General features: G+C 59.4%; 41 protein-coding genes and 4 pseudogenes. 20 read left to right on the top strand and 25 right to left on the bottom strand.

The genetic code is table 11. The features are described 5' to 3' along the window. Positions 1 to 35 precede the first annotated feature (35 nt). Together K9B32_RS27410 and K9B32_RS27405 are read left to right on the top strand one after the other, a co-directional pair. Complete coding sequence (locus K9B32_RS27410) at positions 36 to 425, top strand: DoxX family protein (RefSeq protein WP_224568246.1); 390 nt, start codon at positions 36 to 38, stop codon at positions 423 to 425. Positions 426 to 857: 432 nt separating this feature from the next. After that, the gene (locus tag K9B32_RS27405) at positions 858 to 1,478 is read left to right on the top strand and encodes a phosphatase PAP2 family protein (protein ID WP_224568244.1); all 621 of its coding nucleotides are present in this window, start codon (positions 858 to 860) and stop codon (positions 1,476 to 1,478) included. Between the two features lie 348 nt (positions 1,479 to 1,826). Here K9B32_RS27405 and K9B32_RS27400 read toward each other — a convergent pair. The 6 genes and pseudogenes from K9B32_RS27400 to K9B32_RS27375 form a co-directional block, all read right to left on the bottom strand. Then, positions 1,827 to 2,579: pseudogene (locus K9B32_RS27400) on the bottom strand (IS5 family transposase). A gap of 77 nt (positions 2,580 to 2,656) precedes the next feature. Further along, a pseudogene (gene tnpC, locus K9B32_RS27395) lies at positions 2,657 to 4,121 on the bottom strand (IS66 family transposase); the annotation flags it as partial. A 77-nt stretch (positions 4,122 to 4,198) separates the two neighbouring features. Continuing rightward, positions 4,199 to 4,450: pseudogene (gene tnpB / locus K9B32_RS29200) on the bottom strand (IS66 family insertion sequence element accessory protein TnpB); the annotation flags it as partial. Further along, entirely contained in the window at positions 4,431 to 4,853 is a 423-nt protein-coding gene (gene tnpA, locus K9B32_RS27385; protein WP_224568242.1) for an IS66-like element accessory protein TnpA, read from the bottom strand. The gene tnpA and the pseudogene tnpB, both read right to left, overlap by 20 nt. Before the next feature lie 175 nt (positions 4,854 to 5,028). Then, positions 5,029 to 5,967, bottom strand: coding sequence for a YeeE/YedE thiosulfate transporter family protein (locus K9B32_RS27380; RefSeq protein WP_224568240.1), 939 nt, complete (start codon positions 5,965 to 5,967; stop codon positions 5,029 to 5,031). A gap of 126 nt (positions 5,968 to 6,093) precedes the next feature. Beyond that, positions 6,094 to 6,621: a YkgB family protein gene (locus K9B32_RS27375; RefSeq protein WP_224568238.1), complete on the bottom strand. Its 528-nt coding sequence runs from the start codon at positions 6,619 to 6,621 to the stop codon at positions 6,094 to 6,096. A gap of 211 nt (positions 6,622 to 6,832) precedes the next feature. On the opposite strand from K9B32_RS27375, the gene K9B32_RS27370 reads away from it, so the two are divergent. Both K9B32_RS27370 and K9B32_RS27365 read left to right on the top strand, forming a co-directional pair. Further along, positions 6,833 to 7,402, top strand: coding sequence for a TetR/AcrR family transcriptional regulator (locus K9B32_RS27370; RefSeq protein ID WP_224568236.1), 570 nt, complete (start codon positions 6,833 to 6,835; stop codon positions 7,400 to 7,402). Positions 7,403 to 8,324: 922 nt separating this feature from the next. Then, entirely contained in the window at positions 8,325 to 8,600 is a 276-nt protein-coding gene (locus tag K9B32_RS27365) for a hypothetical protein (protein WP_224568234.1), read from the top strand. A 189-nt stretch (positions 8,601 to 8,789) separates the two neighbouring features. Here the strand turns inward: K9B32_RS27365 and K9B32_RS27360 are convergent, their stop codons facing one another. Beyond that, positions 8,790 to 9,296 (bottom strand): hypothetical protein, encoded by a 507-nt coding sequence (locus K9B32_RS27360; protein ID WP_224568232.1) that lies wholly within the window; start codon positions 9,294 to 9,296, stop codon positions 8,790 to 8,792. 654 nt (positions 9,297 to 9,950) lie between these two features. Between K9B32_RS27360 and K9B32_RS27355 the strand changes: the two genes are divergently transcribed. From K9B32_RS27355 to K9B32_RS27330, 6 genes are all read left to right on the top strand, one after another. Then, positions 9,951 to 10,493, top strand: coding sequence for a GNAT family N-acetyltransferase (locus K9B32_RS27355; RefSeq protein ID WP_224568230.1), 543 nt, complete (start codon positions 9,951 to 9,953; stop codon positions 10,491 to 10,493). Between the two features lie 230 nt (positions 10,494 to 10,723). Next, complete coding sequence (locus tag K9B32_RS27350) at positions 10,724 to 11,734, top strand: Gfo/Idh/MocA family protein (RefSeq protein ID WP_224568228.1); 1,011 nt, start codon at positions 10,724 to 10,726, stop codon at positions 11,732 to 11,734. A 10-nt stretch (positions 11,735 to 11,744) separates the two neighbouring features. Then, positions 11,745 to 12,842 (top strand): Gfo/Idh/MocA family protein, encoded by a 1,098-nt coding sequence (locus tag K9B32_RS27345; protein WP_224568227.1) that lies wholly within the window; start codon positions 11,745 to 11,747, stop codon positions 12,840 to 12,842. A 4-nt stretch (positions 12,843 to 12,846) separates the two neighbouring features. After that, complete coding sequence (locus K9B32_RS27340) at positions 12,847 to 13,260, top strand: VOC family protein (RefSeq protein ID WP_224568225.1); 414 nt, start codon at positions 12,847 to 12,849, stop codon at positions 13,258 to 13,260. A gap of 107 nt (positions 13,261 to 13,367) precedes the next feature. Then, positions 13,368 to 13,622 carry a DUF2934 domain-containing protein gene (locus K9B32_RS27335; protein ID WP_224568223.1) on the top strand — a complete coding sequence of 85 codons (255 nt, stop codon included), beginning with the start codon at positions 13,368 to 13,370 and terminating at the stop codon, positions 13,620 to 13,622. Between the two features lie 110 nt (positions 13,623 to 13,732). Next, positions 13,733 to 14,734, top strand: coding sequence for a LacI family DNA-binding transcriptional regulator (locus K9B32_RS27330; RefSeq protein ID WP_224568221.1), 1,002 nt, complete (start codon positions 13,733 to 13,735; stop codon positions 14,732 to 14,734). A gap of 37 nt (positions 14,735 to 14,771) precedes the next feature. Here the strand turns inward: K9B32_RS27330 and K9B32_RS27325 are convergent, their stop codons facing one another. Genes K9B32_RS27325 through K9B32_RS27305 form a run of 5 tightly spaced genes read right to left on the bottom strand, consistent with a single transcriptional unit; the run spans position 14,772 to position 18,588 of the window. After that, positions 14,772 to 15,563: a transporter substrate-binding domain-containing protein gene (locus tag K9B32_RS27325; RefSeq protein ID WP_224568219.1), complete on the bottom strand. Its 792-nt coding sequence runs from the start codon at positions 15,561 to 15,563 to the stop codon at positions 14,772 to 14,774. A gap of 19 nt (positions 15,564 to 15,582) precedes the next feature. Then, positions 15,583 to 16,500 carry an isoaspartyl peptidase/L-asparaginase gene (locus K9B32_RS27320; protein ID WP_224568218.1) on the bottom strand — a complete coding sequence of 306 codons (918 nt, stop codon included), beginning with the start codon at positions 16,498 to 16,500 and terminating at the stop codon, positions 15,583 to 15,585. A gap of 9 nt (positions 16,501 to 16,509) precedes the next feature. Further along, complete coding sequence (locus tag K9B32_RS27315) at positions 16,510 to 17,244, bottom strand: amino acid ABC transporter ATP-binding protein (protein WP_224568215.1); 735 nt, start codon at positions 17,242 to 17,244, stop codon at positions 16,510 to 16,512. A gap of 1 nt (position 17,245) precedes the next feature. After that, positions 17,246 to 17,917, bottom strand: a complete 672-nt coding sequence (locus tag K9B32_RS27310; RefSeq protein ID WP_224568213.1) for an amino acid ABC transporter permease — start codon at positions 17,915 to 17,917, stop codon at positions 17,246 to 17,248. Further along, complete coding sequence (locus K9B32_RS27305) at positions 17,917 to 18,588, bottom strand: amino acid ABC transporter permease (protein WP_224568211.1); 672 nt, start codon at positions 18,586 to 18,588, stop codon at positions 17,917 to 17,919. The genes K9B32_RS27310 and K9B32_RS27305 overlap by 1 nt, the downstream gene beginning before the upstream one ends. A gap of 9 nt (positions 18,589 to 18,597) precedes the next feature. Between K9B32_RS27305 and K9B32_RS27300 the strand changes: the two genes are divergently transcribed. Next, entirely contained in the window at positions 18,598 to 18,762 is a 165-nt protein-coding gene (locus K9B32_RS27300; protein ID WP_224568209.1) for a hypothetical protein, read from the top strand. A gap of 46 nt (positions 18,763 to 18,808) precedes the next feature. Continuing rightward, a complete protein-coding gene (locus K9B32_RS27295) occupies positions 18,809 to 19,336 on the top strand; it encodes a hypothetical protein (protein WP_224568207.1) in 528 nt (175 codons plus the stop codon). Positions 19,337 to 19,401: 65 nt separating this feature from the next. On the opposite strand, the gene K9B32_RS27290 is transcribed toward K9B32_RS27295, so the two are convergent. Continuing rightward, positions 19,402 to 20,844: an FAD/NAD(P)-binding protein gene (locus tag K9B32_RS27290; RefSeq protein ID WP_224568205.1), complete on the bottom strand. Its 1,443-nt coding sequence runs from the start codon at positions 20,842 to 20,844 to the stop codon at positions 19,402 to 19,404. Positions 20,845 to 21,114: 270 nt separating this feature from the next. On the opposite strand from K9B32_RS27290, the gene K9B32_RS27285 reads away from it, so the two are divergent. The 3 genes from K9B32_RS27285 to K9B32_RS27275 all read left to right on the top strand — a co-directional run bounded on the left by K9B32_RS27285 (position 21,115) and on the right by K9B32_RS27275 (position 23,761). Next, entirely contained in the window at positions 21,115 to 21,948 is an 834-nt protein-coding gene (locus K9B32_RS27285) for a MetQ/NlpA family lipoprotein (RefSeq protein ID WP_224568203.1), read from the top strand. Between the two features lie 93 nt (positions 21,949 to 22,041). Next, complete coding sequence (locus tag K9B32_RS27280; protein WP_224568201.1) at positions 22,042 to 23,127, top strand: methionine ABC transporter ATP-binding protein; 1,086 nt, start codon at positions 22,042 to 22,044, stop codon at positions 23,125 to 23,127. Then, positions 23,108 to 23,761 carry a methionine ABC transporter permease gene (locus K9B32_RS27275; RefSeq protein ID WP_224568191.1) on the top strand — a complete coding sequence of 218 codons (654 nt, stop codon included), beginning with the start codon at positions 23,108 to 23,110 and terminating at the stop codon, positions 23,759 to 23,761. Before K9B32_RS27280 ends, K9B32_RS27275 begins: the two co-directional genes overlap by 20 nt. Here K9B32_RS27275 and K9B32_RS27270 read toward each other — a convergent pair whose 3' ends face one another. The 5 genes from K9B32_RS27270 to K9B32_RS27250 form a co-directional block, all read right to left on the bottom strand. Further along, positions 23,762 to 25,117 (bottom strand): LLM class flavin-dependent oxidoreductase, encoded by a 1,356-nt coding sequence (locus K9B32_RS27270; RefSeq protein WP_224568189.1) that lies wholly within the window; start codon positions 25,115 to 25,117, stop codon positions 23,762 to 23,764. It lies immediately after the preceding gene. 65 nt (positions 25,118 to 25,182) lie between these two features. Beyond that, positions 25,183 to 26,037, bottom strand: a complete 855-nt coding sequence (locus tag K9B32_RS27265; RefSeq protein WP_224568177.1) for an ABC transporter permease subunit — start codon at positions 26,035 to 26,037, stop codon at positions 25,183 to 25,185. Then, the gene (locus K9B32_RS27260; protein WP_224568175.1) at positions 26,034 to 26,825 is read right to left on the bottom strand and encodes a taurine ABC transporter ATP-binding protein; all 792 of its coding nucleotides are present in this window, start codon (positions 26,823 to 26,825) and stop codon (positions 26,034 to 26,036) included. The genes K9B32_RS27265 and K9B32_RS27260 overlap by 4 nt, the downstream gene beginning before the upstream one ends. Positions 26,826 to 26,899: 74 nt before the next feature. After that, positions 26,900 to 27,913, bottom strand: a complete 1,014-nt coding sequence (tauA, locus tag K9B32_RS27255; RefSeq protein ID WP_224568173.1) for a taurine ABC transporter substrate-binding protein — start codon at positions 27,911 to 27,913, stop codon at positions 26,900 to 26,902. 216 nt (positions 27,914 to 28,129) lie between these two features. Next, on the bottom strand, positions 28,130 to 28,714 hold the full coding sequence (locus tag K9B32_RS27250) for a HutD family protein (protein ID WP_224568171.1): 585 nt from the start codon (positions 28,712 to 28,714) through the stop codon (positions 28,130 to 28,132). Between the two features lie 68 nt (positions 28,715 to 28,782). On the opposite strand from K9B32_RS27250, the gene K9B32_RS27245 reads away from it, so the two are divergent. Continuing rightward, positions 28,783 to 29,040, top strand: a complete 258-nt coding sequence (locus K9B32_RS27245; protein WP_224568169.1) for a type II toxin-antitoxin system Phd/YefM family antitoxin — start codon at positions 28,783 to 28,785, stop codon at positions 29,038 to 29,040. Then, complete coding sequence (locus K9B32_RS27240) at positions 29,037 to 29,420, top strand: type II toxin-antitoxin system VapC family toxin (RefSeq protein WP_224568167.1); 384 nt, start codon at positions 29,037 to 29,039, stop codon at positions 29,418 to 29,420. Before K9B32_RS27245 ends, K9B32_RS27240 begins: the two co-directional genes overlap by 4 nt. Before the next feature lie 16 nt (positions 29,421 to 29,436). On the opposite strand, the gene hutU is transcribed toward K9B32_RS27240, so the two are convergent. Genes hutU through hutI form a run of 4 tightly spaced genes read right to left on the bottom strand, consistent with a single transcriptional unit; the run spans position 29,437 to position 34,747 of the window. Then, a complete protein-coding gene (hutU, locus tag K9B32_RS27235; protein WP_224568165.1) occupies positions 29,437 to 31,125 on the bottom strand; it encodes a urocanate hydratase in 1,689 nt (562 codons plus the stop codon). Between the two features lie 25 nt (positions 31,126 to 31,150). Beyond that, positions 31,151 to 31,951: an N-formylglutamate deformylase gene (gene hutG, locus K9B32_RS27230; protein ID WP_224568162.1), complete on the bottom strand. Its 801-nt coding sequence runs from the start codon at positions 31,949 to 31,951 to the stop codon at positions 31,151 to 31,153. A gap of 1 nt (position 31,952) precedes the next feature. Then, the gene (gene hutH / locus K9B32_RS27225; protein ID WP_224568161.1) at positions 31,953 to 33,488 is read right to left on the bottom strand and encodes a histidine ammonia-lyase; all 1,536 of its coding nucleotides are present in this window, start codon (positions 33,486 to 33,488) and stop codon (positions 31,953 to 31,955) included. Next, positions 33,485 to 34,747 (bottom strand): imidazolonepropionase, encoded by a 1,263-nt coding sequence (gene hutI / locus K9B32_RS27220; RefSeq protein ID WP_224568159.1) that lies wholly within the window; start codon positions 34,745 to 34,747, stop codon positions 33,485 to 33,487. The genes hutH and hutI overlap by 4 nt, the downstream gene beginning before the upstream one ends. A 121-nt stretch (positions 34,748 to 34,868) precedes the next feature. Here hutI and K9B32_RS27215 point away from each other — a divergent pair, with 121 nt between their 5' ends. The 3 genes from K9B32_RS27215 to K9B32_RS27205 all read left to right on the top strand — a co-directional run bounded on the left by K9B32_RS27215 (position 34,869) and on the right by K9B32_RS27205 (position 37,374). Beyond that, entirely contained in the window at positions 34,869 to 36,230 is a 1,362-nt protein-coding gene (locus K9B32_RS27215) for a formimidoylglutamate deiminase (protein ID WP_224568157.1), read from the top strand. A 57-nt stretch (positions 36,231 to 36,287) separates the two neighbouring features. After that, positions 36,288 to 37,010 carry a histidine utilization repressor gene (hutC, locus tag K9B32_RS27210; protein ID WP_132587886.1) on the top strand — a complete coding sequence of 241 codons (723 nt, stop codon included), beginning with the start codon at positions 36,288 to 36,290 and terminating at the stop codon, positions 37,008 to 37,010. A 73-nt stretch (positions 37,011 to 37,083) separates the two neighbouring features. Beyond that, positions 37,084 to 37,374, top strand: coding sequence for a hypothetical protein (locus tag K9B32_RS27205; RefSeq protein WP_224568248.1), 291 nt, complete (start codon positions 37,084 to 37,086; stop codon positions 37,372 to 37,374). Between the two features lie 660 nt (positions 37,375 to 38,034). Here K9B32_RS27205 and K9B32_RS27200 read toward each other — a convergent pair. The 3 genes and pseudogenes from K9B32_RS27200 to K9B32_RS27190 all read right to left on the bottom strand — a co-directional run bounded on the left by K9B32_RS27200 (position 38,035) and on the right by K9B32_RS27190 (position 41,457). Beyond that, a complete protein-coding gene (locus tag K9B32_RS27200) occupies positions 38,035 to 38,313 on the bottom strand; it encodes a hypothetical protein (protein WP_224568155.1) in 279 nt (92 codons plus the stop codon). Between the two features lie 797 nt (positions 38,314 to 39,110). Beyond that, a pseudogene (locus tag K9B32_RS27195) lies at positions 39,111 to 40,643 on the bottom strand (FAD-dependent oxidoreductase). A 592-nt stretch (positions 40,644 to 41,235) separates the two neighbouring features. Further along, positions 41,236 to 41,457, bottom strand: coding sequence for a hypothetical protein (locus K9B32_RS27190; protein WP_224568153.1), 222 nt, complete (start codon positions 41,455 to 41,457; stop codon positions 41,236 to 41,238). Positions 41,458 to 41,991 lie beyond the last annotated feature (534 nt).

Here is a 41,991-nt window from a genome sequence, read left to right as displayed (position 1 = left end):
TGGGAATTTTTGGCCAGGTGCTCAGGAAATTGCCTATGGCGCAGCAACTCACATCGCTTCGACCTTATGCACTTGCGGCTCTTCGCATAGCACTGGGGCTTGTTGTCTTTTCGTTTGGAGCCGCAAAAGTACTGCATTTCCATCCTGGCCCGTTCACACCGCCAATCGGCTCGCTGATTTGGTCAGCGGGATTGATTGAGCTTGTTGCTGGATTTCTTTTTCTCATAGGCTATCAGACAAGAATCGCGGCTTTCATTCTGAGCGGCGAAATGGCCGCGGCATACTTCATTGCCCATCTCCCTCAAAGCTTCTTCCCCACGGAAAACGGTGGGTACGCAGCTGCCGTATATTGCTTTGTATTTCTGTACTTTGTCACGGCCGGTGCCGGCCCATTTAGTGTCGATGCAAACCTAGGAAAAGATTAGGAAATTGGATACATGCATTATGGTGAGGCGTTCAAATCGAGGCAATGGCGCTGGGCGAGCCATGAACCTGCCCGGATCGAGCAGGGTCTCAGAACGTTCGCAAAACTCCTGCCTTTTCATATCTCAATAGGTCAACTACCCGAGCTTCCCGGCTCTGATTTTCGCGACGATCACCGAAATTCAGAGCCCAGTCCTACGAGATGCGGTCGACGCGAGATTCGCCCATCCCCGACCATCGCAATCGCTTTTTGCACCCGGGTTCTCGATGATGATTGATATCCTTGAGACGAAGCGAGACCGGATCAAGGATCCGTCTGATGCAATCGATCCTTGTAACGAGTAATTGCTTGTACGTCAGGAAGGATTTAGCCCACGACAATTGGGACCAGCCACAAGAATCTTGAACCCACAGCCATCGCCGTCTTCTGTGCGATGACAGGGAGTGCCTTCCTTTATGCCAGGATTGCAGGCGGAATCCTCAAGGGTGAAACCTCGAAATTCGATGAAGCAATTTTACTTGCATTGCGCCAACCTGGCGCCGTCGACGTCCCGATTGGCCCGATATGGCTGACGAAGGTGTTCTCTGATTTGACGAGTTTTGGAGGCACAACAGCGTTGTGCCTGATCTCATTGCTGGCGATTATCTACCTTTGCATCATCGGCAAGCGAGGGGATGGACTTTTCGTATTCCTCAGCGTGTCTGGTGGTTGGCTGATAAGCCATTTCACAAAACTCGGCTTCGCCCGACCCCGGCCAGACTTGGTCGGGCATCTTGTCGAGGTGAACGATTTCAGCTTTCCGAGCGGCCATGCGATGGTATCTGCGGTGACCTATTTGACGTTGGGGCTATTGTTGGCGGGCTCGCAGTCCAGCGGCGCGGTGCGCTCCTACTTTGTGCTGGTGGCTTTGCTGCTGACGTTCTTGATCGGCATCAGCCGTGTGTATCTCGGCGTCCACTATCCCACTGATGTCCTGGGCGGGTGGTCAGCTGGAGCCGCCTGGGCCTGTGGCTGTTGGATGATCAGACGGTGGCATTTTTCTCCGCAGCGATGACCAAGTTAGCGCAAACAGGGACGTGCAATCAGATCGCCCGTAACAGATCTCCCAGCGATCTAAGGCTAGCCCGCATTTCTCACAGCGGCTCTGGCATTGATTGGGCGGGCTGTTGGCTGGCGTTGCGTCGATACTGAGGACGCGCTGGTTCGTCGCCGCGATGGGAGTGCAACCGTGAGAGCCGGCCTACTCCATGCGAAAAGGCAACAACAGCAACACCAGCAGCCACTCACAGCGGGACGCCCACCTTATGCTTGAAGGGCAACTCCCTCGACCTAAAGGCATGATCGTGCTCGTAGTCGATCCAACGTGAGAGCGCTCTGACTTTGGTCTAGGAAGTGTGGACAGTTATCTGATCCATAGGACGATTGCTGCGATAGTCACGACTGCGAGGTAGTTTTCGGCCGTCTTTTCGAAGCGTGTAGCGACCCTGCGGAACTGCTTGAGTCTCGAGAAGCAGCATTCGATCAGGTGGCGCTGGGCATAAAGATGCTTGTCCAGCGGGTATTTTTGCGCGCGGGAAGGATTGTTGAGGATCACCGCCACAGCGCCTTTATCAGCGATGGCATTGCGCAGGCGATCGCTGTCATAAGCGGTGTCGGCCATGACGATGTTGGCGGGTAGGCCCTCGATCAGGAGCATCGGCTTGCGGCGCATCGCCCTTCTGGCCTGCGGTCAGCCTGAAGCGAACCGGGCAGCCGAGACCACGCACGGCCATGTGGATCTTGGTGCTCAGGCCGCCGCGAGAACGGCCAAGGGCTTGATCTTCAGCCCCTTTTTTGCGCCGGCGGCGTGCTGATGGACGCGGATGATGGTGGAATCAACGATCAGGTATTCGAAGTCCGGATCGTCCGACATCGCGGCGAACATGCGCCACCAGATGCCCTTCTGGCTCCAGCGGCTGAAACGGCGGAAGACACTGTTCCACTCGCCGAACACTTCCGGCAGGTCACGCCAGGGCGAGCCGGTACGCACAATCCAAAGCACCGCTTCCACAAACATGCGGTTGTCGCGGCCCGACGAACCGCGCGTGCGCTCGTCACCAATGATGTGATGCGATATCCGCTCCCATTGCTCGTCCCGAAGGATCAGACGATCCAAAAGTAAGCGCGATTTTCGATGCGCATTGACGGCGGCAAGACCGATGAACGTGCGCGCATTGGTAGCGAGATCCGGCTCTATCCGGCCCCAGTAGTCTTGAAGAAGTTGAACGGCAGCAGGTCGCCGATTTCGGCCGCGTCGCCCCGCTGCGGCAACTCTGTGAGCACGTGGCGCAGCCAGGCGAGCGGGTCGACGCCGCAGGCGCGGCAAGTCAGCATGAGACTGTAGATCACGGCGCTGGCCCTGGCTCCGTCAGCGGTATCGCTGAACAGCCACGATTTTCTTCCGGTGGCAAAAACTCTGATCTCGCGTTCCAAAATGTTGTTATCGATCGGCATCCTGCCGTCGCTGGTATAACGCGTGAGGTAATCCCATTGGTTCAGGGTGTAGGACACGGCATCGCCGAGCTTTGTATCCGGCACGACCTTTGGCGCGATATTATCGAGCCACGTCTTTAGGGCGCTCAGGACAGGCAAGCTGTGCTGTTGACGGAAACGGCGAATGCAGTCGACCTTCGTCTCCCCAGCATCTGGGGTTTTGTCTCTTGCCTGCTTTTCGATCCGGTAGAGCTGCTCGAACAACCGAAGTGCCTGTTCCGGCGGTCCGCCTCCATTCTTCCTGGTTTTGAGGTCCTCGATAAAGCGGCGCCGGGAATGGGCCATGCATCCGACATGGTTGCACCATCCAATGTGCGCCAGGCGGTGTAGCCATCGGTCACCAATATTCCGCGATAGTCACCGAGAAAGGTCTGCGGGTGAATCTGACCGCGGCCGGGCTGGTAGTCGAGGAGCACGATCGGCTCGTCACTGTCCTCGCTGCTTCGGTACGCCCACATGTACGACGTGCTGGTGGCTTCCTTGTCCTTTTCCTTCAGCACCTGAACTTGAGAGGCTGCGATCGCAGCCGCAGCTTCAAAGCATCATAGATGCGATACAGATGCTTCTCGCTCGAGCCGATGACCCAGTGAGCGAGGGCCCCTCGGCTGATCGGAACACCGGCCCGCTCGAATGTTTGCGCCACGCGATAGAGCGGCGTGCCATCGACGTATTTGTGGACCAGCGCGAAGGCCAGCGTCGCAGTGGCGATGCTGCCCGGCAGAGGCTGCTTCGGCATAGGCGCGATAACAACGGGCGTGTTGATCCCGGTGCGGTCGCAGTGGCGGCACGCATACTTGAACCGCACGTTCTGCAGGACCTTTGCCTTGACCTCGATATGGAGCTGTTCGCTAACAGCCTCGCCCATGCGATGCATCTGACCTTGGCAGCAGGGACATGACTTCTGATCCTCAGGCAGGTCATACTCGACACGCTCGCGCGGTAGGTTTTCCGGCAGAGGCCTGCGTCCACGCTTCTTTCCCGTCTGACTTTCTACCGCTGGCAGGCCGGTGTCCGGAAGCTCGACAACATCGCCTTCCTCGCTGCCATCTTCGATCGCAGCCTCTTCGGCCTCGTTGAAGAGACGATCAATGTGCTTTTCGCTACGTGGTGCAAAGCGATGCAGCTTTGCAAGCGCCAGCTCCTCCTCAAGCTTGACGAATGCCGCACGGGATGGCGGATGATCGCATCGATATCGATGCCGTCGAGAATCCAGTGAAGCTGTTCTGTCGTCAACATGACCACCGGCACCTCGCGACGAGGCCATCGGAACTTGTCCTCGGTCAACCGCTTCAGGACCATAACAAACCCGGACCGATCAAAGAACAAAAGCTTCACCCGATCACGCCGGCGATTGCAGAAGGCAAACACCGATGGAGCAAACGGGTCCAGCTCCATCACCTCTTGCACCAGGACCGCGAGGCTGTTGATGCCCGCGCGGAAGTCGATCGGCTCCCGATGGAGGTAGACCTTGAGGTCAGCGCCCAGCCTGAACATGACCCAACGCTCCTATGATCGCCGCCAGGCCATCGACATCGCTGCATTCCAGCGTCAGGCTGACCCCGTTCGGCAGCACCGCGCTCAGCTTGGATGCATGAGATCGTTTGCCGACCGGCTCCGCCTTCGTCAGTGGACCGCTGGCAGAAGACGAGTGCATATCCGCAGCTATCTGAACCGGAACGAACGCCGAGACCACAGGCAAAGCACGATCTTCTCTGGCTCTCTTGACCCACTTGCGAACGAGATTCGCGTTGACGCCGTGCTCCAGAGCTAGACGCGAGACCGAAACGCCGGGCTCTAAACACGCTGCGACAAGCTGATCTCGGGAGGCAGGGTCATATCGACGGCGGCCGTCGCGACCAACAAGCCGCACCTGCAGTTTAGGAGCATCTTCATCCATGATTTGGTGTCCACCTATTTTTTGGTGGACACTTCATGCCTCAGAACGCTGCGCCTCAAAAGGCGCACCGAAATTCGCGCTTACATCCAAAACACCCATGACTGCCTCCAAAAGGCAGTCTTGAATCTGATTTGCTCAGCCTTGGGAATCCCAAGAGTCCACACTTCCTAAAGCTTTAAGACCAAGGCCGGGCTTGTGAACCGAACCTGCCGATCAGCACCGCAAGGGTCGCCACCATCATGACATAGGCAGTAAATGCCTGCCATGCTCCCATTGGAAGACCTACGAGCAGAAGTGTGTCATTCCCGCCAGGGATTAAGAGTGCACCGAAACCCATAAGTAAGCCCCCGACTGTTTTTCGCAATAAGCTCCTCCATGTCGGCCAGCTCAGGGAAAAGCGATGCCGGCGGCTTCGGGCAGAAATGAAACTGCCCATCGTCATGCAGACGAAGATGAGCGAACTCGTCACCGGGATGGACAGCAGCGACCCGATCGAGGTTGTGATCGAGAAACTGGATGCAAACGCAGACAAGGCCGCTGAGGTTACACCAATTGTGGTCATCGCCACTGTCAGACGTAGATAATTTGTCTCCGACTTTAGCGAGAGGCCTAGTCTCAGTACAAGAAATGCCGCCAGAGCGAAGAGCAAGGTCTCCAGAGCAAGCGGGGGTGTTCCGCTAAATGGCATCGGATCGCCACGTAGGCTGAACAGGGTGTCTAGCGAAAGGATCGCAAGTATCCCGAGGAAGGTGAACCCAAACTCCAGTTCACCGTTGCCGAAGTGGCCGACCGAACCGAATATGCATGCACCATTCACGTATACGCCGACGCCGAAAAGGACGGCTGCACCGATCATGTGCGCCAATGGAGCCCATCCGTCGTGCATGGTGGGTAGCTTTTCGAGAACGACGTACGCGATCGCGGCCCATATAGCGCATTCGGCCAAAGCGAGAAATCGAGCCGGCCTCCGCTTCAACACCAATTCTGTCGTGGCAATGAAGGTGCAAATCGATCCATGGTTCATCGCGAACCCGAGGATGAAACTCAGCGCTCCAATGAATCCGAAATTCGCCAACATCTCAAAGGGTAAGTTAGTTCCGGACAATGCGCTCACGGCACCAATCCTCCATGCCGTCAATGAAGATCGCGTTGACACAATGGCATGTGTTGCCTGTTTATGAAATGACGAACACCCCGATGAGAGGTGTTCGCCCGGAGGTCATATAGGTAATACCCGTTGTTAGGCTCGACTGGGCCGTATTGCGATAAGGGAATCGATCGCAATCCAGAGCGACAGTGCTAGAAGGCCGACGTCCTTGAGAAGAAACTGCCCTGGAGCGACGGAAATAGCGGGGAATCCCAGCTCGGGGACGATCACGCCTGGAGTTGTGATCATGAAGCTGATGGTGGTCAGGAACAGGCCAGAGGACAATACGCCTCCTGCCAACGAATAGACCGGGCTGATAAGCCTCGCAGCTATAAGTGCTCCAATACTGATTTCGAGCACGCCGAGGAAGTTGGAGAAACCTCGTACACTCGAGATCGAATACATCCAGCTTACGAGGGGATTGTTGCTGACGAGATCGACCAGGCCTTGCGCCTCGTAGGCGGTGAATTTCATGCCCCCGAACCAAGCGTAAATCACGGTGACGGATAGATATAGGCCGGCTGCGGAAGCCGTGCGCCCATAAGCCTGTGCCAAGTCCTGAATGGCTAAGATGTGTTTCGACGTCGCCTGAACTTCGATGTTGCGAGCAAATTCGGTCATTGTGTTCTCCCAGTTGGGGTTGATGCCAGCAGGCCACCTGCCTGCGGGTTTCGATACCGTTCTGTATCGTTATAAGAACAAATACTACTGACCTGTATCTATATCAAATCACGAAAATGCGAGTCCACGGCTGCCTTATTCGATGGAGACTTGCCTTCGGCTTTATGAATGGCTAGCTACACGCTACAGATCAGTTGCGAAAGGAGCCATCATGCGGCGGTCGGAGATCAAGGACCATTTGCTGGAGACCGCTCTGCGGCTTTTCGACGAACACGGATACCACGCGACGGGTATCGATTTGATCGTCGCGGAAAGCGGGGTTGCAAAAACCACGCTGTACCGGCACTTCGAAACAAAAGAGGACCTGATTGTCGCCGCCTTGAATCGACGTGACGACGCGGATCGTCGTGAGATGCGCGATTTTGTCGATACGAGGGCAGTCGATCCTGTGGATCGTATTCTCGCAACGTTCGACTTCCTCGAGCTATGGTTCAAGGACAAGGAGTTCAGAGGCTGCGGCTTCATGGCTGCTGCGGGAGAGCACAAAAACACCTTCGATCCGGTGTTTCGAGCCGTGGAGATGCACAAGCGCCTGGCGCTCGCCTACTTCGAAGAGCTTGCTCACGCCGCGAGGTTCTGTGACCCGCAGCGTGTGGCAAGCGAAATCAACCTCCTTCAAGAAGGTGCAACGGCCGTGGCTCAGATTACTCGGTCGGTGGAGCCGGCCATCCAAGCGAAGCGGATGGCAACGTCGCTTATCGGGACGATGGAGCGCAATTAGCCGACCGTGAAGCCGCCTTACGGGAACGGGCTGCGAATAAAGGGGTGGCGTGCCCCCCCCCCGGGTGTCGATCAGCGACAGGTCGTCGTCGAAGTTGCCATTGCTGGCTGCATCGTAGTCATTCAGGCTCCGGCCGCCGCCGCGTCCCGTACGCCGTCAACTGAACAAGTATCGCTCGAGCACGGTCAACGGCGGCCTCTTCGTCCAGATACGCTGCGTCGGCAACGTGGACGGTATTCTTGACGACCCTTGGTGGCAGGGAGGTCCGTAGGAACCGGTGATTTCAGCAACGCGCAAGGCATAAAGGCGGCGTCAACAAGATGACAGGCTGTGGACGTACTCCAGGTGCAGGTTGCAGACCTACGCGCGCACCTCATACGGTAACGGCTAGTGGCTTGAGGGGACGGCATGCAGGAGTGGACCCATATCTGGCAGATTATCTAGGGGAACATCTTTGGCCGCTCTTCTGGCTAGTACCGACAACCGCGGAATATCTAGCCGCGCTGGCTCTGTTCATCGTCATATTGACGACCTCAGATTTCCGATACCGGTATCGCCTGGCCGTGAGCGAAGGCTTCAGCAAGAGCAGTCAGAAAGAGCCGCCGAGCGCTTGGCGACACGCTTTGATGCGTCGAAGCCAAGGAAACCGGCTGTCTTGGGATCGTTTCCAAAGGCTGCTTCGCAAATACCTGCCGCCATGTCGTCTGTTGCATCCGCATCCAGATGCTCGGTTCGCCGTCAAAACATCCGATAGGAGCCGTATGCGGTAGTGCCGCACGTACGGATCTGACCGGGGGGCGATGGGCGCACTATCGTCCCTACCGGGACCCTTTGTGCGGCCCATATTAGCCCTTATGGAGCAGTTGAGTTCATTGTCACCGTCCCGGGTTGCCCGGACACGGTTGAGGAAATCGCACCGTTCGTGGTTGGCGCTCCTGAACTTTCAGAATTAAACGACGGCAGCGGTTCGGTATCTAGTTTGCCGCCATCGATCAGGGCCATCCAGCAAAAGTTTCGCCCAAAGTTCGGGGCGCAGGACCGGCGGATGGAAGCGCGTGCCGCCGCGGCTTTTGCCAACATGGTCTCTTCCACCACTGTTACACACAAGCTTCCGGTCGAAGCGCTGGCGCCGCTGGATGCCGTTTCCGAAGGTTTGAATCCTCTTAGCTCGAACGGCAGAAAATTTCGCTTGAATTGAAAGCCAAGTTCCAAGCAACGCCTCTTGCGCTCGCCTTGGTCAGGTGGTGTAGGCCCAGCGCGAGACCCGCTTCTCTCGGCCGCTGGACCTGTTTGAGTTGGCACGAGGTTCGGAGGATCGGGCAGAGGGAGTCCGCCACTGGTCCGCTGCCAAACGTGTCGTGCACGCCCCTCGAGGCGACCTTCGGTCTCAGCACATCCCACAGTGTCGGCCGAAGCGGCCCGGCGACGAGTCCATCTCCGGGGCGGGACCCAAAACATGTGCAATCACAAACAAAACGCGTGCGAGCAGCGCAGGCTTCGGCGAGCCCGAGACTAGCGGCGGATCGCCATCAAATTGGATGAACTCGTTTTGGTTTCTGTCAACACAAGCCTTAATGACCTCCGACTGAGCAATAAGGGCATTGATAAGGGTTCCGTCCCGGGGAACATCATTGCATACAAGGTGAACAAAAACGCGGAGCGGGTCGTCTGCGGTTTGCAGGTAGGCACCTTCGATGAGCCGGCTGCTGTCGTCGAGGAAAAGCGCTGCCTCGGCTCCGAAATGCACATAGACCGGATGCAACTCCACCAACGGCGAAGTCCACGGCAGCTCGACGATCTTCGATCCTGCCAACTGGGCCATGTCGCCCGAGAAGTCGAGTACTTCACTGCCACCAGAGCTCCAGCGACTCCATGTATGGCGCATCTCGGTCATCAGCTGAAGCCGTCCCTCAAATTCCGCCCTCGCCATGCCGGAAAATTAGCTTTGCCGGATATCATCGGCGACTTGGCTGACACTCCTGTCTCCGGATTGGGAAAGCTCCTGTCTCGCGTCTACAGCCGCAGTCAACGATTGAAAACGATAGGGGTGAAGGTCCAGATAGTCTTTGGGCATGATGGCGTTCCTCGATTGGAGGAGATCGTCGGCGCGTTCGTCGCAAGTGACAAAAAGATCGCGTACGGGTATCGGCCGCGCCTCCTGCACCCACAGGCTACCAGTGGTGGGACGAAGCTGGCGCTGAACTTGCCGGCTATTGTGTGTCCTGCAACCGAGACTACTCTTTTGCAAAGGGGGCGACACCCGATGCCTGCAAGAAATCCTACCCATAGCGATTGTCATATGCGTATTGGCTACCCCAAGAGAATTCAGATCGCGTTCGTCACTGGAGCCCTGGGCCGCTGGCTCTACGCGAATGAATGCAGTCGAAGCTGGTACTAAGATTTCTTCGAGAGCATCACCCTCACACGATACCGGCCGAACCGCGAGAATAAGCCGTTCTCTCACGGCCACTCTGAAAAGAGCTTTCGTTAGTGACCGACCTGAGATGGCTGCATCGATAACCACCAATTCTCGCAAGCAGCGGGTGGGATGCCGCCGCCGCCGCCGACGGAGGCCGCTTTTACCGATGTTTGGCACGGATGGATAAAGGCAATTGAAGACAAGTCAGAACTATATTTTGTTCCACGGCTGCGAGAAAGCAGCCGCTGCTTGGGGATCGTTGCGATCCACGACCTGCATTCTAAAACCCCTGAGCTGGGTATCTGGCTTCGGTCCGATGTCCATGGAGAGGGCTTTGGCCACGAACTCGTTGGTGCGGTCGTTGCGTGGAGGAGCGAACACTCTCCGGTAGACTACTTCGAGTATCCAGTCGCCGAGAACAACATTGCGAGTTGTCGCATCGCGGAGGCGTATGGCGGCGAGATTGCTTCAAATCGCGCCAACGCCAAGTACCGCTCGCTGGTCTATCACATTCCACCAGTGCAGTTACCGGCCCAGATCGGGTCGACTGAGCAGCTAAATGGACCAAAACATCGGCCGAAAGTATCAAAAATCGGAAATTTCGGGAAACGAAGTGCTTACCGCGGCTCAGCGAACAACCCGTGCCAGCAGCGAACAACTCCCGCGGGATAGCCACATACGTCGCCAAGACGCCAGACAGTCAGAGGCGAGCACACACATAAATAACTATTTAGATACAAAAAATTGCATTGTAAATTCCGTACCTTAATGGAACAGCGCCGGACTTTCGTCAATTGTCCGACCTTGACAGCGTGTGGGTTTCGCTGTCTGTTTCAGGCTGAGGAGACCGCCCAGGACTCAGAAGCTGGGCGCTAGGAATTTCCCAGGAGGACATTGCTGTTATGTTGAGATTTGCCGTCGTCGGGATCGATCATGGACACACGTTCGATCACGTGAAGGGCCTGCTTGCGGCGGGTGCAGAATTCGTCGGATATTGCCCGCAGACCTCGGTGCCTGCGCTGTTGGAAACCTTCAAGAGAACCTATCCGGCTGCCCCGCAGATCGATCGCGACGCGATCTTCGCCGATCCGTCGATCGACGTGATCTGCATCGCCGCGATCCCGCGTGACCGCGCAGGATTGGCCGTGCGCGCGATGAAGGCTGGCAAGGACGTAATGACCGATAAGCCCGGTGTGACGACATTTGCGCAGCTGGAGGAAGTCAAACGCACCGTCGCCGAAACCGGCCGCATCTTTTCGATCTGCTTTTCCGAGCGCCATTGCGTGCGATCCGCCGTCAAGGCGGGCAAGCTCGTCAAAGAAGGGGCGATCGGTACGGTGATCCAGACACTCGGTGTGGGGCCGCACAGGTTGCAATTGCCGACACGGCCGAACTGGTTCTTCGATCCGGAGCAGTTCGGTGGCATCATCGTCGATATCGCCTCGCACCAGGTTGATCAGTTCCTCTTCTATACGGGATCGACGAGCGGTGAAGTCGTGGCAAGCTCGGTTGGCAATTTCGGCATGCCCGACAAGCCTGCATTCCAGGACTTCGGCGAGGTGCTGCTGCGCTCCGAGAAAGCCTCGGGCTATGTGCGTGTCGACTGGTTTACACCGGAGGCACTGCCGACTTGGGGCGATGGCCGCCTGACCATCCTTGGTACGCAGGGCTATATCGAGCTGCGCAAATACATCGACATCGCCGGACGGCCTGGCAAGGACCACCTCTTCCTCGTCAACAGCAAGGAGATGACGCACATCGATTGCAGCAGCGAGAAACTCGACTATTTCGATGCCTTCGCCGCTGATGTGCGCGACCGCACCGAGACGGCGATGCCCCAGGCTCATGTCTACGAGGTCTGCCGCCTTTCGCTGGAAGCACAATCGAAGGCCGCGCGCCTGGGTCATCGCTAGGGAAGCCGTCATGTCCAAGAAGTTTCGCGTCGGTATCATCGGGGCGGGGATCGCCTCCCGCCACCTGACAGGATTTGCCTGGAACAAGGAGCTGTTTGACGTTGCCGTCCTTTGCTCGCTCGACGAGGACCGCGGCCGGGCGCTTTGCGAGGAGTTCGGTATTCCCGATTATACCCAGGATGCCGAGACGATGATCGCTCGCTCCGATCTCGATATCATCGACATCTGCACCCCGCCGAGTTCGCATTTTGAGCTATGCCGCAAGGCGATCGAAGCCGGAAAGCACGTCATCTGCGAGAAGCCGCTGTTCGGCTCGATAGCTGAAGTCGACGAGATGGCCCGCATCGTCGCTCGCGCCGAAGGTCCGCGATTGATGCCGATCTTTCAGTACCGCTACGGCTCGGGGCTTCAAAAGCTGAAAATGCTGATCGATCTCGGCCTGACCGGCACTCCATTCCTGACCACAATCGAAACCCATTGGTGGCGCGGCCCGGACTATTATGCGGTCCCTTGGCGGGGAAAATGGGTAACCGAGCTGGGTGGAGGCCTGCTTGGCCACGCTATCCACGCGCACGATATGCTGAACTATGTGCATGGCGCATGCGCCGAAATCTTCTCCTACGGGGCGACACTGGTCAATCCGATCCAGGTCGAGGATACGGCAGCCCTTTCGGTGAAGATGAAGAACGGTTCGCTGGCGACGCTGTCGATGACGCTCGGCTCCCGGAAGGAAATCTCCCGGCTGCGGTTCTGCTTCTCCGATCTCGTCGTTGAGAGCATTCTCGAGCCCTACACAATGGGTCGAGATCCCTGGAGCTTCATTGCTGGGACGCAAGAGCATCAGAAGCGCGTCGACGAAGCGCTGGCAGGTTATGTCGTCAGGGAAGACGGCTACACCAGACAGTTCGAACTCTTCCATCATACATTGACCACCGGCGGCGAGCCACCGGTGACGTTGGAAGATGCTCGCAACTCACTGGAGCTGGTGACCGCGGCATATCATTCGCAGCGCACTGGCAAGCCGTCGCTGCTGCCCATCCTCGCCGACCATCCGCTCTACCATTCCTGGCTGCCGGAAGAAGAGCGACGCCAGGCCGCCGGAGCCTGAACAGATGATCAAAAGCTTCGAGCATGTCGGCATGGTGACCGGAGACATGGACCGGTCGCTCGCCTTCTACCGAGATCTCCTTGGCCTGCGTCTTCATTTGCGCAAGACGATGGCCAACGGTACGGAAGTGGCTTTTCTCGATGCCGGTGGCGGCATGCTTGAGATCTTCGCCCCGCCCGGTGGCGCGACACCTGCCTTAGACCTGCCGCCGGCCACATCGGGCGTGCTGCATATTACTTTCCTAGTCGAAAGCGTTGATGAGAGCTTCGCAAAGCTGGAGGCGGAAGGCGTGGAGATCAAGGAGAGACCACGCCCCGCCGTCAATTCTGAGGTGCTCGATCGAGTGGCCTTTCTTCGCGATCCCGACGGCATCATCGTCGAGCTCGCGGAACGCCGTGGTGAATTGAAGCGCATCTGATCCCCACAAAACGGCAGCAGGAACATTTTTGCGTTGCGGTAACGACTCCGTAAGGCTGATTTGTCAGCCTGAAGGAGACGATACATTCCTTCATGGCTGGGGTTGGCATGTCACGCAGCAAGGACGACTGGATCAATCAGCGTGCTTATGCACTCTGGGAAGCCGAAGGGCGGCCGGAAGGTCGCAGCGGCGAACATTGGCAGCAGGCCGCACTGGAATACCAACAATTGGAACTGACCCGCGCTTCCGTTGACGGCAGCGACCTCATCGAGCGCCTGCGGGCAATGGGTCGCCTGATGCGCGCAAAGGACGTTGATAATGGCATTGATGTCGCCTCGCACGAACAAACAGCGTCTGCGTGATTGACGGACCGGTGCCCGTTGATTGCTGACCGCCAAGAAACGAAAGATTACCATAGCCGAAGCACACGACGTTGCGATATCACCCTTCCAAAGGTGGAAAGCTCTCGATCATGAATCACGATAGTAGCCGTGACGCTCCTCCCACGATTGCCGATGTCGCGCGCTTGGCGGGTGTCTCGCGGGCTGTCGCTAGCCGGGCGCTTTCCAACGAACCACGGCCAGTATCGTCCGAGAAGCGAGAGCGCGTGATCGCTGCCGCTGCAAGCCTCGGCTATAAGCCGAACCTGCTCGCGCAGAGCCTGACCACCAAGACCGTCAATCTCGTGGCAGTCGTCGTCAATCACATCCACGATCTCTCGGACCTCGACCTGTTTGACCGGCTCATCGAGCAGGTCCAAATGGTCGGCAAGCAGGTCATCCTGATCCGCATCGGATCGGTCGCGCGCGTCGAAGAGTTCCTGCGCAATGGCGTCGCCTACCATGTCGACGCTGCGCTGGTGTTTTCGGACTTTGCGGACGCGCCGACCGTCCGGCGGATGTTCCGCTCCGATCATGTCATCATGCTGAACGGCCTTCACGACGAGTTTTCTCCCGTGATCATCCCGGATGAGCATGCTGGCATCGCCGAAGCCGTCGCGGATGCCGCATCCAAAGGTGTGCGCAGGACCGTTCTTGTGACCGGACGTGCGTCCTCTCCCGTCGAGCAGGCGCGGATCCGCTCCTACCAGGACGCCTTTTCGCGCTACGGGATCATTCTCATTCGAAGGATCCAGGGCGACTATTCCTATGAAAGCGGGCATGCGGCGGCCACGGAACTCACGGGCGTTGACCTTTTCGATGCAGTCTTTTGCACGTCCGATGCAATGGCGATGGGTATCTTGGACGTCCGCCGGGCCGACTTTCCCGATGGCCGTCCCTCGCGCTTCCGGCTTTATGGTTTCGACAACCTGTCACTGACCGATTTCGACGCCTATCCGATCTCTTCGATCGGCTACGACAAGGCGCTCTATGTCCGCCATATTGTCGATTCAGTTGCCAACCCCGACAATTTCACGCCAGGCCAGCTGCCGGTGACAGTGCCGACACGTTTCGTGCCACGCCTGACCGGCTAACGAGCAACGGGCCGCCCGAAGGCGGCCCGCGATCACTTTACCACTGAGGGTTCAGGGCAGGGGGGTTGGATTCCGCACCCCACCACTTTTTGTAGTTCGCCGCATAGGCGCCCGACTGGATGTAATCGGAAACGAACATGTCGAGCCAGCGCACGAAGTCCGGATCACCCTTGGCGACGGCAATGCCGATCGGATCGTTGGAATAAAGGCCCGGCAGGGTCACGAGCGACGGGGTCTTGGTCGCGAGATAGTCGAGCAGCGACGAATCCTCGATTGCCGCATCGACGCGCTTCTGCTGCAACTGCAGGACTCCGTCCGGAGCAAACTGATCGACGTAGACGAGCTGCGCATCCGGAACGGCGGTCTTGAGGAAGTTTTCGCCGGTCGTGCCGCGACCAACGACGACCTTCTTGCCGGCGAGGTCCTTCAGTTCCTTGATGCCCGCATCCTTCTGAACGATGACGCGTAGGCCAGCCCGATTGTAAGGGATCGTGAAGTTCACTGTCTTGGCACGCTCGAGCGTTGCCGAGGTGTTGGCGACGGCGACGTCGATCTGGCCCGAAACGAGCATCGAGATACGAGCGTCGCCTGAAACGTCGACGAATTCGACCGGCACACCGAGCTTCTGGGCAAGCTGCGTTGCGACATCGACGTCGTAACCGACTGGATTGTTCTGCGCGTCACGGAAGCCAATCGGCTCGCCGCCGAGCGACACGCCGATGCGAACGGTGCCCCGCGAGCGGATATCGTCGATCATCCCGGCGAAGGACGGAAATGCCGAGCCAGCCGCGATGGCCAGGGCGGCAAGGGTAGTCAGAATGCGCTTCATGGTTCATTCCCTCTTTTAGTTATGCCAGTTTCGCTGCCCGCAGTTCCGGTTCGGGCATCGTGTCGTCCCAGAGCCAGTACCGAATCTCGCCCTCGCATCTGAAATTCACGACCTCGTGGTTTCCTTTGGCATCGACCGCGTGGATTACGACACCGGCCAGGAATCCGCAGGAGAGTTCATTGAGCTCATCGACGGCGAGCTTCACCGCGTCGCAGAGCGAATAGCCAAGCTTCATCGCGAGGACGACCGTGCGTGCCGTCGAACAGCGCATCGTCATTTCGCCAGTATGCGTGCAGGCGGCCGCGCCATAGCGGCTGTCGGCATAGAAGCCTGCGCCGGGGATCGGGCTGTCGCCAAGACGGCCCGGATATTTCCATGCCCAACCCGATGTCGACGTCGCGGCATGGATGCCGCGTTTGGGATCGGCCGACAAGAAGACGGTCGTGTCGCGAACGCGCTCCGGATCGGTGATGGTGCGGCTGAGAGGCGCCAGCGGAATGTTTGGAAACTTCGCCAGATCCTCCGGCGAGAGCTCCTTTTCCAGTCGCTCCCACCAGACCCGCTTGCTGTCCTCAAACAACACCTCGTCGTCCGAGAAACCGATTTCACTCGCAAAGCGACGTGCGCCATCGCCAGTCAGCATAACGTGGGGAAGGCGCTTCATGACCTCATGTGCAAGGCGAGCCACTGGAAGCGTATTTGGAACGGCGCCGACCGTGCCGACCTCACGTGTATTGCCGTCCATCACCGCGGCATCAAGCTCCATATTGCCAAGCATGTTGGGCCAACCGCCGTACCCAACGCTACGAACCTTCACTTCGCTTTCTACCTTGCTGATCCCCGCGACCATCGCATCCAGGCTGATTGCACCCTCGCGCAACATTTCGACGGATGTCGGAAAACCCGGCCAGGCTTCTTTATTGGCCAAAAGGAGCATCTAGAACCTCTAATCTTTGCGCATCTTGGAAAGGAACTGGGCAACGCGCGGCTGCGACATGCCGCCATCGGCGGCGAAGAATTCTTTGGTCGGAAGGTCGACCAGCAACTTGCCCTTGTCGAGAAAGACGATGCGATCAGAAATCTGCCTGGCGAACTCGACCTCGTGCGTGACGAAGAGCATCGTCGTGCCCTCCTGCGCGAGCTTTGCAAGGATTGTCAGCACCTCTGCCGTCATCTCCGGGTCAAGCGCGCTGGTCACTTCATCCAACAGCAAGTAGCGCGGCTGCATCGCAAGCGCCCGGCAGATGCCGACGCGCTGGCGCTGGCCACCGGAAAGCTGCGATGGGTAGGCGTCGGCCCTGTTACCGAGACCAACCGACTCGAGCAATGCACGGGCCATCTGCTGCGCCTCGCTGCGTGGCTTCCTCAGCACCTCGATCGGAGCCAGTGAGATGTTGGCGAGCACCGTCATGTGCGGATAGAGGTTGAAGAGCTGGAAAACCGTGCCTGAGCGCTTGCGCGCTTCGGCAAGTTCCTTGGGCTTGCCGACATCAAACTCGTCGACCATGATCCGGCCGCCACTCAGCTTCTCCAGACCGTTGATGCAGCGGATCAGCGTCGACTTTCCGGATCCGGAGGAGCCGAGGATCGAGACAACGTCACCCGGTGCAATCGTCAGATCGACGCCGTCGAGTACAGTCGTGTGGCCGAAGGCCTTCTTTACGTTTTCAACTTTTATCATGTCAGAGCCCTCTCCAAGCGCTATAGGCGCGAAGGCGTTTTTCGAAGCGCGACCCGAGCCACGCGACCAGCTTGGCGGCGGCGTAATAAAGCAAGCCAACAGCCGTCCAGACGATGAACGGCTTCAGTGTCCGCATATTGAGGATGTTGCCGATCTTGGTCAGGTCGACGACGCCGATGACGGAGATCAGCGAGGTTACCTGCAACTGATTGACGAGGAGCGCGATCAGCGGACCAACGGCAAATGCCGCCGCCTGCGGCGCCACGACATGACGAAGCACCTGCCAGCGGCTCAGGCCAAACACGCGCGCGGCTTCGATCTGGTCGCGGCCGATCGACTCGATCGCCGAGACTGCAATCACATAGACGAAGGCGGCAGTGTTGGCCGCAAGCGTGATCGCAGCCGCCGTGACCGGTGTCACGCGGATGTGAAGGAGACCGGGCAGTCCGAAAAACACCAGAAACAACTGCACCAGCACCGGTGAATTCTTCAGGAGCTCGGAAACGAAGGTGATCGCTTCACTCAGCAGCGGCACGCGATAGAAGCGCACGATTGCCCAGCTGATGCCGATCATCAGTCCGACCAACGATGTCCCGAGAAAGAGTGCGACATTGACGCTGAGACCCTGCGCCAGAAGAACGAGGTCGAAGGACGTGAAATCTGTAAAGCGCATCAGGCAACAGCCTCCATCATGTCGCGGTTGAGGCGACGGTGGAGGAGTGCGATGACGAGCGAGACGAGGTAGGTCAAAGCCGCATAGACAACGAGGAGCACAACATAGACCTCGAAGGGCCGATACGTCTGCGAGACCACGATCTGCGCCGAGCCGGTCAGTTCATTCAGCGTGATCGTCGAGAGGATCGACGAGGTGAGGATCATGTTGATAAGAACCGAGCCGAGCGGCCGTACCGAGGTTCTAAGCGCAATCGGCAAAACAATGCGCGTGAACATTACACGCCGCGACAGGCCACTTACCTCGGCTGCTTCTATGATGCCCTGATCGATTGCCAGGATGCCCGCGCGGATCACATCCGAGGCGTAGGCGCCGCCGGCGATCGACAGCGCGATCACGCCCGTCGTGAAGGCATCGATATAGATGCCGATCTCCGGCAGACCGTAGTAGAAGAAGAACAGTTGCACGATGAAGGGCACGTTGCGGAAAATATCGACGTAGATGAACGACATCCGCTGCAGGAGTGCCGACGAGGATGTTCGCGCAATCGCCACGAATGCGCCCATGATGACGCTGCCGGCGAGCGCAAGCGCGCATGCTTCCGCCGTCAGCACGGCGCCTTGCGCGAGAAAGCCGAGATGGGGCAAGAGAATCGACAGGTCGAGCCGCACGATTTCTCCATGAGTGCGAGTGAAACCGGTTTCATCGTGTCCCGACAATCAAGCATTGTCAAGAATCCAGGGGGAGATTTCCCGATCTACCTGGCGGCAATGAACCTGACGGATTCGCGCGATGTAGCCGATTTTGCCAAGATGATCGAAAAGCCGCATCAGGACCATTCCTGATTCGCAAACGCCTGACATTTTGCCCCGACATAGAATGAGCATCGCCATGAGCCATATCCCGCAGATCGACTATGACACCGCTTCCGAAGAGATTCGGGCCGCACACGATGAGGAGGTAAGGGTACGCGGGCGTATGACGAACATGAAGCGCACGCTATTGCACTCACCGGTCGCCCATCGCGTTTACGCTGAATGGTTCACGCTTCGCGCCGAGCTCTCTTCAATTGCCGATAGACCTATCTGGGTCTTCTCGCACGCCATTTCGAAAGCCGCGAACTCGAAAATTGCCATCACCTTCTTTCGCCGGGCGCTCATCAATGCGGGCTTCGACCCAAAGGCCCTGGTCTTGTCCGACGAAGAGGTACTCCTCAACGCCTTCGGCAAGGCAATCGTTGTCGATTCCAACGCGGTCCCCGCAGAGATCTGGGCGCAGCTGAAGGATCGCTACGATGCCAAGACGCTCGTCGATCTTGTGGCCTTTGCTGGTATCATGCTCGCCACAGCGGTCTTCAATAATGTCGTAGGGGTTGACTTCGATCCAGAGCTCATGGCCTTCGCGGAGACTGCTGAGTAATGCGCAAGCTGCGCTCTATCGGTATGTTCCGGTGCAGAACGCGCTTTTCGCAGCGCGCCGCGATGCTAGCCGTGATCCGTCATTGCCCTTACCTTTGCGGCGAGCTCGCTGGCGACGAAGAGGGCATGTTCCGTGATCTGTGGCAAGCCCATTAATTCTCCGAATGTCCCCCGCGCCAGCGGTCCGGAAATAAGCAAGGTCGGATCGGGGTGACCTTCACCACCAATCGCCTCGGAGCGCTCGGAACACGCGATCCCGAGACCGGTCGGGTCGAGCTGCAAGTGTGATTGATCGCGAAGACTGGAAAGCCAGGACTGGCTTTCAAGAATGCCGCCATGCGCCGGACCCGTTGTGACGACGACGGCATCGTAGCTCCGCTGTAGTGGCGAGCCATGCCGTTGCCTAAGCTCCACATGGATGGCCTCATCCTCGCGGCGCACGCGAGCGACGGAAGCCGCCAGGACCTCCATCCTGCCTCCCGTGATCGCGCGCTCGAGTACCTCTTCCACCTGAGGCGCGATCCGGAACCGATGAACGTCCCAATAGGGCCTGATATGGCGCACGATCCTGCAGCGCTCTGAAATCGGCAGGTGCTGCCAGATTGCCTGGCCGTGGCCACGCACTTGGTCAATGACGGCATGCCATGTCAGCCCGCCGGCCTTTGCCTGAGTGATGGCTTGCCGGACGCTGCGCAACAATGCCGTTGCGCTATGGACCGGGGCAGCCTCGAACTCACCGAAGGGGTCTTGCGCAAAAGGTGCATGACCTCTTGATCTCAGTCCCCGGCGCGAAATCGATGTGATCTGACCGCGATGGCCGGTCCGGTCGAGCGAGGCGACGATGTCAGCAGCGGTAAGACCATTGCCGACGATCAGCAGCCTGTCGTCCGGGCGGATGGTGTCAAGTGCTCCCGCGCAGGTGGAATCCGCTACAAATCGCTCGTGTCCTTCAAGCGAGCGCAAAACACCTGGCGTCGATGGCGATGGATGGCTGGTGGCGATCACCAGAAAGTCGGCAAACACCTGTCCGCCCTGGCTATCGGTTATGTGCCAGAGCGCACCGTCCCGACGCACCTCGACAACGAGCGCGCGACGATGGCGCACAGCGCCGCTCTGCACCAAAGAAGCGACTGCTGAGGCAATATAGGCGCCGAAGACATGGCGCCGGGGAAAGAGGTTGCCATCTGGCCGGTACGCGTCCGGGTCGTCGGCGACAGCGTCATTGTCCGCGATCCATTCGAGGAAATCCTCTGGGTAGTCCGGTAGCAGGCTCATGCGGGCGGCTGGAACATTGATGCGATGGGCCGGATCGGTCGTATCGTAGGCAAGCCCTCTGCCAAGCTCGCGCCGTGGCTCAAAGACGACGATTGCTGGCGCTCGGTCAGCCATGGAGTGCGCCAGATGATATGCGACGCCAGCTCCAGAAACCCCGCCGCCGATAATCGCCACCGCAGGTCGGCGTATCCTGTCGCGGAGGGCCTGTTGTGATTTCGTGCTGTCTTGCTTCAATGCCCGCGGTCCAAATCGCCTTTGTTTCAAGAGCGCATGTTTGTTCTTCGCGCTCGGATAGTTTAATTTAGAGTCAGTCAGGGAGCCCGGCAACGGCAATATTCTACTAAATCAGTAGAATTTTTATCCCGCGATTCCGTCCAGGCGCCGAAGAGTTTTCCTGTGCTGCAGCGCAATAGAGATCGGCGTGCTTGGTTTACCATGAGCAGTTTTGAAATTATCTGGCCGTCGGAGGCCAGCCCTCATCAATTCAAGACGGGAAACACCACAATGAACAAGAAGACGTCCACATCAAGTCTGACGCGTCGTGCAAGCCTTGCCGCGATCGCCGCCTCGACGGTCGCCCTGATTGCTTTTGCATCACCTGTTGCTTCGTTTGCCGAAGACAAGTCGATCAGGGTCGGCATCATGAGCGGCGAGGATGAAGATGTCTGGCGCGTCGTGAGCGCGCAAGCCGCCAAGAAGGGCTTGACGATCGAAACGGTCGTCTTCAACGACTATACACAGCCGAACGAGGCGCTGGAACGCGGCGAAATCGACGCGAACGCCTTCCAGCATAAGCCTTATCTCGACAACCAGGTCGCGCAGCACGGCTATCATATCGTCCCCGTCGGATACACGGGCGTCTGGCCGATCGGCCTTTACTCCAAGAAGCACAAGGCAGTCACCGAGATCACCGAAGGTGCGACCATCGGCGTGCCGAATGACCCGTCAAACGAGGGTCGCGCACTGCGCGTTCTGCAGAACGAAGGCATCATCAAGCTCAAGGACGGAACGGGCATTCTCGCAACCGTCGCCGACGTCACCGAGAACCCTAAGAAAATTGAGATCAAGGAACTTGATGCCGGTGTGGTCGGCCGCGCTATCGACGATCTCGATGCCGCAGTCGTTAACACCGACTGGGCTCTGAAGGCGGGGCTGTCTGCGGCCGACCGCATCGCGCAGGAGCCGATCGCCGACAATCCGTATCGCAACTTCATTGCCGTCAAGCAAGGCAGCGAGAACGAGGCCTGGGTGAAGACACTGGTGTCGTCCTACCAGAACGATGCCGTTAAGGCGGAGTTCGACAAGGTGTATAAGGGAACCGGCGTCAGCGCTTACTGATCGACATTCGCGCCGAGAGGTTAGGCGCGTCGAACAAGGCGGTCCGGGCGTTCCTTGCCCGGGCCGCCTTGGGCGTTTCCGAAGGGAAAGAACATGAATTCAATTGTATCGGCCTCCGCAATCGGGGCCACGCCGCAGGCAGCGTCGGAAGAGGTCGTCCGCCTTGTCGACGTGCATCGGCATTTTGGTACGACGGCCGCTCTCGACGGGATATCGCTCACCGTGCGCAAAGGTGAGATCCTCGGCATCATCGGACGCAGCGGCGCCGGAAAATCCACCCTGATCCGCTGCCTCAACGGCCTGGAGCGTCCTGATAGCGGCGAGATCGAGATCGAGGGGTCCAGTATTATCGGCCTCGATGAAAAGGATTTGCAGCCGCTTCGCCGCCGCGTTGGCATGATCTTTCAGCACTTCAACCTACTGGCGTCGAAGACGGTCGAAGAAAATGTCGCACTGCCGCTGAAGATCGCCGGCGTCGCAAAGGCCGAACGCCTGAAGCGCGCGCATGAACTGCTGGAGCTTGTCGGCCTCGCTGGCAAGGCAAAAGCCTATCCATCGTCTTTGTCCGGTGGCCAGAAGCAACGCGTTGGCATTGCCCGAGCGCTCGCGGCGCGCCCGGCATTGCTGCTCTCTGATGAAGCGACATCTGCGCTCGATCCGGAAACGACCCGTTCGATCCTGACGCTTCTGAAGGATATCAACCGCAAGCTCGGTCTCACGATCGTCCTCATCACGCATGAGATGGAGGTCGTGCGCAATATTGCCGATCGCGTCGCCGTCATCGATGCCGGTCGTATTGTCGAGGAAGGCCAGGTCTGGTCGGTGTTCGCCGATCCCAAGGCGCCGATTACCCAAAGCCTGCTGTCGGGAAGCCGTCCGCAATTGCCGGAGCATATCACCGCCCGGCTGTCACCCACGTCCGGCCAGGAGGCGATCCTCAGTGTCGACATGGCCGGCCCCGCTGCACAGGGCGCGGTTTTTGCCGATCTCTCCACTGCGCTGCCGCAATCGTTCCGGCTCGTCCACGGTGGCATCGATCATATCCAGAACCAGCCGGTGGCGCGCTTCTTCATTGCTATCCCGATGCGCGACCCAGCCCTGAAGGACAAGGTTCTGCAGTTTCTGAAGGCCCGCTCGGCGCGGGTGGAGGTTCTCGGCTATGACACCGATCATGTTTAATCTTCTGCTTCGTTCCCTCTGGGAAACGATCCTGATGACCGGTGCATCCGGGCTGATTTCGCTGGTCTTCGGCCTGCCGCTTGGTCTGGCGCTGGTTCTCACGAACAAGGGCGGCATAGCCGAGAACGCCTGGGTAAACGGCATTCTGAGTGCCATCATCAACGGCTTCCGCTCCGTACCGTTTATCATCTTGCTGGTCGCGCTGATCCCGCTGACGCGCCTCATCGTCGGCACCGCACTTGGCACGTGGGCCGCCATCGTGCCGCTCGCCATTGCCGCGACGCCCTACTATGCGCGTATCGCCGAAGTGTCGTTGCGCGAAGTAGACCGCGGCCTGATCGATGCCGTGCGCGCCATGGGCGGCAACCGCTGGACAATCATTCGCGAAGTGCTCGTTCCGGAGGCGCTGCCGGGCATCGTCGCCGGATTCACAGTGACGCTGGTGACGCTGATCGGCGCCTCGGCGATGGCCGGCGCGATCGGTGCAGGCGGTCTCGGCGACCTCGCCATCCGCTACGGCTACCAGCGTTTCGAGACGACCGTCATGGTGGTTGTCGTTGTCGTGCTGATCGTCCTTGTTTGCGGCATACAGTGGCTCGGCGACCGGCTGGTCGCCAGGCTTGACCACAAGTAATTAATGCCGAAACGCGGCGGCGGGGTGCGAGGATGGCAACCTGCCGCTGCCGGCAAACAGCTTCTGCCTGAGGGATCCCTCGGCATACTCCGCCTTGAAGAGCCCGCGCTCCTGCAACACCGGCACGACGAGATCGACAAAATCGCGCAGACTTTCGGGTGCCACCGTGCGCGCCAGGTTGAAGCCGTCCACACCACCATCCAAAACCCACGCCGCCAGGCAATCCGCCACCTGCTCGGCCGACCCGACGATCGGCTTCATGCGGCTGCCGAGCACCATTTGATCAATGATCTGGCGCAACGTCACAGGCTTTGGTGCCTCCTTGGTGATTGCGGCAAGCGCAGACTGATTGGCGTTGGTCGACGTCTGCTCGATCGGCTCGTCGAGACCGTATTTCGAGAAATCAACGCCTGTCGAAGCCGAGTAGTGCGCGAGAGACGCTTCCACGCTCGCATGCCGGCGGTAGTCTTCGAGCTTATCCAGCGCTTCCTTCTCGGTACGACCGACGACCGCGCTGACGAGGCCAAGAACGCGCAAGGCATCCTCCCCGCGACCGAATGCTTCGGCCTTCCCCCGCAGCGCCTCCACGGTCGGCCGTGCCGCCTGCGGGGTCGGCGCGGCGATAAAGACGCACTCGGCATGGCGGGCCGCGAAATCCTGCCCTCGCGCCGAGGCGCCTGCCTGAAAAAGCAGTGGCGTGCGCTGCGGCGAGGGCTGCGAAAGGTGAATGCCTTCCATCTTGTAATATTGGCCGTCATGCCGGATGGCGCGGACTTTTGAAGGGTCGGCGAAGATGGCGCGCGCCTTGTCACGAAGCACCGCATCGTCGTCCCAACTTCCCTCCCAGAGCTTGTAGAGGATTTCGAGATATTCCTCGGCCGCATCGTAGCGCGCGTCGTGTTCTGGCAATGTCTCAAAGCCCATGGCGCGCGCGGCACTGTCGAGATAGCCGGTGACGATGTTCCACCCGATCCGACCCTTTGTCAGGTGATCGAGCGTCGACATGCGCCGCGCCAGCAGGTAGGGCGGCTCGTAGGTCGTGTTGACCGTTACCCCGAAGCCGAGATGCTTGGTAACGTATGCCATGGCCGAGATCGGCATCAGCGGATCGTTGACCGGGATTTGCGCGCCAGTTTCGATGACGGGCGCCGGACTGCCTTTGTAGACGTCGTAGACGCCGACGATATCCGCCAGGAATATTCCGTCCAGCTTGCCCCGCTCGGCGGTGCGGGCAAAATCCACCCAGTAATCGAGGTCGGTATATTGAAGGGACGTATCGCGTGGATGCGTCCACATGCCATGATTGATATGGCCGACGCAGTTCATGTCGAATGCGTAGATCTGCATCTGCTTCATATATCGTTCCCTGTGCCGGCAGACCCGGCGCGCTCGTGAGCTTGAGGGGCGCTCGTGTGCCCTTGTTAGCTCTTACCTTTCCACGGAACGAGGGCAGCTTCCAAGAGCCGAACGGCGGCACTAAAGGCAAATGCACAGGCCGCGATGATGCCGATGCCGACGAAGACAACGTCGGTTGCCAGAAACTGGGAAGCGGACATGATCATGTAACCGATCCCGCGGTTCGAGGCGATCAGTTCAGCCGCGACGAGCGTGCCCCAGCCGACACCGAGCGCAATGCGGATGCCCGTCAGGATCTCCGGCAGCGCCGATGGTAAAACGATGCTGACAAGAAGCTGCCAGGGCCGGGCACCGAGAGAGCGAGCCGCATGGACGCGCTCGATCGGCAGCGAGCGCACGCCGGCCTGTGCCGAAAGGCAGATCGGCGCGAACATGGCAAGCACAAGCAGCGTCACCTTCGAAGTCTCGCCGATCCCAAGCCAGATGATCATAAGCGGTAGATAGGCGAGCGGCGGCAGCGGCCAATAGAATTCGATCGGCGTGTCAAAGATGCCCTTTGCCCAGCGATTGAGCCCCATCAGCAGGCCAACCGGGATCCCGGCCGCGATGGCGATGGCCGCCGCCGTCGCGATCCTGAACAGGCTTGCAAAGACATGCTCTCCAAGCGAACCTCCGGCATAGCCGTCGCGATAGACGGCGCCGATCTGCGTGACAACCTCCTGCGGTGTCGGCAGGAAGAGACGCGGCACCAATCCGAGCTTTGCGACCAGCCACCAGGTGCCAATCAACGCGACTGCCGTCGCAAGGCTGATCACAAGCGTATTGCTTTCGCCAGCGCCGAACCCCTTCATGTGAACGGTTTTCGGCTGATCGGGCTTGGCAGCGACGACAACGCCGCTCGTTTCGATCACATCGCTCATTCCGCCGCACTCCTGATCTCGTCGGAGCCATGCAGAATGGTCCGAATTTCTTCTCGCAGACTGGCAAACTCTGGTGCGGTCTTGATCGATCGGGCATCGCCGGTTCGGGCGAACTCCCTGATGAAATCGAGATCAAAGCGCGCGACGATCCGGCCCGGACGCGGCGACATCACCACGACCTGCGTGCCGAGGAAGAGAGCTTCCTCGATCGAGTGCGTAATGAAGAAAATGCGCTTTCCCGTGGCTTTCCAAATCGATACGAGCAGTTCCTGCATCTGTTCTCGAGTAAGGCTATCGAGCGCGCCGAAGGGCTCGTCCATCAGGAGCGCCTCGGGATCGGCGGCAAGGGCGCGGGCAATGCCAACGCGCTGGCGCATGCCACCGGACAATTCGTAGGGAAAGGCCTTTGCAAAGTCTTTCAGCCCGACCAGTGACAGTAGCTCTTCTGCGCGAGCGCGTCGCACAGCCCTTGGGACTCCCGCAAACTGCGGGCCAAGCGCGATATTGTCGAGGACTGACTTCCAAGGCAGCAGCGTGTCCTTCTGGAAGACGACGCCGCGCTCCGCGCCGGGACCTGTGACCGGTCGGCCGTCCAGAGTAATGGTGCCTGTGGAAAGCGGCAGAAAGCCTGCAATCGCGTTGAGAAGTGTGGATTTGCCGCAGCCGGAGGCGCCGAGTGCCACGACGAAGCTGTTGTCCGAAATATCGAGCGAAACGCGATCCAGGGCATGGACCGTGCGGCCATCTCGCGTTTGGAAATAAACGCTTGCGTGGTCCACTTTGAGCATGTGCCGTCTCTTGATATTATGACGCTGGCGCGACATCGCGCCAGCGTGCTCGGAGGGGAGGATTATTCGCTATTTCAGTTGCTTGCGTTGACGAGTGCATCCGGCGTGACAAAGGCCGCGTAGCTCGGCAGCACTTCGGTCACTTTGCCCTGGTCCTTCAGGAAGGCGGCCGTATCCTTGAGGATTTTGGCGGCGCCCGACTTTTCGCCGCCGCCGAGCCAGGCTTCGGAAGCTTGTACGTCAGGCGTCAGAAGTGTCAGGTTCTTGAGTGCGCCAGCCTGCTGCTCGGGCGTTCCGCCAAGTGTCTTGGCGAGCAGCTTGGCATTCTCGCTATCGGCATCCCAAGCCTTCTTATCAGCTGCGAAGGAGGCGTAATACTTGTTGATGACGCTGGCGAAGTTCTTCAGGAACGCCGGGTTCTCATCGGCGAACTTCGATGCTGCGACCCAGGCGGAGAAGGTTGGAGCGCCCTTGTCGGCGACGTCCTTGGATGTCACCAGCACCTTGCCATTCTTCTTCAATTCGCTCAGTGCCGGATCCCACACAAAACCGCCATCGATGTCTCCGCGATTGTAGCTGGCCACGATCTCCGGCTGCGGAATTGCAAAGACCTGCACATCCTTTTCCGTCAGGCCCAGCGACCTGATCAACGCCAAGAGCTGATAATGGTCGGTGGAGACGGGCGCGGCAGCGAGCTTCTTGCCTTTCAGGTCAGACAGAGACGATATGCCCGAACCGTTGCGAACGACGAGCGCCTCGTCGATGCCGGAGATCGAGGAGAGGTAGAAAGCCTTGACCTCCAATCCGCGGGACGTCGCAGCCGCAAACGGGCTCGAGCCGACATAGCCGACCTGCACGTCACCCGAGGCGATGGCCGCGAAAATCTCGGCCCCTGAGTTGAACTTGCGGAAATCGATCTCATAGCCGGTTGCCTTGGCGAGTTCGCCATTGGCAATTGCCACCGATGACGGCAGCGCGTCGGTCTGGTAGGCAACAACCACTTTCTTGTCGGCTGCCTGGGCAACAAAAGGCGCCAACAGGCTTGCGGAGCCGAGCGTAATCGCTGCCAATAATGTCCTGATCTTCATGTTTCGCCCCCTTGCGGCTGAGCATCAGCTTCAGCGCTTCAACTTGTTTCGACATGGAAACATTAGGGCTGGCACCCACTCGCACATAGATAAAACTATCTATTTTATAGACTATAAGGACAATATTGTTTTGGCCTCTAAGACGGGCGTAAACATTCGAGCCTTGGCCACCTATGGTCTGCCAACTGACATCGCTCTTATTTAAGGAGATTCCTGTCAGATCGGATCGATAGAGATCAGAAAGCAGCACGCTTTGCCGCTCACCACGACATCCTTGCCTTTGGCTCCCTGAAGAAAAAGCGCATCCTTGGGACCAAGATCGGCGTGCTCACCGCTCCATTCGACGGTGAGGGTTCCTTGATGACACAGGAGAAACCAGGTCGGTGCGGCTGGATGCACAGTCGCCGTGGAATCGACATCAACCCTCTCGACCCAATGGCGCAGTCCGTTGCGCCGGGTCATGACGTTCAGGTCCGTGATCGGTCCCTCGGCGAGTGTCGCCGCCACCGCGACATCCGCGGGAAAGGCGAGGGGAGCGCTGTCCTGTTTTAACAACACAGGCGCGTTGTCGTCGATTGTCAGCGACATGCCGTTGCCTTCGAGGATCGCAAGCGTCCGGTCGACGCCGGTAAAGATCGAGAACGGCCCATCCGTTTCAACCGTTGCCATGCTGACGCGCCAATCGAAATCAGACAGTGCCGCGCCCTGCGGCGAGACCGCAATTTCAGTGGTCTCGCCGCCACCGTTCTTCCACGGCATGCGGCGATAGGTGCTGGATCTGAGAACGGCGGCGCGGGTCATTTGGGCTCCATCATTGCAAGGGAAGCAAGGTGAACTAAGTTTATTGGACTAAGTCTATCGAGGCAGCCATGCAGACCGTGAACATACACGAAGCGAAGACGCATCTGTCGCGGCTTATCGAGAGGGCTGCGAAAGGGGAGGCATTCATCATAGCCAAGGCCGGGAAACCCCTGGTGAAAGTCGTTCCCCTCGAAGAGGCGGATGTCCCAAAGAAGCGGCGGATCGGCTTCATGAAAGGCATGATCTTAGTTCCCGACGATTTCGACACCATGATGGCTGATGAGATCGAGGAGATATTCAGTGAGGGCGAACAGTTCCCCGAATGAGGCTGCTCCTTGATACGCACATTCTAATCTGGGCGGCCGGCGATAGCGAGCGACTGCCTGATCGTCTGCGCGCGCTGATCGAGGACGAGCAGAACGAGCTTCTTTTCAGCCCCGCCAGCCTCTGGGAAATCGCGATCAACCAAGCGCAGAGCCGCCCCGATTTTCGCGCCGATCCCTCGATGCTGAGAGAGCGCCTTGTCCAAAACGGTTATGTCGAGCTGCCGATCAACGGCGAGCATGCGCTTGCAATCGCGGCACTCCCGCCGATCCACAAGGATCCCTTCGACCGTATGCTGATTGCCCAGTCGAAGATCGAAGGCGTTCCCTTGGTCACAGTTGATCAGACCGTGTTGCAGTATCCGGGCCTCATGGAATTTTGAGGCCCGGCACAACAGGTCAATTCCCCAGAATTGCCGGCAGACGCAGGCCCTGTTCCCTGGCGCAATCGACGGCGATCTCATAGCCGGCATCGGCATGGCGCATGACGCCGGTCGCTGGGTCGTTCCAGAGGACGCGCTCCAAGCGCCGCGCTGCATCATCCGTACCGTCGGCGCAGATGACCATCCCGGAATGCTGCGAGAAGCCCATGCCGACGCCGCCGCCGTGATGGAGCGACACCCAGGTCGCGCCAGACGCCGTATTCAGGAGCGCATTCAGCAGCGGCCAGTCAGAAACGGCATCCGAACCGTCCTTCATCGCTTCCGTCTCGCGGTTCGGCGAGGCGACCGAGCCGGAGTCCAGGTGGTCGCGGCCAATGACGACCGGCGCCTTGAGCTCGCCGTTCTTCACCATCTCGTTGAAGGCAAGGCCGAGGCGATGGCGATCGCCGAGCCCAACCCAGCAAATGCGCGCCGGCAGACCCTGAAAGGCGATGCGTTCACGTGCCATGTCAAGCCAGTTGTGCAGGTGCTTGTTGTCGGGCAGCAGTTCCTTCACCTTGGCGTCGGTCTTGTAGATATCTTCCGGGTCGCCGGAGAGCGCCGCCCAACGGAACGGACCTATGCCGCGGCAGAACAGCGGACGAATATAGGCCGGCACGAAACCCGGAAAGGCGAAGGCGTTCTCGAGGCCTTCATCCTTGGCGACCTGACGGATGTTGTTGCCATAGTCGAGCGTCGGAACGCCGGCATCCCAGAAGGCGACCATGGCCTCCACGTGCTGCCTCATGGAGGCGCGCGCGGCGACTTCTACCGACTTCGGATCGGTCTCGCGCTTGGCCTTGGCTTCCTCGACCGTCCAGCCGGCAGGCAGGTAGCCGTTGCGCGGGTCGTGCGCGGAGGTCTGATCGGTCACGATATCGGGGCGCGCACCGCCGGCCTTCATGCGACGAACGAGTTCCGGGAAGATCTCCGCGGCATTGCCGAGCAAACCGACCGACTTTGCCTCACCGGCCTTCGTCCACTTGTCGATCAGTGCCAACGCCTCGTCGAGCGTCTTTGCCTTTTCATCGACGTAGCGGGTGCGCAGGCGGAAATCAATGCGGGTTTCGTCGCTTTCGACAGCCAGGCAACAAGCCCCAGCCATCACGGCTGCGAGCGGTTGTGCGCCACCCATGCCGCCGAGACCGCCCGTCAGGATCCACTTGCCCTTAAGGTTACCGTTGTAGTGCTGGCGGCCTGCCTCGACGAAGGTTTCGTAGGTACCTTGAACGATGCCTTGCGTGCCGATGTAGATCCACGAGCCGGCCGTCATCTGGCCGTACATGGCAAGGCCCTTCTTATCGAGCTCGTTGAAATGATCCCAGGTCGCCCAGTGCGGCACGAGGTTCGAGTTCGCGATCAGGACGCGTGGAGCATCCTTGTGCGTGCGGAAGACGGCGACTGGCTTGCCGGATTGCACAAGGAGCGTTTCGTCCTCGTTCAACGTCTTCAGGGTCGCTGCGATCCGGTCGAAGTCGTCCCAGGTGCGTGCCGCACGGCCGATGCCGCCATAGACCACGAGCTCGTTCGGATTTTCTGCCACGTCAGGGTCAAGGTTGTTCATCAGCATGCGCAGCGGCGCTTCGGTCATCCAGCTCTTGGCGTTGAGCTCATTGCCGCGCGGTGCGCGGATCTCGCGAATGTTGTGGCGTGGGTTTGCAGTCATGCGGGTTCCCCCTGTCTGGTGATTGTTATCGTTTCAGGCCCGGCGCGATCTGTTCGATGCGCACCAGAATGTCTTTGAGATGGACGCGAAGACGCTGTGCCTTCGCGGCGTCATAGGCGAAGGGCGGCGCCTCGGTTTGGAGATGCGTCGATTGCGCGAGCTCCATCTGGATGGCGTGCACGCCGATCTCGGGCTGGCCGTAACGGCGTGTCGTCCAGCCGCCCTTGAAGCGGCCGTTGAGCACGCTGTCGTAACCCTCAGCAGCTTCGACGACGGTAAGCGTCGCCTGCTCGATGGCGCCATCGCAGGTCTTGCCCATGTCCGTGCCGATATTGAAATCCGGCAGCTTGCCCTCGAAGAGGAACGGAATGTGCGAGCGGATCGAGTGGCAGTCGTAGAGGATCGCGACGCCATGGATGGCCTTCACACGCTCGATCTCGGCGGCAAGTGCCGCGTGATAGGGCGCGTGAAAGTCAAGCAGCCGCGCCGCGATGTCGGCCTCACCGGGCCCCTTCCCATCCTTCCAGATCGCCTTTCCGTCGAAATCCGTTTCCGGAATAAGACCGGTGGTGTTCTGGCCGGGATAGAGGCTGACACCGGCCGGATCGCGGTTCGCATCGATGACGTAGCGGTGGAACGTTGCGCGCACGGTGGTCGCGTCTGACAGCAGGCCATCATAGAGGTGATGGATGTGCCAGTCGGTATCGGCAAGAATCTTGCCGTTCTCGTTCAAACGCTCCCAGATATCACCGGGAACCTCGGTCCCCGTGTGGGGAAACCCGAGGATGACTGGAGATGAGCCCTGTTTAACTTCGAATACAGCCATGTCAGCTCTCCAGAACGGGTAAGATGCCGGGCGAGACGGATGCATTGAGCGTGCCCGTCGCGATGAGATCGCCTGCCGCCTTAAGGTCGTTTGCCATGTAGCGGTCGAGCTCCAGGCTCGGCACTGCGCTGCGGATTGTCGAAATCGCCTTCTGCAGTTCAGGGCTGGTTATCAGGGGGGCGCGGAACTCCACGCCCTGGGCTGCGGTCAGTGCTTCGATGCCGACAATATTGAAGAGGTTGTCAGTCATCGGCAGCAGGCGACGGGCACCGTGGCAGGCCATGGAGACATGATCTTCCTGATTGGCCGACGTCGGCGTCGAGTCGACGGAGGCCGGGTGCGACATCTGCTTGTTTTCCGACATGAGTGCCGCCGACGTTACTTCCGCAATCATCAGGCCGGAGTTGAGGCCGGGCTTCTTTGCCAGGAAGGCCGGCAATCCGTAGGAAAGCGCAGGGTCGACCAAGAGGGCGATGCGCCGCTGTGCGATCGCGCCGATTTCACAGATGGCAAGGGCGATCTGATCCGCCGCAAAGGCGACTGGCTCGGCATGGAAATTGCCGCCGGAGACAACCGAATTGTCCGACAGCACCAGCGGGTTGTCGGTGACGGCGTTCGCTTCGATTTCCAGCGTCCGAGCAACCGAGCGCAGCAGATCCAGGCAGGCGCCGTCGACCTGGGGCTGACAGCGAATGCAGTAGGGATCCTGCACGCGCTCGTCGCCTTCAATATGGCTCTGACGGATCACCGAGCCTTCGAGAAGTCCCCGAAGTGCTAAAGCCGTATCGATCTGGCCCCTATGGCCGCGCAACGTGTGAATGTCCGGATGGAAGGGCGCGGACGACCCCATGGCTGCGTCCGTCGACATGGCTCCGGTAATCAAGGCCGCCTGGGCTGCCCGATGTGCGCGGAAAAGACCGGCAAGCGCCAGCGCCGTTGAGGTCTGCGTACCATTGATCAGTGCGAGGCCTTCCTTGGCAGCGAGCACGACAGATTTCAGTCCGGCCCTTTCGAGAGCCGCACTGCCGGAAAGACGCTCGCCGGCAAAGAAGGCTTCGGCTTCGCCCATCATCACGGCGGCCATGTGGGCGAGGGGGGCAAGGTCGCCGGAGGCGCCAACGGAACCCTTTTCCGGGATGACCGGGATGACGCCTTTTTCCAACATGCCTTCGATCAGCCGCACCAATTCCAGTCGCACGCCGGACGCGCCACGACCAAGCGAAACCAACTTCAGGGCCATGATCAGACGAACGACGTTTTCAGGCAGGGGCGCGCCGACGCCGCAGCAATGCGAGAGGATAAGGTTGCGCTGAAGCGTCGCCACATCGGCGCTATCGATCTTGATGGACGCGAGTTTTCCGAAGCCGGTATTGATGCCGTAGACCGGCGCATTGCCAGCCGCAATCTCGGCAATGCGTGAAGCGGCCTTCGCAATTCCGGCGTCGAAGGAAGCGTCGAGCTTTGCTGGCTCACCGGTCCAGTAGATCGTCTCCAGGTCCTTGAGCGAAACGGAGCCGGGGTGAAGGGTAATGGTCAACGGTCGATCCTTTCGCCCTTGAAAACATGTGCATGAAGTGGGTTGAAGCCGATGCGGTAGACGAGTTCGGCGAGGCTTTCGACGTCCCAGATGGCGAAATCTGCGGACTTGCCAGGCTCGAGCGTGCCCGTTTCCTCTAAAAGTCCGAGGGCGCGTGCGCCTTCACGGGTCGCGCCGGCGATGCATTCCTCGACAGTGAGACCGAACAGTGTCGCCGACATGTTCATCGTCAGGAGGAGCGAGGTCAGCGGCGACGTACCCGGATTGCAATCAGTGGCGATGGCGATCCGAGCGCCGGCGTCGCGCAGCGCCTGAACAGGCGGCTTCTGCTTCTCATTGATGGCGTAGAAAGCGCCCGGCAGCAGGACGGCGACCGTACCGGCTGTGGCCATTGCCGTGGCTCCTTCGGCATCCAGATACTCGAGGTGGTCGGCCGAGAGCGCATCGTAAGAGGCTGCAAGCTTTGCACCGCCCAGGTTGGACAATTGTTCCGCATGCAGCTTGACCGGCAGGCCGAGCGCCTCGGCCTTGTCGAAGACCCGCGCGATCTCGGCTGTCGAAAAGGCGATCCCTTCACAGAAGCCATCGACAGCGTCGACCAAGCCCTCGGCATGGGCGTATTCGAGAGCCGGGATAACGACGTCCGTGATGTAGTCACCGTTGCGGCCCTTGTACTCGACCGGCGTCGCATGAGCGCCGAGATAGGCGGTAACGACACGGACCGGACGAACCTGCTCGAGTTGGCGGGCCGCGCGCAGCATCTTCAGTTCGCCGTCGATATTCAGCCCGTAGCCCGACTTTACCTCGATCGTCGTCAGACCTTCGGAAATAAGTGTATCCAAGCGGGGAAGAGCCGCCTCGACGAGACCTTCGAGCGAGAGTGCGTTTGTTGCCTTGACGGAAGAGACGATGCCGCCGCCGGCGCGCGCAATCTCTTCATAGGTCGCGCCTTCAAGGCGCATTTCAAATTCGCGGGCGCGATTGCCGCCATAGACGATGTGGGTGTGGCAGTCGACAAGGCCAGGCGTCACCCAGCGACCTTCGAGATCCGTGATTTGGGCTCGCTCGATCGCCGACACCGGCAAGTCGGCCTCTGGACCGACAAAACTTATGCGGCCGCCTTCTGTAACAATGGCGCCTTTGTCGATGATGCCGAGACCCGGCTTTTGCGGATCGAGCGTCGCCAGTCGCGCATTCCGCCACAAATGTGGACGGAGATCGCTGGATGCTTCATCGCTTGAAAATTTGTTCCCATTCATCAGCTTTGCGCCTTCCCTTATGTGGAAACATGTATATACATAATAAACAGGTGACAAGTGAAATTTTGTGCGTCTCCATGGAAAAGAAAGATGCGCGGCGCCAAAGAGGAGAAAAAGCGTTATGGCCCAGACGGTAGCGACCACACTGCATTCAAGCGCGGCACTTCTGCCGCACGGATGGCAAAAGGACGTTCGCCTGACGATCGCGGATGGCCGTATCGCAAGCGTTGAAACGGGCGTCGCCGCCCAGCCCGGCGACGAGCATCACGACACGCTTGTTCCCGCGATGAGCAACCTGCACAGCCATGCTTTCCAGCGCGCAATGGCGGGCCTTGCGGAAGTGCGGGGACCGGCGAACGACAGCTTCTGGAGCTGGCGTACCGTCATGTACAAGTTCGCTCTCTCGATGACGCCTGAGCATGTCGAGGCCGTGGCCGCAAAACTCTATATGGAGATGCTGGAAGCCGGCTTTTCCCGTGTCGGTGAATTCCATTATCTGCACCACGACAAGGACGGCACGCCCTATACCAACATTGCCGAGCTCGCCGAGCGCATCGGGGCGGCAGCAAACATCAGCGGGATCGGCTTGACGTTGCTTCCGGTGTTCTATGCCCATTCCGGCTTCGGTGGCGCGGCGCCGATCGATGGCCAGCGGCGCTTCATCAATTCGCTGGACAGCTTTGCCGCATTGTTGGAGGGCTGCCGTAAGATGACAAGCGGACTTCCCGGTGCCGAGCTCGGTCTTGCCCCGCACAGCCTGCGTGCCACGACGCCGGGGGAACTCGTCAAGGTCGTAGCGCTGGCCGGCGACGGGCCAATCCATATCCATGTCGCCGAGCAGGTGAAGGAAGTCGAGGACTGCGTCGCGTGGTCGGGCGCGCGGCCCGTCGAATGGCTGCTGGCCAATGCGCCTGTCGATGGTCGCTGGTGCCTGATCCACGCAACCCACATGACCGACGAGGAAACGCGCGGCATGGCGCGCAGCGGCGCGATCGCCGGCCTTTGCCCGATCACCGAAGCTAACCTCGGCGACGGCACCTTCCAGGCGTCGCTCTTCATCGAAGACGGCGGCCGCCTCGGCGTCGGCTCGGATTCCAACGTTTTGATCTCGCTTCCGGGCGAACTGCGTCAGCTCGAATACTCGGAACGTCTGGCGCTCAGGGCTCGCAATGTCATCGCAGCGCCAGGCGGCTCGACCGCGCGCAGACTTTTCGATCTTGCGATTACCGGTGGCGGCGCTGCCCTGAAGGCACCGGGCGGGATCGCGGTCGGCCACCAAGCCGACCTCATTTCGCTCGGCAAGACATCCGTGCCCTACCTTTCCGGCGATCAGCTGCTCGATCACTGGGTCTTTGCCGGTGGCGTGGCCGTCGACAGCGTCTGGGCGCTCGGCCGCAAGCAGGTCGCGGGCGGTCGCCACGTGGCGCGCGATCAAATCAATCGCCGATTCCTGAAGGCGATGGGCGAGCTTCTGGCAGCATAGGGCTTTCCAGGTCGCAACATACACATTAGAGCGGGAGGCATTAAACGGAGCGTGACGATGAACCAAAGCAAGGAGACAACCTTGCACCAGCGGATCGTGAGCGACATCGAAGGCCGCATCGTTTCTGGCGAGTGGCCGCCGGGTCACCGCATCCCGTTTGAAGTGGATCTAACCAAGAAATACGACTGTTCGCGCATGACCGTGAACAAGGCGCTAACCCAGCTCGCCAAGGCGGGCCTCATCGAGCGTCGGAAGAAATCCGGCAGCTTCGTCACGCAGCCGCAGGCGCAATCGGCCGTCCTGGAGATCCACGACATCAGGGCTGAGGTCCAGTCACTGAATCTTTCCTACTCCTTCGCCGTATCGAAGCGCGAACAACGCAAGGCGAAGGTCGACGACATTAGACGCCTTGACGTCGCACCAGGATCTTCCGTGGTTGATGTGGCCTGCATCCATCAGGCGGGTGGTCGACCGTTCTGCCTGGAAGAGCGACTGATCAGCCTGTCGACCGTGCCTGAAGCCGCCGAGGCCGACTTCTCCGAAATGGCGCCGGGCGCCTGGCTGATCAATCAGATCCCCTGGAGCAGCGCCGAGCACCGCATTCACGCCGTCTCGGCCGGTTCGGACGAGGCGACCGCCCTCGGGATCCCGCGTAACACCGCCTGCCTGGTCGTCGAGCGCCGCACTTGGAGCAATGTCGGGCCAGTCACCCATGTACGCTTCACCTATCCCGGCGACCGCCATGCGCTGGTGGCGCGTTTCACACCGGCGTCGCAGTAGCAAACGGCCTCGGCAAGCGCATCGTGCGCCGTTCCTCTTCGCTAGATGCCCGCCGATATCTGCTGGAGTTTTAATGCGTTTCGTCATCATGTTTTCCCGATCGGGAAAATTAAGATCCCTAAACATAATAACTGCACGTCATTCGAATAACTCGACTGACGGATGTTTTATGCTGGTCCGCAATTTGCGGGATGCCGACTTCCAGATTCAGTTGGTCATGCAGCAGTTCGGGGCACAGCTTTCCACCTTCGAAAACGGAAAAGCGGTCGAACGTCAGCGATGGGGGGCATTCGGTTTTGATGCAGCCGGTGCTGCAGTTGCGAGTCCATTCCGTTTGGCTGGACGCGTTTTTGGTCGGCAGTGAGCGTGGGAGCCACGGGCGTGACACGCTTTCATCAGCGTGTCTCCGCGCGAGCATCTCGCGGAGCGTCGAGTGGCATTCATCCGGGCTGAGGCGGCGGACCATATCGGCTTTCGCTCGCGCCATTAAAGACGCACCGTACGGGCTTCCGGCCCGAGGACGTGCCTGACTTTGCTGATTGCTCACGACGTCAAATCATCGTTGGTTCTGGATCGGAATCCATTTCCCACGGGGATATCTGGAGCACATGCGCGATCACAAGGCTGCCAACCGGCGCTAGGTGATCCTGAAGGCCACCTTTGCATCAAGAGCGCTGCAGGGAATGCTGCCTGGGCTTCCTCCTGGGTCACCGTGCCCGTCGTCGGTCCCGGCGCAGGCCTCCATCGCTAGGACGAAGGCGGTGCCGCTGACGGCCGGCCAATTCACACACGGGCGTCTTGCGCGGTTCGGACAGTGCGGAACGTTTGGTCGCGCTCAACGATGACGGCGATCCACCCGGGTGCCGACACAGGCTCTCCAATTCCACTCAGCAGGGATGGGCTAAATGGTGGATCGCGCAGTTAGCCAGCGCTTGGCATGCCATCCACTCCGTAAACCCCTGCCGTGACACGTTGCCCACGCGATTATCCTGCCGCATCGGGAAGGCGAAAGGGAGTAGCAGTTCTAGCGGAGGGGGCGCCCCTGAATAGAGGCGCGCGTCAGCTCGAAGCTTGGCGGAGATACTGCCGAAATCACCTTGCCAAAATGCCTTTCCAGTTCCCTGGATAGGTCGTCGGCAGAGGTCATCCCGTGTTGGAAACGCTCGATAAGCAGTTTCGCCGCGACGTTATAGCCTTCCGGATTGGCAAGACTACTGGCTGAACAGTATCCTGCCGCATCCAAGACGCCTTGCAGCATCGTGAGGTCTGTTGACTTTAAGACGAAATTAAATTCGGAAGACATTTCGGTCCTCCTTCTATCTGGGGCAAGGGCCGCTAGGCCCTGATGCAGCAGCGCCCGTAACATTGGCTGCTGACGGAAAGACCATGCCTGAGCGCGGCTCCGCATGCAACGTAATTCCTGCAATTTTTATTTTTATAAGACATTCGCAACAAAACCACGAATTGAGGTTGCGTTTCATGCGGGGAGACCCTATATCAACGGTATCGGCATTGCTGATGAGCGCTGGAATGCATCTGTCGCTCGCAATCGCCGCAGTCGCTTTCCGCTTGTGACCACGGATGTACTGGCACTGGTGTGAGTAGCGATGTGAGGAAGGTCGGTGCGGTATCGCCCCGGCCTTTTTTGTTGGCTGCGCCACCAGTCTGGAAACTGGTTTAAACACAATGGCGGCTCGGCCTGCCGCATCGAGTTTGCTAGTCGAGCTTCGTTTCGCGCCCCTTGGCGTCAAGCAGACCTTTTCTCTCAAAATCGATCTCATATGCCGGGCTACGTCGGGCAGCGATCACTCTCGTAACGAAAAGGAATCTAGAATGAGCAAAACAAATGCGGCTGAGATCCAGCGCAAATCAGAGCGTCAAGTTGCAAACACGAGCGGCGGAGGCCACTTGGGAGGGACCAATTTCGGGCAAGCCCCCGACGCTAAGACCGCAGGCGGAACGGGCGGCAAATCCCGTCCCAGTGGGGGACGCAAGTAGTCTACGGATTCGAAGAAAGCCCGCCGCGAGACTGAACTGACCCCCGGAGATTGTTGTCCAACTTTACGGGGTCAGTTCAGTCATGCATGATCCCATCACGCTCTAGACCTTGCTCTGCTCTATCGCCAGTTCTGCCTTAAGGCTTTCGAGGTCGCGGAAGATTGTGGCAACCGCCAGAACGCGTCCGCCGCGCTTGAAGCGCAGGAGGCAGTCCTTCGCGGCAACGTCGCCCTCAACCTCGATCGCGTCCCATCTCTCGGCATGACCGACATAGTTGATCGGGATGTCGTAATGCTGGCTCCAGAAGAACGGCACATCCGTGAATTTCTTCCGGCGTCCGAGCATGCTGAGGGCCGCGGCAGCGCCCTGGCGCTGCGCCACCACCCAGTGCTCCACTCTGATGTTCTCGCCGCTGTGGGGGTCGGGCCACCGCGCGATATCGCCGGCGGCATATATCCCCGGCGCGCTGGTTTCGAGTTAGGCATCGACCAGGACGCCCCGATCGGTGGCGAGACCGGCTCCTTCGGCGAGATCGACTCGCGGTCGCACGCCGATGCCGGCAACGATCATGTCGGCGGCGAGGGTCGTGCCGCTGCTCAGCAGGATCTCGCTGGCGCCGATGCTCGCGGCGGTATCCCCAAGATGGAACACGACGCCATTTTCCTCATGCAGGGCGCGGATGAAGTCGCCCATCTGGGGGCCTAGTACCCGTTCCATCGGCCGTTCCTCGGGCGCCACCACATGCACTTCGACACCGCGGGTGCGAAGGGCGGCGGCGACCTCGAGGCCAATGAAGCTGGCGCCGAGCACCACAGCGTGCCGCGCCGCGCCGCTCTGGGCGATGATCCTGCGGCTGTCTGCAAGCGTGCGCAACGTGTGGACATGAGGCTGGCTGGCGCCGGGTATGGTCAGGCGCACTGGTTCGGCGCCGGTCGCGAGCAGCAATTTGTCGAAGGCGACCCGTGCCCCATCGGCGAGCACGAGCTCGCTGGCACGGACATCGATGCCGGCAACCTTAGTTGCGAGGCGCAGATCGATGCCGTTCCTGGCATAAAAGCCTTCCTTGCGCAGCAGGACCCAGTCATCGGGAGCCTTGCCCGCCAGATAGTCCTTTGAAAGGTTGGGCCGGTCGACGGGCAGCGCCTCGTCGTCGCTGATCATGAGGATGGCGCCCTGATATTGTTCTCGCCGCAGTCTCTCGGCCGCGGCAAAACCGGCCGCGCCACCGCCGACGATGACGATCCTTTCCGGAGATACCCCGGCATTGCTCTCGCGCGAAGCCGGCTGCGGCTTCTTGCGCTTCTCGCCAACGAAAATCCGTTCGCCGCGCTTTTCGACCGACCAGCAAGCGAGCGGCGACAGGGCTGGCGCGCGCAGGGCCTCTCCGGTGCGCAGGTCGAAGCAGGCGTGATGCCAGGGGCAGCGGACGCTGTCGTCGGCAATGAGGCCGTCGACCAGCGGTCCGCCATAGTGCGTGCAGGCGGCGGCAACGGCGAATATCTCTGCTCCACAGCGCACCAGAAGAACGGCCTCGCCGTCGCGATGGCCGACCAGCTTGCCGCCATCGGGAAGATCGGAAAGCGCAATGCCGAGGGCCAGATCGGGTCCGCTCGAGTCTGGATGGTTACTGGCCATTTTCTCCTCCCTCATAGGGCAGCTGCCGGTATCATCCATTGCGACGCTCGGTTGCGCAGCAGGCAGCTCCCCTTGAATTTCCCGCTATTCGGCTTTGCAGGCAAATGAATTTGGCCCGAAGTTGGGTCGAATTCTTGAGGTCAGATGCAGTCGTATCTCAGATGAACGGCATCGATTTCTGGTCTTATGGGAGCCCGCCAAATCACGCTGGCGACGATCAGCGTTCGGGCACGCGGCCGTGCGATCGCGAAAATCCTCGGTATTTCATACTATGGATGGCTGTTGCATAGAACCTACCGGGAACGTTTGCAAAGAGATCCGCATGCTTTGCACGGAGAGTTCGTTTGACGTTGTTGAATGAAGAAGCCTTCGGGCCTCGCGGTCTTAACTGCCCAGACGCCCTTAAGCAGAAGATCACGCCAGTCGTCCTTCCCGAGCCCCTTGCCGTCGCTCGAGAAGGCTGCAGGGAAGGCCGCCCACGAGAAGATCCACGTCTCTTTCCGACTAAGGCGGCACCACCCAGCAAACGCGCCAAGCCGTGCACGAGCATCTCAAAGCGGAAGAAACGCTGCCTGGCCGTCGTGCCGTGAGCCTATTTCATGGTGATCACGATGTCGTCACGGATCAGGTCCGTAAGCTCGTGTTCATCCGTGACGCCAAGTTCAATCCATTGAAGGAGGCTCTTTGCCTTTCGGCTTGCCTCAACGCTTTCCTTTTGATGCCCATTTTCATCGCACCAATTCCTCAGAATGCGATCGATCAGGTCCGTGATCTTAAATACCAGCACCGGTCGTTGCCACGAAATCCATTGCATCGGCCCGTCTCCCTTCGAAGCGAGAGCCTATGTGGATCCACGTCAGGCAGGCAATGCCTTACACATAAGAACATTCTCATATGCGAGCACTAAAAGGCGAGGCGTTGCAAAATGGCAATAGACGCCGTGCGGTTGGACAAGCAAATGGCGCATTCTAGCGCAAACCCCCTCATCGTTGGGGAGCGAATCCAGCATCTTGCATGGCTCATCAAGTACACAGCGCCATTCATAGCTAAGTCCCGTTGCACCAGTGGAAATACAAGCGGTTAACCGAAAGACAATTGCGTCAACCCCAACGTGCGTGCCCTCCTAAATGGCGATTTCCACGATGCACCGGCCCATGTTCGGATGGCTTCGTCAATTGAGGAAACCATCATGGCGTCGGCCAACAGAGTTCTAGCGCATCGAATTCAGGCAGCTCGCTACAGACGTGGGGGCCGGAATTGGCGATAACGCGAGGGCATTCAAGACCGGCGTTCCAAGCGATCGGCACACTTAAACGCCAAACTTGAGCTCGATTTCGCGCTCGGCCGG

Source organism: Rhizobium sp. 3T7, assembly GCF_020166565.1.
GTDB lineage: Bacteria > Pseudomonadota > Alphaproteobacteria > Rhizobiales > Rhizobiaceae > Rhizobium.
The sequence above is the reverse complement of the archived record's forward strand: the minus strand, read 5'-3'. Positions and strand labels throughout refer to the sequence as shown.

Bases quoted from the DNA above. Each gene is read 5' to 3' on its own strand.
- K9B32_RS27410 (WP_224568246.1), top strand. From the start codon at position 36: ATGGCGCAGCAACTCACATCGCTTCGACCTTATGCACTTGCGGCTCTT.
- K9B32_RS27405 (WP_224568244.1), top strand. From the start codon at position 858: ATGACAGGGAGTGCCTTCCTTTATGCCAGGATTGCAGGCGGAATCCTC.
- tnpA (WP_224568242.1), bottom strand. From the start codon at position 4,853: ATGGATGAAGATGCTCCTAAACTGCAGGTGCGGCTTGTTGGTCGCGAC.
- K9B32_RS27375 (WP_224568238.1), bottom strand. From the start codon at position 6,621: ATGACCGAATTTGCTCGCAACATCGAAGTTCAGGCGACGTCGAAACAC.
- K9B32_RS27370 (WP_224568236.1), top strand. From the start codon at position 6,833: ATGCGGCGGTCGGAGATCAAGGACCATTTGCTGGAGACCGCTCTGCGG.
- K9B32_RS27360 (WP_224568232.1), bottom strand. From the start codon at position 9,296: ATGACCGAGATGCGCCATACATGGAGTCGCTGGAGCTCTGGTGGCAGT.
- K9B32_RS27355 (WP_224568230.1), top strand. From the start codon at position 9,951: ATGCCGCCGCCGCCGCCGACGGAGGCCGCTTTTACCGATGTTTGGCAC.
- K9B32_RS27350 (WP_224568228.1), top strand. From the start codon at position 10,724: ATGTTGAGATTTGCCGTCGTCGGGATCGATCATGGACACACGTTCGAT.
- K9B32_RS27345 (WP_224568227.1), top strand. From the start codon at position 11,745: ATGTCCAAGAAGTTTCGCGTCGGTATCATCGGGGCGGGGATCGCCTCC.
- K9B32_RS27340 (WP_224568225.1), top strand. From the start codon at position 12,847: ATGATCAAAAGCTTCGAGCATGTCGGCATGGTGACCGGAGACATGGAC.
- K9B32_RS27335 (WP_224568223.1), top strand. From the start codon at position 13,368: ATGTCACGCAGCAAGGACGACTGGATCAATCAGCGTGCTTATGCACTC.
- K9B32_RS27330 (WP_224568221.1), top strand. From the start codon at position 13,733: ATGAATCACGATAGTAGCCGTGACGCTCCTCCCACGATTGCCGATGTC.
- K9B32_RS27325 (WP_224568219.1), bottom strand. From the start codon at position 15,563: ATGAAGCGCATTCTGACTACCCTTGCCGCCCTGGCCATCGCGGCTGGC.
- K9B32_RS27320 (WP_224568218.1), bottom strand. From the start codon at position 16,500: ATGCTCCTTTTGGCCAATAAAGAAGCCTGGCCGGGTTTTCCGACATCC.
- K9B32_RS27315 (WP_224568215.1), bottom strand. From the start codon at position 17,244: ATGATAAAAGTTGAAAACGTAAAGAAGGCCTTCGGCCACACGACTGTA.
- K9B32_RS27310 (WP_224568213.1), bottom strand. From the start codon at position 17,917: ATGCGCTTTACAGATTTCACGTCCTTCGACCTCGTTCTTCTGGCGCAG.
- K9B32_RS27300 (WP_224568209.1), top strand. From the start codon at position 18,598: ATGAGTGCGAGTGAAACCGGTTTCATCGTGTCCCGACAATCAAGCATT.
- K9B32_RS27295 (WP_224568207.1), top strand. From the start codon at position 18,809: ATGAGCCATATCCCGCAGATCGACTATGACACCGCTTCCGAAGAGATT.
- K9B32_RS27285 (WP_224568203.1), top strand. From the start codon at position 21,115: ATGAACAAGAAGACGTCCACATCAAGTCTGACGCGTCGTGCAAGCCTT.
- K9B32_RS27280 (WP_224568201.1), top strand. From the start codon at position 22,042: ATGAATTCAATTGTATCGGCCTCCGCAATCGGGGCCACGCCGCAGGCA.
- K9B32_RS27275 (WP_224568191.1), top strand. From the start codon at position 23,108: ATGACACCGATCATGTTTAATCTTCTGCTTCGTTCCCTCTGGGAAACG.
- K9B32_RS27270 (WP_224568189.1), bottom strand. From the start codon at position 25,117: ATGAAGCAGATGCAGATCTACGCATTCGACATGAACTGCGTCGGCCAT.
- K9B32_RS27265 (WP_224568177.1), bottom strand. From the start codon at position 26,037: ATGAGCGATGTGATCGAAACGAGCGGCGTTGTCGTCGCTGCCAAGCCC.
- K9B32_RS27260 (WP_224568175.1), bottom strand. From the start codon at position 26,825: ATGCTCAAAGTGGACCACGCAAGCGTTTATTTCCAAACGCGAGATGGC.
- tauA (WP_224568173.1), bottom strand. From the start codon at position 27,913: ATGAAGATCAGGACATTATTGGCAGCGATTACGCTCGGCTCCGCAAGC.
- K9B32_RS27250 (WP_224568171.1), bottom strand. From the start codon at position 28,714: ATGACCCGCGCCGCCGTTCTCAGATCCAGCACCTATCGCCGCATGCCG.
- K9B32_RS27245 (WP_224568169.1), top strand. From the start codon at position 28,783: ATGCAGACCGTGAACATACACGAAGCGAAGACGCATCTGTCGCGGCTT.
- K9B32_RS27240 (WP_224568167.1), top strand. From the start codon at position 29,037: ATGAGGCTGCTCCTTGATACGCACATTCTAATCTGGGCGGCCGGCGAT.
- hutU (WP_224568165.1), bottom strand. From the start codon at position 31,125: ATGACTGCAAACCCACGCCACAACATTCGCGAGATCCGCGCACCGCGC.
- hutG (WP_224568162.1), bottom strand. From the start codon at position 31,951: ATGGCTGTATTCGAAGTTAAACAGGGCTCATCTCCAGTCATCCTCGGG.
- hutI (WP_224568159.1), bottom strand. From the start codon at position 34,747: ATGAATGGGAACAAATTTTCAAGCGATGAAGCATCCAGCGATCTCCGT.
- K9B32_RS27215 (WP_224568157.1), top strand. From the start codon at position 34,869: ATGGCCCAGACGGTAGCGACCACACTGCATTCAAGCGCGGCACTTCTG.
- hutC (WP_132587886.1), top strand. From the start codon at position 36,288: ATGAACCAAAGCAAGGAGACAACCTTGCACCAGCGGATCGTGAGCGAC.
- K9B32_RS27205 (WP_224568248.1), top strand. From the start codon at position 37,084: ATGCGTTTCGTCATCATGTTTTCCCGATCGGGAAAATTAAGATCCCTA.
- K9B32_RS27200 (WP_224568155.1), bottom strand. From the start codon at position 38,313: ATGTCTTCCGAATTTAATTTCGTCTTAAAGTCAACAGACCTCACGATG.
- K9B32_RS27190 (WP_224568153.1), bottom strand. From the start codon at position 41,457: ATGCAATGGATTTCGTGGCAACGACCGGTGCTGGTATTTAAGATCACG.